Below are 57671 nucleotides of genomic sequence, written 5' to 3'. Positions count from 1 at the left end.
CGGTTGAGCAGGGAGGACTTACCGGCGTTGGTGTAGCCCGCGATGGCGACGGACGGCACCTTGTTGCGCCGGCGCTCCTGGCGCTTGACCTCGCGGCCGGTCTTCATCTCCGCGATCTCCCGGCGCATCTTCGCCATCTTCTCGCGGATCCGGCGCCGGTCCGTCTCGATCTTGGTCTCACCGGGACCGCGCGTGGCGAGGCCGCCGCGACCGCCACCCATCTGCCGGGACAGCGACTGACCCCAGCCTCGCAGCCGCGGCAGCATGTACTGCATCTGCGCGAGCGCGACCTGCGCCTTGCCCTCCCGGGACTTGGCGTGCTGGGCGAAGATGTCCAGGATCAGGGCCGTACGGTCGATGACCTTGACCTTGACGACGTCCTCCAGCTGGATCAGCTGGCCGGGGCTCAGCTCACCGTCGCAGATGACGGTGTCCGCGCCCGTTTCGAGGACGATGTCACGCAGCTCGGCGGCCTTGCCGGAGCCGATGTAGGTGGCCGCGTCGGGCTTGTCCCGGCGCTGGATGACGCCGTCGAGCACGACCGCACCGGCGGTCTCCGCGAGGGCGGCGAGCTCCGCGAGGGAGTTGTCGGCGTCCTGGGCGGTTCCGGTGGTCCACACCCCGACGAGGACGACCCGCTCCAGGCGGAGCTGGCGGTACTCGACCTCGGTGACGTCCTCGAGTTCGGTGGAGAGACCCACGACGCGGCGCAGGGCCGCGCGCTCGGAGCGGTCGAGCTGGTCGCCGTCCCGCTCTCCGTCGATCTCGTGGCTCCAGGCGACGTCCTCTTCCATCAGGGCATCGGCCCGAAGACCTTCGGGATAGGCGTGCGCGAAGCGCTTGGTGTCCTGGGAAGGGGAAGAAGAGGAGGTCATTTGATCCTTACGTCGATGAGGGAATCCGGTGGACGGCGACGGTGCGCTGGCGGCCCCGTCCGTCACTTTCGACAACGCACGAGTACCCCGGGAGATTCCCGTGACCGTGCCGCGCCGACCCGAAGATGGTCGCACGGCACGGCCCGTCTCGTCACCGCCTTATTCCCGGCGGGTGCGGGGGCGCCCCGCTATTTCTTCGCCACCCGCTGCGGCGCCGCCGCCTTCCAGTCCGGGTGACCGGGCATGGGCGGGGTCTTCTCGCCGTACAGCCAGGCCTGGAAGAAGCCGGTCAGGTCACGGCCGGCGAGGTCGGCGGCGAGCCGGGTGAAGTCGGCGGTGGTCGCCGTGCCGTCGCGGTGCTGACTCACCCAGACCCGCTCCAGGCGTTCGAATGCGGGGCGGCCGATCTCCTGGCGGAGGGCATAGAGGACCAGCGCGGCTCCGTCGTACACGTTGGGCCGGAAGATGCCGATCTTCTGGCCGGGCTCGGGCGGCTTGGGCAGCGCCGGCGGGCCACCGGAGGCGCGCCAGCGGTCGGAGGCACCGTAGGCCGCCTTCATGCGGTCGACCATGGGCTTGTGCGCCTTCTCCTCCGCGTAGAGGGCCTCGTACCAGGTGGCGTGTCCCTCGTTGAGCCATACGTCGGACCAGGTTCGAGGGCTCACACTGTCGCCGAACCACTGGTGGGACAGCTCGTGCACCATGATCGACTCGACGTACCACCTGGGGTAGGCGGGATCGGTGAACAGGTCCTTCTCGAAGAGGGAGAGGGTCTGTGTCTCCAGTTCGAAGCCGGTGGCGGCCTTGGCCATGAGCACGCCGTACGTCTCGAAGGGATAGGGACCGATCTTGCTCTCCAGCCAGGCGATCTGATCCGGGGTCTTCGCGAGCCAGGGTTCGAGTGTCTTGCGGTCGGCGGCGGGGACCACGTCGCGCACCGGCAGGGCGTGCGGTCCGGTGCGGTGCAGCACCGCGGAACGGCCGATGGACACCTGTGCGAGTTCGGTGGCCATGGGGTGCTGGGTCCGGTACGTCCAGGTGGTGGAACCGCCGGCCCTGGTCACGCCGGCCGGAATGCCGTTGGCGACGGCCGTGTAGCCGTTGGGCGCGGTGACCCGGATGGTGAACATCGCCTTGTCGGAGGGGTGGTCGCTGCACGGGAACACCAGGTGCGCGGCGTCGGCCTGGTTGGCCATGACCAGCCCGTCGGCGGTCCGCACCCAGCCGCCGTCCCGGTCCTGGACGGCTCTGGGGTCGCTGGTGTGCCGCACGGTGATCCGCGTCCAGCTGCCCCCGGCCAGCGGCGTCCCTGGTGTGACCACCAGGTCGTCGCCGGCGCCGGTGAAGGCCGCGGGCCTGCCGTCGACCTGGACGGACTCGACGGTGCCGTGCGCGAAGTCGAGGTTGAGCCGCTCCAGCGGGGCGGTCGTCCAGGCGTGGATCGTGGTGACGGCCTGGAGGGGCTTGTCGTTGTCGCCGGGATAGGTGAAGGAGAGGTCGTACGACGCCACGTCGTATCCGGGGTTGCCCAGGTACGGGTAGAGCCGGTCGCCGACGCCCAGCGGGACGGCGGGAGCGCTCGCGGCGAGGAGACAGGCGGAGACCGCGGAGGCGAGGAGGACGGCGGCCCTCCTGCGGCGGCGGGGGGCGGGTCGGGCACTGGCGGCGCCGGGTCGCCGGTCCGGCATGCGGGGCGTGAGCAGCATGGACCACGGCTACCAGCACGCGCCCGCCCCGCCGCGACGGCGCGCGACCGGCCCACCCGAACGGGGGCCGCCGGGTTGCCGGGACGCGTGACTCAGGAATCGGGTCCCTGGTGCTGCGCTCGGCCGACGTCGTACACGCCCGGCACGTTCCGCATCGCGCGCATGAGGGCCGGGAGGTGGGCCGCGTCGGGGAGCTGGAGGGTGTACGTGTGGCGGACGCGCTGCTGGCTCGGCGGGGCGACGGTGGCGGAGACGATCTCGGCGCCTTCGAGGGCGATCGCCTCGGTGAGGTCGGCGAGCAGATGGGGGCGGCCGAACGATTCGGCGACCAGCGTGACCCGGCACTCGGTGGTGTCACCCCAGCGCACGCCGACCTCCGCGCGCCCGGCGCTCTTCATGCGCGCCACTCCGGCGCATTCCACGCGGTGCACGGTCACCACGCCGCCGCGTACGACGAACCCGGTGACCTCGTCGGGCGGTACGGGCGTACAGCACCCGGCGAGCCGGACGGTCGCCCCGGGCCGGTCCACGACGACGCTGGCCGCCGCGGGGCGGAGGGCGGAAACGTCGACGGTGGGACCGGTCCCGGGACGGGAATCCCGGTCGGCCGCCGCTTCGGAGTGCTGGCCCGTGGTGCCGTCCGCCCCGCCGGGGGTCTCCACACCGCTCCAGCGGCCCTCGCCGGCCTCCCGCGCCGCCGCGTCGCCGCCCTCCGGGTGGGCGGCCAGCCACCGCTGGATGGCGATGCGGGCGGCCGGGGTGTGGGCGTGGTCCAGCCATTTCCGGGACGGCTCGGAGGCGGGGTCCTGGCCCATGAGGAGCTGAACGGTGTCGCCGTCTCCGAGCACCGTGCTCAGGGTCGCCAGCCGACCGTTGACGCGCGCGCCGATGCAGGCGTGCGCGTCCTCGCCGTACTGCGCGTAGGCGGCGTCCACGCAGGTGGCGCCCTCGGGCAGGCCCAGCGTGCCGCCGTCGGGCCGAAAGACGGTGATCTCGCGGTCCTGGGCGAGGTCCTCGCGCAGGGTGGACCAGAAGGTGTCGGGGTCGGGTGCCGCCTGCTGCCAGTCGAGGAGGCGGGAGAGCCATCCGGGGCGGGTGGGGTCGACGCGCTCGTCGCCCGCGGCCTGCTCCTCCGAAGGAGGCGCGTACGGGTTGCCGAGCGCGATGACCCCGGCCTCGGCGACCTTGTGCATCTGGTGGGTGCGGATGAGGACTTCGACGACCTGCCCGTCCGCGCGTGCGACGGCGGTGTGCAGCGACTGGTACAGGTTGAACTTCGGTACGGCGATGAAGTCCTTGAACTCCGAGACGACAGGGGTCATGCAGGTGTGCAGCTCGCCCAGCACCCCGTAGCAGTCCGCGTCCTCGTTGACCAGCACCAGCAGCCGGCCGAAGTCGGCGCCGCGCAGCTGCCCGCGCTTGCGTGCGACGCGGTGGACGGAGACGAAGTGCCGGGGGCGGATGAGGACTTCCGCCTGGATCCCGGCTTCGCGCAGGACCGCGCGGGCCTCGTCGGCGACCTCCGCGAGGGGGTCGTCGGGACGGCTCGCGTTGTCGGCGATCATCCCGCGCGTGTGTGCGTGCTCCTCGGGGTGGAGGATCGCGAAGACGAGGTCCTCCATCTCGGTCTTGAGGGCCTGGACACCGAGACGCTCGGCGAGCGGGATCAGGACGTCCCTGGTCACCTTGGCGATGCGCGCCTGCTTCTCGGGGCGCATCACGCCCAAGGTGCGCATGTTGTGGAGCCGGTCGGCGAGTTTGATCGACATCACGCGGACGTCGTTGCCGGTCGCGACCAGCATCTTGCGGAAGGTCTCGGATTCGGCGGCGGCCCCGTACTCGACCTTTTCGAGCTTCGTGACCCCGTCGACGAGATAACGAACCTCCTCGCCGAACTGTTCCCGCACCTGATCCAGGGTCACATCGGTGTCCTCGACGGTGTCGTGGAGCAGAGATGCCGTCAGGGTCGTGGTCTCGGCGCCGAGCTCGGCGAGGATCAGGGTCACGGCGAGCGGGTGCGTGATGTACGGCTCGCCGCTCTTGCGCATCTGGCCGCGATGCGAGGACTCGGCCAGGACATAGGCGCGGCGCAGGGGTTCGAGGCCGGCGTCGGGGTAGTGGGCGCGGTGCGCCTCCACCACGTGGCCGATGGCGTCGGGCAGCCTGTCACGGGCGCCGGGGCCGAGCAGCGCGGCCCGGCCGAGTCTGCGCAGGTCGATCCGGGGGCGGGCCTTCCTGCGGGGCACTGTAGGGGCTACAGGGCCAGGGCTCGCAGGGTTCGTGGCCTCCGCACTCATGGGCACCTCCGGCTCGTGGACCGGCGGACGGGCCCCCAGGGCATACACGGCTCAGGGATGGCGACGTTCCCCCGTCCGTGCCGGTGCTTGATGCTACCGAGCCCACCACGCCCGACCGACCGCCTCTCGCCGAGCGTGAAACGGATCACCCATTCGTGCGACGGCTGAGAGGTTTACGGTTTTCCGCCACACGGTCGTCGACCAGCCGTCGTTTCGAATTGAACCGGCCACCGGAAAGCTGGAATCGGATGTCCGGGGCCGGTCGGGACCACGATTCATATGGTCAACGGACCGCGTTTTCCAGCCATTCGGCGTCGATCTCGCCCTCGGCGACGATCACGGCGGGTCCGGTCATCTCGATCTGGCCGTCCGGCCGCTCGGTGATCACCAGTCGCCCGCCGGGTACGTCGACCGTGTAGGTCGCCAGGGTGCCGGTGACGGCCGGGTCGGCGCCGTCCCGGCGCGCGGCCGCCACAGCGACGGCGCACGCGCCGGTGCCGCAGGAGCGGGTCTCGCCGGAACCGCGCTCGTGCACGCGCATCGCGACGTGGCGCGGGCCGCGGTCGACCACGAACTCGACGTTCACCCCGTCCGGGTAGGCGGCGGCCGGGCTGAAGGGCGGCGGTGCGAGCAGGTCACCGGCGTGCGCGAGGTCGTCGACGAAGGCAACCGCGTGCGGGTTGCCCATGTTCACGTTGCGTGCGGGCCAGCTGCGCTCGCCGACGCTCACCGTGACGTCTCCTTCGGGCAGGCGCGCGCTGCCCATGCCGACGGTGACGTCCCCGTCCTTGGCGATGTGGACGGTCTTCACGCCCCCGCGCGTGGCGATCGAGGTGTCCCCTTCGGCCACGTGCCCGGCGTGCTGGAGGTAGCGCGCGAACACCCGCACTCCGTTGCCGCACATCTCCGCGATCGAGCCGTCGCCATTGCGGTAGTCCATGAACCACTCCGCCTCGCCCGCCATGTCCCTGGCCTCCGGGTGGGCGGCGGACCGCACGACGTGCAGCACGCCGTCGGCACCGATGCCGGCGCGGCGGTCGCACAGGGCGGCCACGGCGGCCGGGGTCAGGTCGAGGGCGTTCTCGGGGTCCGGGACGATCACGAAGTCGTTCTCCGTGCCGTGACCCTTGAGGAAGGCGATCCGCGTGCTCATTCCTCGATCGTACGGGAGCGCTCCGCTGGTGGGCCCATGGAGCGGTGCACCGACAGGAACGGTGCGGGCCGTGTGCGGCTGGTCGCGCCCGCGCGGCCGAGCCGCATGTCGACACCGGACCCGCGCCCCTCGTCGGAGCGCCTCAGCGAAGCCTTGCCACGCGCCACACGGCGAGTACCGCCACCACGGCCACCAGCAGCACGTACCCGAGCACGACCCGCCAGTCGGCGCGGCGGCCCGAGCCACGTGCCGGCAGGCCCGGCCAGGTGTAGCCGACGCGGCGCGCGGCCATCATGCCCCAGCCCGCGGCGCAGGAGCAGATCAGCAGCCCCAGCATGGCGATGACGGCGCCGCTGTCGCCGAAGTCGAAGGCCAGTGGGAAGGCGAACATCAGGGAGCCGCCCGCGGCCAGGCCCACGATGGGCGCGAGCTGCCAGATGCGCAGCCGGCGCTGCGGACGCAGCTCGACCTCGACCTCCGGGCCGCCCGCGAACATCTCCTCGGGCTCGGGGCCGTCGGCGGTCACACCGTCCGGCGTCTCGTCCGGTCCGTCGGGGCTGAGTCGGTCCTCGCCCTGTTCCGGTTCGCCGCCGTCGGTGGTGACGTACTCGGTGCTTCGTGCGGTGTCGCGAGGGCCGGCCTCCATCGCCACGCGCCCTCCCAACTAGGACTCCACTTGGTCGATCGAAGCTCGATGATGGCACGGCGTCGGAGGCCGGGATGACCGGCGGCGCATCCCGATGCCATCACGTGATCAGGCTGTGACCGGTCGTTCGACCAACGCCAGGGCGAGCTGGGGAAGTTCCTTGCGGTCCGCGGCGGCCCCACTCAACCACTGCACCCGGGGGTCGCGCCTGAACCATGAATCCTGGCGGCGCGCGAAGCGTTTGGTGGCGCGTACGGTCTCGGCCCGGGCCTCGTCCTCGGTGCACTCCCCGGCGAGCGCCGCGAGGATCTGCTGGTAGCCGAGCGCACGCGACGCCGTACGCCCCTGGCGCAGGCCCCGCGCCTCCAGTGCGCGCACTTCGTCCACGAGCCCCGCCTCCCACATGCGGTCGACCCGGCCCGCGATGCGCTCGTCGAGCTCGGGGCGGGCCACGTCGACACCGATCTGGATGGTGTCGTAGACGGAGTCGTGACCGGGGAGGTTGGCGGTGAAGGGCTGGCCGGTGATCTCGATCACCTCCAGGGCCCGGACGATGCGACGGCCGTTGCCGGGCAGGATCGCGCGTGCGGCCTCGGGATCGGCGGCGGCCAGCCGGGCGTGCAGCGCGCCGGATCCGCGCAGCGCGAGCTCGTCCTCCAGGCGGGCGCGGACCTCGGGGTCGGTGCCCGGGAACTCGAGGTTGTCGACCGCTCCCCGGATGTACAGACCGGAGCCGCCGACCAGGATGGGCCAGCGTCCCTCGGCGAGCAGTGCGTCGATGCGGGCGCGCGCCAGCTTCTGGTACTCGGCGACGGACGCCGCGACGGTGACGTCCCAGATGTCCAGCAGGTGGTGCGGGACGCCGTCGCGCTCCTCGGGCGTCAGCTTGGCGGTGCCGATGTCCATCCCTCGGTAGAGCTGCATGGAGTCGGCGTTGACGACCTCACCGCCGAGCTGCCGGGCCAGGAAGACGCCCAGATCGGACTTTCCGGCCGCGGTGGGTCCGACGACGGCGATGACGCGGGGGGTGGGAGATGCACTGCTCACCGGACCAGTCTCGCAAACCTCCCCGCCGCGCCTCGAACGAGTTACGTGACGACGCGGGTCCGGGGTCGTTGCCCGTTGCGAGATACCTGCCGCCCGCTTACCGGAGGCGGTGAGCCGGGTCGCGCAAACGGGCGCACCGGGCTACGCGGGATTCGCCCGCACGAGTAACGTATGGAGTAGATATGGGTGTTTTTGCGCGACTTTTGCGGAGGTCGAAGGCGACGGAGGAGGCGTCGGCCACCGAGCCGCAGACCGGTGCGGGGTCGGGCGGGTCCGAGGCGGAGCGATCGCCGCAGGAGGCGGCGGCCGAGAGTGGGACGACCGAGAGCGGGGCCACGGCGACGGACGCCGCGTCCTCCGACGGCGGGGAGACCGGCCAGGCGGCTGCCGCCGAGGCCACCGAGATCCCCAAACAGCAGTCCGCCGAGGTGGCCGCCGACAACGAGGCCGGTGACGGCGCCCGTACGTGACCGCCCCGCGAGGGAAGGTGGATCAATGGGTCTCTTGCACAATCTGAAGAGCAGGCTCGCCCCGGCCAAGGACAAGATGTCGCACTTCGCGCACCAGCACGGGGACACGATCGACAAGATCGAGCACGGCATCGACAGGGCCGCGAAGGCCGTGGACGAGCGGACCAAGGGCAAGTACAGCGACAAGATCCACGCCGGCACCGGGAAGGCCAAGGGCGCCATGGACCGGTTCGCGCACAAGGGCGGTACGCAGGCGAGCGACGACGGGCCCGGCACGGGACCGGACGTGCCGCCGCCGGTTTCCTGACCGGCAGCGATCCATCGATCGGCGGACGGCCGCGGAGCGGGACGGCTCCCGGCCGTCCGCCGTTCGCGCCGCCCGGTCCGGGCCCGGCCCTAGGACCAGGCCGCGACCATGTACCCCACGCCGTACGGCGCGTCCTCGTACAACAGCGTTCCCGTCAGGCCCGCGTTCTCGGCCGCGCCCGCCAGGACCTGCCAAGGGGCGCGGCCCGACGCCTTGAGCTCGTACGCCAGGCCGGGATCCAGGGCCTTCAGCGCCGCCACGTCCGCCGACCCCAGTGCCCGCGCGACCTCCGCGTCGAAGGGCGCGGCACGCTCGTCCAGGTAGCCCGGCGCCTTGAGCGTGCGGCAGGCGCTGGCGTCGCCCATCACCAGCAGCCCCACCCGCGTCCGCCGCGCGCCGATCTCCCTGCCCGCCTCGACACACCGCTCGGGGGCCAGGGGCTCCCCCACGCCGAGTCCCTCGATCGGCGCGTCCGCCCAGCCCGTGCGCTCCAGCAGCCAGCCGGCGACGGCGAGCGACGGCGGCAGCGTACGGTCGTACGCCGTCCCCCGGCTGGGGCCGAGCCGTACGTCGAGGTCCACGCCGAAGCCGCGGAAGGAGCCCGGGGCGCCCTGCGGGTGCGGTCCGCGCCCGCTCCGCTCGGCGGGCCCGACCACTACCAGCAGGTCGGTGCGGGCGGCGGCGAGCACACCGAGCGCGTCCGCGCACGCGGCACGCGCCGCGTCCAGCTCGGGTGCGGCTCCCGCGGCGACCTGCGGCACGAGCAGCGGCGGACAGGGGCAGAGTGCGGCGGCGACAAGCATGATCGGCAGGGTAACGCCGCCCCGGGCCTCAGTCGCAGCCCCGACCGCGACGGCTCGTCAGTCGCAGCCGCAACCGCTCGTCGCCACGGGCAGCGGTGCCGGCACGCCGATCTTCGGCAGCCCGAGCATCACACCCGCCGGCTTGGCGGCCTCCGCGGCGTTGCGCTTCTCCCAGGCGTCGCCCGCGCGCGTGGGACGCACGGCGAGGACGGGGCCCTCGGCGAGGAGGTGGTGCGGGGCGGCGTACGTCACCTCGACCGTGACCACGTCGCCGGGGCGCACCTCCTGCTCCGGCTTGGTGAAGTGGACCAGCCGGTTGTCAGGGGCGCGGCCGGAGAGCCGGTGGGTGGCGCCGTCCTTGCGGCCCTCACCCTCGGCGACCATCAGCTCCAGGGTGCGGCCGACCTGCTTCTTGTTCTCCGCCCAGGAGATCTCCTCCTGGAGGGCGACGAGACGCTCGTAGCGCGCCTGGACGACCTCCTTGGGGATCTGGCCGTCCATGGTCGCGGCGGGCGTGCCGGGCCGCTTGGAGTACTGGAAGGTGAACGCCTGCGTGAACCGTGCCTCGCGCACCACGTGCAGCGTCTGCTCGAAGTCCTCCTCGGTCTCGCCGGGGAAGCCCACGATGATGTCGGTGGTGATCGCCGCGTGCGGGATGGCGGCGCGCACCTTCTCGATGATCCCGAGGTAGCGGTCCTGCCGGTACGACCGGCGCATCGCCTTCAGGACGGTGTCCGAACCGGACTGGAGCGGCATGTGCAGCTGTGGCATCACGTTCGGGGTCTCGGCCATGGCGGCGATGACGTCGTCGGTGAAGTCACGCGGGTGCGGGGACGTGAAGCGCACGCGCTCCAGGCCCTCGATCGTGCCGCAGGCCCGCAGCAGCTTGCTGAAGGCCTCGCGGTCGCCGATGTCGGAGCCGTAGGCGTTGACGTTCTGCCCGAGCAGCGTGATCTCGGAGACACCCTCGGCGACCAGTGCCTCGACCTCGGCGAGGATGTCGCCGGGACGGCGGTCCTTCTCCTTGCCGCGCAGCGCGGGGACGATGCAGAAGGTGCAGGTGTTGTTGCAGCCCACGGAGATCGACACCCAGGCCGCGTACGCGCTCTCGCGCCGGGTCGGCAGGGTGGAGGGGAAGGCCTCCAGCGACTCGGCGATCTCGACCTGGGCCTCCTCCTGCACGCGCGCGCGTTCCAGCAGGACCGGCAGCTTGCCGATGTTGTGCGTGCCGAAGACGACGTCCACCCAGGGCGCCTTCTTCACGATGGTGTCCCGGTCCTTCTGCGCCAGACATCCACCGACCGCGATCTGCATCCCGGGGCGCTGCGTCTTCTTCGGCGCGAGCCGGCCCAGGTTGCCGTACAGCCGGTTGTCGGCGTTCTCCCGGACCGCGCACGTGTTGAAGACCACGACGTCCGCGTCCCCGTCGGACCCCTCGGGCGCGCGCACGTACCCGGCCTCTTCGAGCAGCCCGGACAATCGCTCGGAGTCGTGGACGTTCATCTGGCACCCGTAGGTGCGCACTTCGTACGTCTTGGCTGAGGGGACGTCCACCGCGAGGCTCCGGTCGCTGCTGCTGGTCATTCCTCAAGGGTAGGCGGTCCCGGAAGTGCCCCGGGCCCCGCTGCGAGGCGCCGGCCGGCCGGCGGGATCGGCCGGCTCACGGCACGGCAACGCCTTCGCGGTCTCCGGCCACTCCGGCCATTTGCCCGGGAGACGCGTGATGCAATGGGGCCACTGAGCGGTTCTCGGGCTGGAGTGAGGCGTGTTGAGCGAGGGCGGGGCCGGTGCGGGGAGTTTCGAGCCGCTGGAGGACGGTGATCCGCGGGTCGTCGGCGGGTACCGGCTGGTGGCGCGGCTCGGGTCGGGCGGGATGGGGCGGGTGTACCTCTCGCACACGCCGGGCGGGCGAGCGGTCGCGGTCAAGGTGATCCGGCCGGAGCTGGCGGAGAACGCCGAGTTCCGCAAGCGGTTCCGGGCCGAGGTGGCGGCGGCCGGCCGCGTGCACGGGCTCTATACGGCTCCAGTCGTGGACAGCGACACGGAGGGAGCCGTGCCGTGGTGCGCGACCGCCTATGTGCCGGGTCCGTCCCTCGCCGACGCGGTCCGCGACCACGGGCCGCTGCCCGTGGGCACGGTGCTGCGGCTGCTCGCCGGTGTCGCGGAGGCGTTGCAGGCGGTGCACCGCGAGGGCATCGTGCACCGTGACCTCAAGCCCTCCAACGTGCTGCTCGCCGCCGACGGCCCGCGTGTCATCGACTTCGGTGTCGCCCGGGCCGCGGACGCGACGTCGGTGACGCAGAGCGGCACCGCCTTCGGCACAGTCGCCTACATGGCGCCTGAGCAGGTGCTCGGCGGGGTGGCCGCCGCCTCCGCCGACGTGTTCGCCCTGGGGCAGACGGCCGTGTTCGCGGCGACGGGCGCCGGCGCCTTCGGGGGCGGGGACCCGCACGCGGTGCTCTACCGGGTGGTGCACGAGGAGCCCGACCTCAGCCGTGTGCCGGAGGAGATACGGGAGCTGGTGGCGCGGTGTCTGCGCAAGCCCGCCGCCGAGCGGCCTTCCGTGGAGGACGTCATCCGCGCCGTTCAGACGATCCAGGCCGATCGCGGTGACGATGCGCGGCTCACGTCCGGGGCGTGGCTGCCGGGCGACCTGGCGGCGGGGATCGCGGCCCGGGTGGAAGGCGCCGGTCAGGGCCGGGCGGACGCGGGGCCGGGAGGGGCCGGGGGCGCGCAGGCCCCCGCCGGTGCCGGGCCCGCGGGTTCGGGGGGATTCGGGCCCGCGGGTTCCGGCGGTTTCGGGCCCGCGAGCGGTTCCGGCGGCTACGGCGCCGGGAGCGGCCCGGGCGGTTACGGTCCCGTCGGCGGCCCGGGCGGTTACGGTCCCGTCGGCGATCCGGGCGGTTACGGTCCCGCAGCGGCCTACTCCCCCACCCCGCCGTCCCCCACCGTGCTGCCCGGGCCCTTCGTGACGCAGCCGGGAGCCGCACCGAATCCGTACGCTTCGGCTCCCTGGGCGCAGTCGCAGGAGGCGGCCTCCGCGCAGACCGCCCCGCAGACCGCCTCCGGGCCCACGGGCGGAAAGGGCCGCCGGGCCCGGGTCTGGATGCTGTCGGCAGCCGCCGTCGCGCTCGTCGCCGGTGGTGCGGCCGCCGCACTGCTGTTCGTCCCCCGGGAGGACGACAAGGGCGCCGACCGGGTGCAGGAGGCGGCCGCGTCGCGGTCGGCCACGGCCACCGAGGCGTCGCCGTCGGCGTCCGGCTCCCCCTCCACCCGAGCCTCGAAGAAGCCCGAGCCCAGCAAGTCCGCTCTGCCACCCAGCCCTTCGGGACCCGCGACGCCCACGCGGACCGCGGCCTCGGCTCCCCCGACCGCCGCGACCGGCAGGCCCGCGGCCTCGAAGGCCCCTGTCGCGACCGCCTACTCCGGGATAAGGATGACCGCGAGCCACGACCTGTACCTGGCGGACACCCCGGTGCGGGCCAAGGCCGACACCGGGACCTCCGACGAGGATCTGACGTACGCCGTCTACTCCTCGGGCGCGGTCCTCGCTCCCGGCACCGACTCCGGCAGCTCCCTCGCGCTGCTGCCCGCGGGCCGGCAGGGCGGCCTCGACGCGTGCAAGGCCGCGACCGGCTACAAGAGCTACATCTGGGTCAAGGACCTGGCCGTCGGCCAGCAGATGTGCGTCATCAGCGGGACGGGGCACGTGGGGTTGGTGACGTACCGGGGCTCGTCCGGGACGACGTACGCGACCTTGGACGTGAAGGTGTGGCGCGACGCGGCCTGAGGCCGCGGGCCGCGCGGGGCCCCGTAGCCGGTCAGGCGCCGCCGGGGACCCATCCCTGGCGGCGCAGGACGGCCGACACGTCCGGCGCCCGGTAGTGCTCGCCCTTGAGGACCTTGCCGTCGGCGCGGCGGGCTATCTGCCCGTCGGGGCCCAGTTTGCTCATGTTGGCGCGGTGGATCTCGGCGATCACCTGGTCGAGGTCGACCCCGTGCACCAGGGCCGTGCCGTAGGCCACGTAGACCACGTCGGCCAGTTCGTGCGCGAGCCGGTCGAGCGGGCCGGTGACCGACACCTCGGCGACCTCCGCGGCCTCCTCGGCGAGCAGTTCCCCTCGGTGCGCGGCCAGTTCGGGGGCCACCTCCGCCGGCACGGTGCGGGCGTCGAGGCCGAAGGCACGGTGGAATTCGCGGACGAGGTCGGCGGGCGAAGAGCTCATACGGCGACTCTAACGGCCGCCACTGACAGTCCCCGTCGCTCGCCCCGCGCTGGTCAGGACCGCGGGCGGCTGGCAGGATCGCGCGCATGTCCAAGCTCCTCCCCCGTATCGGCAGGCGCCGGGCCCTCCAGGGCGCGGCCGCCGGCTTCGTGGTCCTCGGGCTGCTGCTGTGGTGGCTGCTGCCCCTGGGCGAGGCCCCGCCGAGCGGGACGATCACCTTCAGCACCGGGGGGTCCCGGGGCGTCTACCAGGAGTACGGGGACCGGCTGCGCAAGGAGTTCGGCAAGGACATGCCGGGTCTGAAGGTGAAGCTGCTGGAGAGCGACGGCTCGCAGCAGAACGTGCGGCGCGTGGCCACGGGGAAGGCCGACTTCACCATCGCGGCGGCCGACGCGGTGGAGACGTACGAGCTGGAGCACCGCAGTGGCGCCCGGCAACTGCGCGGTGTGGCGCGGCTCTACGACGACTACGTGCAGCTGATCGTGCCCCGCGGCTCGGACATCACGACCGTGGCGGACCTGCGGCACAAGCGGGTGGCGATCGGGCTGCCCAACTCGGGTGTCCGGCTGATCGCCGACCGGGTCCTCAAGGCCGCGGGCATCGACCCCGCCAAGGACATAACCCCGGAGTCCGACGGCATCGACACCGGACCCGACCGGCTGCGGCACGACAAGATCGACGCGTTCTTCTGGTCGGGCGGGCTGCCCACCAACGGCCTGGTCGAGCTCGCCAAGAAGTTCCCCTTCCGGTTCATCCCGATCGACGGCGCGGTGGTCGGCAGGCTGCACGCCCAGGGGGACGTCGCCCGCTACTACCGGACGACCAACATGCCCCAGTCCGCCTATCCGTCCCTGCGGCAGAGCTCCACCGTGGCGACCATCGCGGTGTCCAACCTGCTGATGACCCGCAAGGACATGGATCCCCGGCTCACCGAATGGATCACCCGCATCGTGATCAAGAGCCGTGACGGCATAGGCGCCCACGTCCACTCCGCCCAACTCGTCGACCTGCGGACGGCGATCTACACCGACCCCCTGGCCCTGCACGAGGGCGCGCGCCGCTATTACCGGTCGGTGAAGCCCTAGCGTTGCCGGTCGGTGAAGCTTTGGCGGTACCGGTCGGCGAAGCCCTGGTGGTACCGCTCGGCGAGGCCCCGGCGGTTTCGGATCAGCCCCGGTGCGCGGGTCCGTTCCTCGGCACAGTGACCGTCACCCGCAGGCCCTGGGACTCGTGGTGGGCGTACGCGATCGAGCCGCCGGACGCCGTGAGCAGGGCCCGGGTGATCGACAGGCCCAGGCCGGAGCCCTTGATGTTCTGATGGCGGCCGCTGCGCCAGAAGCGGTCGCCGACGCGGGCGAGTTCCTCGTCGGTGAGGCCGGGGCCGGTGTCCGTGACGACGACCGTCGAGGTCTCGCCGTTGGAGGAGACGGTCACCTCGACCGTGCCCCCCTCGGGGCTGAACTTCACCGCGTTGTCGATCACCGCGTCCAGCGCGCTGGACAGCGTGATCGGATCGGCCCAGCCGGTGGCGGGCGGGCAGTCGCCGACCAGCCGGACGTCCTTCACCTCGGCGGCCGGTGCCCAGGCGGCCACTCGCTCGGCGGCCAGCTGACCGATGTCCGTGAGCCGGATGTCCGCCTCGGCGTGCTCGGCCAGCGCCAGGTCGAGCAGGTCGTCGAGGACCTGCGCGAGACGCTTGCCCTCAGTCCGGACCGAGGCGATCTCCTCGTTGTCCTCGGGCAGTTCGAGCGCGAGCAGTTCGATGCGCAGCAGCAGCGCCGCGAGCGGGTTGCGCAGCTGGTGCGAGGCGTCGGCGACGAAGGCGCGCTGCTGCTCCAGCACGTCCTCGACGTTGTCCGCCATCTCGTTGAACGACCGGGCCAGCCGTCTGAGTTCCGGCGGCCCGCCGGCCACCGCGACCCGGGACTTCAGGCGTCCGGTGGCGATGTCATGGGTGGTGGCGTCGAGGACCCGTACGGGCAGGAGCACCCAGCCGGTCAGCCGCAGTGCGGCGCCGACGGCCAGCAGCATCGCGGCGATCTCGCCCGCGCCGATGACCAGCCAGCCGTGCAGGATCCGCGAGCGCATCGCTCCGGTGGGCGAGTCGGTGACCACCACCGCCACGACGTCGCCGTCCCGGATCACCGGCGAGGCGACGACGAGACGCGTGCGCTGCCAGGGCCACACCTGCTTCGGGTCGTGGCTGCGCCGGCTGAGCAGGGCCTCCTGGAACGCGTCCCGCATCACGCCCTGGTCGGGCAGGATCCAGTCGTCGGGCGCGTTGGCCATCGCCGAGCCGTTGCGGTAGAAGACGCCCGCGCGGATGCCGTAGACACCGTAGTAGCTGGCGAGTTCGCGGCGCAGGGTCTCGGTGCGCTCGTCGACGCCCGTACGGCTGGAGCCGCTGGGCCCGTCGGTGACGAACTGGGCGAGCGCCGCGAACCGGGCCGTGTCGTCGATCCGGTCGACGACCACGCGCTGCTGCTCGGCCGCCGCCACACTGAGGGCGAGCGGGAAGCCGAGGGCGAGCAGTACGGCCGCCATCAGGACGATGAGCAGCGGGAGGAGCCTGGTGCGCACCCGTCCCCGCTAGGCGGCCGGGGCGACGAGGCGGTAGCCGACGCCGCGTACGGTCTCGATCAGCGCGGGCATGCGCAACTTGGCGCGCAGGGAGGCGACGTGCACTTCCAGGGTGCGCCCCGTGCCCTCCCAACTCGTCTGCCACACCTCGCTGATGATCTGTTCCCGGCGGAAGACCACTCCGGGGCGCTGGGCGAGCAGGGCGAGGAGGTCGAACTCCTTGCGGGTCAGTTGGACGACCGAACCGTCCACGCTGACCTGGCGGGTGGGCAGCTCGATGTGCACGGGACCGAGTCTCAGCGCGCTCTCGCCGCCCGGGCCGGCGTCCTCGTGGACGGTGCGCCGGCTGACGGCGTGGATCCGGGCGAGCAGTTCCCCGGTGTCGTACGGCTTCACCACGTAGTCGTCGGCGCCGAGGTTGAGGCCGTGGATGCGGGAGCGGACGTCGGAGCGTGCGGTGACCATGATCACCGGGATGCTGGTGCGCTTGCGGATCTTGCCGCAGACCTCGTAACCGTCCTGGTCCGGCAGGCCCAGGTCGAGCAGGACGACGCCGAAGCCGGCGCCTTCCGGGACGAGGGCCTGGAGGGCCTCCTCGCCGCTGCGCGCGTGGGTGACGTCGAACCCGTGCCGCTTGAGGACCGCGGACAGAGCGGCGGCGACGTGGTTGTCGTCCTCGACGAGCAGCAGTCTCATCCCGGCCCCCTCCGGTTCGAACGGTCGTAGTCTCTGTGTGTAGTAATCCGTGGAAAAGCGCGTGCACGCGCGCGTGCACCAAGGCAGTCACGCTGATGGACGACGACGGCGTCAAGAGGGTTCCGGTTGCCCGCGACTTCCGTTACCCGGCCGATACGCACACCCGTCACAACTGCTACGACACGTGTCCGATTGCTATCGGATCGTGATGCTCAGATTCCCCTCAGATGTAATGACGCAGGTCATTCGGCCTCACTACTGTCCTCCGAAACCGAGGAGGACGGAGCCTGAAAGCGATGACCGAAGTATCGGTGGCCAAGGAAGACGTGGCCGCGACCGGCGAACTGGTCGTCCTGAAGAGCGTCAACAAGCACTTCGGCGCGTTGCACGTGCTCCAGGACATCGATCTGACGATCACCCGCGGCGAGGTCGTCGTGGTCATCGGGCCCTCCGGGTCCGGCAAGTCCACCCTGTGCCGCACCATCAACCGGCTGGAGACCATCGACTCGGGCACCATCGCGATCGACGGCAAGCCCCTTCCCCAGGAGGGCAAGGAACTGGCTCGGTTGCGGGCGGACGTCGGGATGGTCTTCCAGTCCTTCAACCTCTTCGCGCACAAGACCGTGCTCGAGAACGTGATGCTGGGCCAGATCAAGGTCCGCAAGACCGACAAGAAGCAGGCCGAGGACAAGGCCCGCGCCCTGCTCGACCGGGTCGGTGTGGGCACCCAGGCCGACAAGTACCCCGCGCAGCTCTCCGGCGGCCAGCAGCAGCGCGTGGCGATCGCCCGGGCGCTGGCGATGGGCCCGAAGGTCATGCTCTTCGACGAGCCGACCTCGGCCCTCGACCCCGAGATGATCAACGAGGTCCTCGAGGTCATGCAGCAGCTCGCCCGGGAGGGCATGACGATGGTCGTCGTCACCCATGAGATGGGTTTCGCACGATCGGCTGCAAACCGAGTGGTCTTCATGGCGGACGGCCGCATCGTCGAACAGGCTGCGCCCGACCAGTTCTTCAGCAATCCACGCAGTGACCGTGCCAAGGACTTCCTGTCGAAGATCCTGCACCACTGACGACGCCCGTCGCGCCCCACGTTCCGTGTTCACCCGGGCCGAGGGCCCGTATCTCCTCACCACACGAAGGATGTTCACCATGAAGCTCCGCAAGGTCACCGCCGCCTCGGCCGTCGTGCTCGCCCTCGCCGTGGCCGCCACGGCGTGCGGCGAGAACAAGAAGGACAAGGAGAGCGGCTCCTCCGGCAGCGGTGGCGGCAGCAAGATCACCATCGGCATCAAGTACGACCAGCCCGGCATCGGCCAGAAGACCCCGCAGGGCTACTCGGGCTTCGACGTCGACGTGGCGACGTACGTGGCCAAGAAGCTGGGCTACAGCGCGGACCAGATCGAGTGGAAGGAGTCGAAGAGCGCCGACCGCGAGACCATGCTGAAGCGCGGTGACGTCGACTTCATCGCCGCCTCCTACTCGATCACCCCGGAGCGCCAGAAGCTGGTCGACTTCGCCGGCCCGTACCTGCTCGCCCACCAGGACGTGCTGGTCCGCGCGGACGACAACAGCATCAAGGCGCCTTCGGACCTCAACAAGAAGAAGCTCTGTTCGGTGACCGGCTCCACGTCGGCGCAGAACGTCCACGACAAGCTGGCCCGCAAGGCGCAGCTCCAGGAGTACCCCACCTACTCCGCGTGCCTCACCGGTCTGCAGAACAAGGCCATCGACGCCCTGACCACCGACGACTCGATCCTCGCCGGTTACGCCTCCCAGGCGCAGTTCAAGGGCAAGTTCAAGCTCGGCGGCCTCAAGATGACGAACGAGAACTACGGCATCGGCGTCAAGAAGGGCAGCGACCTCAAGGCCAAGATCAACAAGGCGCTGGAGTCGATGGTCTCCGACGGTTCCTGGCAGAAGGCCGTGGACAAGAACTTCGGTCCGGCCGGCTACAAGAACGAGCCTGCCCCGAAGATCGGCGACGTCAAGAGCTGAGGCAGTGCCCGCCGGTGCGCCGTCCGACGGCGGCGCACCGGGGGCATCCCTACACGCGGAAGCGCGGGAGATCGTGTTCGACTTCGTTGACAATTACGACGTGCTGGGAGCGTTCTGGACGACGGTGCAGCTGGCCTTGCTGTCCGCCGTGGGCTCCCTGATCTGGGGCACCCTGCTGGCCGCCATGCGGGTCAGCCCGGTGCCGCTGATGCGCGGTTTCGGGACCGCCTACGTGAACATCGTGCGGAACATCCCGCTCACGGTGATCATTCTGTTCACCTCGCTCGGCCTCTTCCAGACGCTGAACGTCACCCTCGGCGGCGGAGACGACTTCAAGACGGTCAACTTCCGGCTGGCCGTGCTCGGCCTGATCGTCTACACCTCGGCCTTCGTGTGCGAGGCGCTGCGCTCCGGCATCAACACCGTCCCGGTCGGGCAGGCGGAGGCGGCCCGGGCCATCGGTCTGAGCTTTACTCAGGTGCTGGGACTGGTCGTCCTGCCGCAGGCCTTCCGGGCAGCGGTCGGCCCGCTGGCCAACGTCCTGATCGCGCTGACGAAGAACACGACCGTGGCTGCCGCGATCGGCGTGGCGGAAGCGGCATACGTGATGAAGGAAATGCTCGACAAGGAAGCCCAGCTGATGGCGATCTCCGCGGTCATCGCCCTCGGTTTCTGCTGCCTGACACTGCCGACCGGTCTGATCCTCGGCTGGGTGGGCAAGAAGGTGGCGGTGAAGCGATGACCTCGGTCCTGTACGACGCCCAGGGCCCCGGCGCCAAGCGGCGCAACGTCCTGTACACGGTGGGCTTCCTGGCCGTGTTCGCGGCCGTCCTCTGGTGGGTCTTCAGCTCCCTCTCCGACAAGGGCCAGCTGGAGTGGGTGCTGTGGAAGCCGTATCTCGGCGGCAGCACCGAGGCCTACTCCACGTACATCTGGCCCGGGCTTCAGAACACGCTGAAGGCCGCGGCGCTGGCCATGGTCATCGCGCTGCCGCTGGGTGCCGTCTTCGGCATAGCCCGGCTCTCGGACCACGTCTGGATCCGCGTACCGGCCGGGGTCGTGGTCGAGTTCTTCCGGGCCATTCCCGTGCTGATCCTGATGATCTTCGGGAACGCCCTGTACGCCGACTACACCGACATCAGTTCGGACGACCGTCCGCTGTACGCGGTCGTCACGGGCCTCGTGCTGTACAACGCGTCGGTGCTCGCGGAGGTCGTCCGGGCCGGCATCCTCTCGCTGCCCAAGGGCCAGTCCGAGGCCGCCATGGCGATCGGACTGCGCAAGAACCAGGTGATGCGACTCGTCCTGCTGCCGCAGGCGGTCACCGCCATGCTCCCGGCGATCGTCAGCCAGCTCGTGGTGATCGTGAAGGACACTGCCCTGGGCGGCGCGGTCCTCACCTTCCCCGAACTGCTCTCCGCGGCCAACACGATGAGCGGCTACTACGGTGCCAACACCATCGCCTCCTTCACCATCGTGGCCTTGATCTTCCTGGCGCTCAACTTCTCGCTCACGAGCTTCGCGACCTGGCTGGAGGGCCGCCTTCGGCGCGCCAAGAAGACGAGTGGCGCGGTGCTGGCGCCGGACGACGCGTCGATTTCGGGAACCATGGGAACGGGCGCCGGCGGTGCGGGGGCATCGACATGACCGCACCCCGACGTCCTCGACCAGGCCCTTGGGCCTAGTCCGGTCTTCCACGGGGTGGCACGCGTGCGTGCCACCCCTTTTCCGCGCGACACCCGGCGCGCGACCACGGGTCGCACGCGGTGAGACCATCCGCCGGCCTGCCTGATCTTCCCGGCCGCCACCACACTCCGTCGCTTGACGCAATCACCGCGAATAGGTTGCATACGTTCTGTGATCGTGCACCCTGCTCCACTCTTTTGCTCACACTCATCCGTCAGGGCACCGCTGCGGGCAGGGGGCGACGCGCCGTGGACCCGGTGATCATCGTCGGAGCGGGGCCCGTCGGGCTCACGCTCGCGCTGGCGCTGGCCCGCCAGGAGGTGCCCTGCGTCGTCCTCGACGAGGGACCGGGCAAGGACGAACCACGGCTCGCGCGCACGGTCGTCCTGCGCGAGGACACCGCCGCGCTGATGGAACGGCTGACCGGCGTCCCGCTCGGCGAGCAGGGTGTCCACTGGGCCGGATGGCGGTCATTGCGGCGCAAGCAGGTGATGCGTGAGATCACCTTCGGCACCCTGGGCGAGGAGGCCGTGGCCACCGAGGACGCCGTCGTGTCCGAGGAGGGGGCCGACGACGGCACCGCCCCCGCCCCGCTGCACCTCGCCCAGCACGTGCTGGCCGACGCGCTGCGCGCCGCCGCTGCCCGCGAGCCGCTGGTGAAGGTCGCCGTGGACAGCCGCGTGGACGCGATCGAGCAGGAGCGTTCCGGCGTCTCCGCGCACACCCGGGGGCCCAGCGGAACCTGGTGGCGCGGCAGTTACCTGGTCGGCTGCGACGGCCCGCGCTCGACCGTGCGCAAACTGACGGACATCCGCTTCCCGGGCCGCACGGCGGTGGAGCGACACGCCGTAGCCGCCCTGCGCGTGGAACTTCCGTGGCCGGGCCGTGCGTTGCTCCATCGGATGCCGCCGTGGCGGACGTCCGGCCCCTCGGCCGCGGAGGTGACCGCCCGCCCCCTCCCGGACGGGGTGTGGCGCCTGGACTGGCTGCTGCCACCGGGCAAGGACCTGGTCACGCCCGAGCTGCTGGTGGCCCGCGTCCGCGAGACCCTCGCGGGCTGGACGGACGGCACCACACCGCCGTACGAACTCCTCGACACCGGGGTCCACACGGTGCACCACCGCCTGGCCCGACGGTGGCGCGTCGGCCGGGTCCTCCTCGCCGGGGACGCGGCCCATCTGCTCGGTGCGCTGGGCACCCAGGGGCTGGACGAGGGGCTCCGGGACGCCGACAACCTCGCCTGGAAGCTGGCGCGCGTCTGGCACCACGGCCCGCACGAGCCACTGCTCGACAGCTACCAGGCCGAGCGGCGCGCCGTGATCGCCGCCAGGCTGCGCGCCGCCGACCAGGCGCTGCCGGTGCTGCGCGGCGGCGGTGGCCTGCGCGCGTACGTCCCCGGCACTGCCCGGGGGCACGACGTGCTGTTCACGGACGGTCATCTGGGGCGTGGGCCGCTCGGCGCGCCGGGGACGTACGCCGACTCGCCGCTCGCGCCTCCGCGCGTCGACGGTGAGATCACCGTCGGCACTCCGCCCGGCGCGCAGGTGAGCGACGTACGGGTCACGGCGGAGGACGGCACCTTCGTACGGCTGCGGGACCGGCTTGGCCGCGGCGCGCTGCTGGTCGTCCTGATCGCGCCGGGCACGGGCGTGTGGGACCGCAAGCACTGGGTGACCGCCGGAGTCATGCCCCGTCTCGCGGGCGCGGTGACCGCGCTGCCGCACCCCGCCGAGCTGCTGGTCGCCGAGAGCTATCCGGGTGCGCCCGCGCACAGCGTGCTGCTCGTGCGCCCCGACGGCCACCTGGTGACCGCGCTGAGCGGGGTCCGCCCGGCCGATCTGTACACGGCGGCGGAGGCGGCGGTGGGCGGCCCGGCTGTGGCGGAGGGTGAAGCAGAGGCGGAAGCCGGCGCGGAAGCGCAGGCAGGGGCGAGCTCCGGCGCGCGTTGAGCGCACATACAGTCACACTGTGGTCCACATAGTGACTGTGAGTTGACCGGTGGGCGCCGCCAATGGTGTACTCCCGACCATGACCGACACCGATGTGCGCCTGTGGCGGAGGGTCCATATGGACCTCGTCCGCTATGCGGGCTGCGTGTGTCGCCCGTCCTGCTGAATTCGCATCCCTTTCTCTTCGGGCGCCCCGCTGGGCGCCCCTTCGGCGAACGCTCTTCAGGACGGTGCACGTGTCTGTCTCTCCCCCCGTGTCCGCGGCCGTTTCAGCACCCACGCAGGCGGACCTCTTCGACTTCGTACGGCGTACGGCCGCCGACGCCGAGCTCATCGCCTCGCTCCCGCTCGACCCGGAGGGCCGCACCTGGGTGCGGCTCGAGGGTCCCGGCGGCAGCGAGGCCTGGCTGATCGGCTGGCCGCCGGGCACCGGCACCGGCTGGCACGACCACGCCGACTCGGTCGGCGCGTTCCTCATCGCGGCCGGCGAGCTCAAGGAGAACTCGCTCGCCGCCCGGCTGCCCACCGACGGCTGGAAGACCCTGGAACTCAGCGACGACGTGGACCGCGAGCGGCGGCTGCCGGCCGGCAAGGGCCGCTCCTTCGGCCGCCACCACGTCCACGAGGTGCTCAACGAGTCCACCGAGCGGCACGCGATCTCCGTGCACGCCTACTACCCGCCGCTGCCCCAGATCCGCCGTTACAGTCGCACCGGACAGGTGCTCCGGCTGGAGCAGGTCGAACGTCCGGAGGACTGGCAGTGAGCAGCACGACAGGACAGCCGCCCGGCATCGATGAACTGCTGGAGCGCGTACGCGCGGGCTACCGGCGCATAGAGGCGCGGGAGGCGTACGAGGCGGCGCGGGCGGGTGACGCGCTGCTGGTCGACATCCGGTACGCCGCCCTGCGCGACCGGGACGGCCTGATTCCCGGCGCCCTGGTCATCGAGCGCAACGAACTCGAGTGGCGCCTCGACCCCCGGGGCAGCCACCGGGTTCCCGAAGCGACCGGTCACGACCTGCCCGTCGTGGTGATCTGCAACGAGGGCTACGCGTCGAGTCTGGCCGCCGCCTCCCTGCACCAGCTGGGGCTGCACCGGGCGACCGACCTGGTCGGCGGGTTCCAGGCGTGGAAGGCGGCGGAGCTGCCGGTGGTGTCGGACAACCCGTGACGATCCGGCGGGCTAGTCCCTCGCCGTCGCCACCGTCACCGCCGGCACCCTGAGGGCCACACGTCCCGGCAGGGCGGTGGCCACGAGGGCGAGGAGGGCGGCGGTCGCGACGACCGTGACGTACAGCAGGGGTGTGACCGCGGGCACGGCCCGGCCCGTCATGCCGACGCTGAACGCGGTCAGGACGGCGAGGGCGATGCCACTGCCGAGGGACGTGGCGAGGAGCAGCACCGACAACGCCTCGGTCCGCAGCATGCACAGGACCTGCCGGCGGGTCGCCCCGGCGAGACGGAGCAGGGCGAACTCCCGGACCCGCTCGGACACCGACATGGCGAGCGTGTTGACCACGGCGATGGCGGTGAAGGCGAGGACCAGCCCCATGGCCAGGAAGTTGACCTCGGCGTTGGCCTGCTGCCGTTCCGCCTGGAGGGAGTCCGCGGCCGCCGGGGAGAGAATGCGGATTCCCGGGAACTCACGGAGTGTAGTCGCGAGTTGTGTCTGTGTACGGGTCGTGGCGACGAGGACCGAGGAGGCGAGCGGATTGTCGACGTGCTGGGCGACCAGGTCGTGCGCGAAGGTCAGGTCGCCGAAGCCGAGACCCCGGCGGTAGACGGCGGCGACGGTGAGCGTGGCGGGCGTGCCGTCGCCGAGCGTGAGTTTCAGGGTGCTGCCGGGCTTCAGATGCTGCTGGTCCGCGGCCAGTTGGCTGACGGCGACGGTGCGCGCGGTGAGCCGGCTGAGGGAACCGGCGGTGACGTCCGGGTCCCAGGTGCGGGTGAGGCCCGCCGGGGTGACGCCCTGGGCGGGGTATTTGTCCAGGCCGACGCGGACGGTCGTCCGGACGACTTCGGTGACGGCGTCCCGGCCGGGGCCGTCCGTTCGCAGCAGACGGGCGGCCTCGGCCGGGACGCCCGGTCCCTGAGCCGCCACCACCCAGTCGGCGCGGACGCCTTCGCGTGCCTGGGCGCGGGCGGCGTCGCCGAGGGTCGACTGGACGAACAGGACGGTGCAGGTCATGCCGATGAGCAGAGTGAGAGGGGTGACGACCGAGGCCATCCGGGCGGCGTTGCCACGCAGGTTGGCGGTGGCGAGCCGGCCGCCGGGGCCGCTGAGCCGCAGCGGTCCGGACAGCAGCAGCGTGGCCGCGCGCACCAGCAGCGGGCCGAGCAGGGCGACGGAGGTGGACAGCACGATGACGGTCAGGAAGGTCACCGGCGTCGAGGCGGGCTCGGTGCGCAGACCGGTGAGCACGACGACGAGAACCACGCCTCCGGAGAGGAGCAGCAGGCCCGCGACGATCCTTCCCCACGCGGGGCGGGTGCGCTCGGTCCTTGCCTCGGCCAGCGCCTCGGCCGGTCGGATACGGGTGATCCGGCGGGAGGCGACCCGGGCGGCGGCCCATGCGCCGAACAGGGTCGCGGCGAGGGCGGCGAGCGGGGGAAAGACGCCGGTGGTGTGCTGGAGCGTGGCGGGGACGGCGCCCTTGGCGACGAACCTGGCGTGCAGCCAGCCCCCGAGCGGCAGTCCGAGCAGCGCGCCCACCGTGCCGGCGGCGGCGCCGACGATCAGGGCCTCCCGGCCGAGCAGCTTGCGGATCTGACCGGGCGTGGCGGCGATGGCGCGGAGCAGGGCGAGTTCCCGGTGGCGCTGTTGTACGCCGAGCGCGAAGGTCCCGACGACCACGAGGATCGCCACCAGCAGTGAGGTGCCGCCCATCGCGCCGCCCATGCTGACCAGCCGGACGCGGGCCGAGGCGGCGTCCAGGAACTCGACGGGGCCGCGGGCGTCACCGGCGCTGACCTGAGCGGTGGTGCCGTGCAGCGCGTCGGCCACGGCCTGCTTGAGCCGGCCGGCGTCGGTGCCCTGAGCCGGGATCACGCCGAACGCGGTGACCTGCCCCGGGTGTGCGGCCAGGCGACGGGCCTCGCCGGTGGAGAAGAACAGGGACGTCTGGTGGCTCACGTCCGCGGCCGGGGTGGCGATGCCGGTGATCCGGTAGCCGCGCGGGGTCCGGGTCGACTGGACGGTGAGGTGGTCGCCGGGTTCGAGTCGGGCGCGTGCGGCGAGGTAGCGGTCGATGACGAGGTCGGTGGCGGCCTTGGGCGCGGTGCCCGCGGTCAGCTGGTACGGCGTCAGCGCGGCGGAGTCCCAGGCGTGCCCGTAGGCGGTACGGCCGCCCGTGCCGGCCGGGGTCAACGGCTGGGCGACGAAGGTGAGTTCGGGGACGACGCGGGCCACTCCGGGAGTGCGGGCGAGGGTGTGCTCGAGGCTCGCCGGCAACCAGGCGCGCTCGGCGATGGGTTTCGCCTTGTGCTTGACCTTCGTCTTGCCCTTCTTGTGCTTGACGATGGTCCGGTGCACGTTCTGGTCGGCGGAGACCACGACGGGGGCCGCCGCGTACCGCTCGGTGCGGATCGTGCCACGCAGGCCGGTCTCGAGCAGAGTGCCGCAGGCGCTGATGAGAGCGGCCGCGCACATGAGGGCGAGGAAGGCCCCGAGGAAGCCCGCCTTGCGGGCACGGACGGTCTGTAGGGCGTAGCGCAGCATCATGCGTACACGGTCGTCGACGCACCGGTGTCCGCACACTGCGGTGCCCAGGCGTCTTCACAGGGGGTTAACCCCACCCCGTCGTCGGGAAACCGTGGTTGTCGTCGACGGGGTCAGAGACGCTCCGCTCCGCGCCGCGCGAGAGCCTGCCGGGCGGGCGTCCGGCACCCGCCCACCGAAAACCGGTCAGTAGCCCTCGTCCTCGAGGAACTCCGCGTCCTCGCCCTCCTCCTCCAGCGCCTGCCGGACGACCCGGAGGGCCATGCCCTCGGGGTAGCCCTTGCGGGCGAGCATGCCGGCGAGGCGTCGGATGCGCTTGTCGCGGTCGAGGCCGCGGGTGGCCCGCAGCTTGCGGGCGACGAGCTCGCGGGCCGTCGCCTCCTCCTGGTCGGAGTCGAGCTGAGCGACCGCGTCGTCGATCAGCGCCGAGTCGACGCCCTTGGTCCTCAGCTCCCGGGCGAGCGCACGCCGGGCCAGCCCCCGGCCGTGGTGCCGGGACTCCACCCAGGCGTCCGCGAACGCCCCGTCGTCGATCAGCCCGACCTCCTCGAACCGCGACAGCACCTCCTCCGCCACGTCCTCGGGGATCTCCCGCTTGCGCAGGGCGTCCGCGAGCTGCTTGCGCGTACGCGGGGTCCCGGTGAGCAGGCGCAGGCAGATCGCCCGTGCCCGCTCAGCCGGGTCCCCTGAAGACTCCCCCCGCTCGGCCCTCGACGAGGAAGGGGCGCCTTCGTCTTCCCGGGACGCGGACGGCTCCCCGAAGCCGCGCCGGCGACGCCCGCGCCCGCGCCCGCCACGGGACCCGGCACCACGTGAGCCGTCGTGGGGCCGGTCGCCCGCGTACCCGTCGTCCCCGTACCCGCCGTCACCGGCCGGGGCGGAGCCCGTGTCGCCCCCGGTGCCCCTCCCCCGTGGGGCACCGGGGGAGGCGTACTCGTACTCGGCCCAGTCGGTTCGTCGTGTCACGGGTCAGCTCTTGGCAGCGGCGGCCTTGGGCTTGGTGGCCTTGGCGGCCGCCGGGGCGGGCACCGCCTTGGCGGCGTCCTCCGTGGCGGCACCGGCGGCCGCGTCCGCGCCCGGCTCGGCGGCGGGCTCCTCCGGCCGCACGCCCACGCCCAGCTTCTCCTTGATCTTCTTCTCGATCTCGTTGGCCAGGTCGGGGTTGTCCTTCAGGAAGTTGCGCGCGTTCTCCTTGCCCTGGCCGAGCTGGTCGCCCTCGTAGGTGTACCAGGCACCGGCCTTGCGGACGAAGCCGTGCTCGACACCCATGTCGATCAGGCCGCCCTCGCGGCTGATGCCCTGGCCGTAGAGGATGTCGAACTCGGCCTGCTTGAAGGGCGGCGCGACCTTGTTCTTGACGACCTTGCAGCGGGTGCGGTTGCCGACCGCCTCCGTGCCGTCCTTCAGGGTCTCGATGCGTCGGATGTCGATGCGCACCGAGGCGTAGAACTTCAGCGCCCGGCCACCGGTCGTGGTCTCCGGGGAGCCGAACATCACGCCGATCTTCTCGCGGAGCTGGTTGATGAAGATCGCCGTGGTCTTGGACTGGTTGAGCGCGCTGGTGATCTTCCGCAGGGCCTGGCTCATCAGACGGGCCTGAAGACCGACGTGGCTGTCGCCCATCTCGCCCTCGATCTCCGCGCGCGGGACGAGCGCGGCGACGGAGTCGATGACGATGAGGTCGAGGGCACCGGAGCGGACCAGCATGTCCACGATCTCCAGGGCCTGCTCGCCGTTGTCCGGCTGGGAGAGGATCAGGTTGTCGATGTCCACGCCGAGCTTGCGCGCGTACTCGGGGTCGAGGGCGTGCTCCGCGTCCACGAAGGCGACCTGGCCGCCGGCCTTCTGCGCGTTCGCCACCGCGTGCAGGGTCAGGGTGGTCTTACCGGAGGACTCCGGCCCGTAGATCTCCACCACACGGCCGCGCGGCAGGCCGCCGACACCGAGGGCGACATCGAGTGCGGTCGACCCGGTCGGGATGACCTCGATGGGCTCCTTCGACCGCTCGCCCATGCGCATGACCGCGCCCTTGCCGAATTGCCGTTCAATCTGTGCGAGCGCGGCGTCGAGCGCCTTCTCGCGGTCGGTTCCTGCCATGGGTTCCACCCGGTTTGCTTGAGTCGATCGCTTCACGTCAAAGACGCTAACGCCTGCCACTGACAATGCGCCCCGACGCCGGCCCGGCCTGTGGATAACTTGGGTCCTTCTCCACTCAAACCGTGTCGAAACACCCACCCGGAGCCTCGCCTGAGCCTCCATAAGAATAGATGTTCGATTTTCGTGTCAAGCGCACCGCGGCGGGGTGCTCCGCTACTCCCCGGGGCGTACGGAGGGTGCCTCCGGCCGCACGACGACCACGCGGGGGTGTTCCCAGGAGCCTTGGCCCATGAAGAATCCGCGCCCCGCCGAACGCCTCTGCCACGCGACCGGTGTACTGCTCGTCCTCTCCGGCCTCGCGCATCTGCTGGTGTTCGCGGTGGACGGTGGCCCTTGGGAGGGGCCTGTCTCCTGGCGCAAGCCCGTCACCTTCGGGCTCTCCTTCGGTGTGACGCTGATCGCGGTCACCTGGGTCACGTCGTACCTGCGCGTCGGCCCGCGGCTGCGCACCGGCCTGCTCGTCGTGTTCGCCGCCGACTGCGTGGTGGAGGTCGGCGGCATCACCCTCCAGGCCTGGCGCCGGGTGCCCTCGCACCTCAACATGCAGACCCCCTTCGACACGGCGGTGTCCATGACCCTTGCGGCCGGCGGCGGTGTCCTGGTGGCGCTGCTCACCGTCTTCGCCGTGGTGTCCTTCCGGCACCGGCCGTCGGGCCCCGCCGGTATGCCGCTCGCGGTGCGGTCGGGGTTCGCGATCCTGCTCGTGGCGCTGGCGTCGGGCACCGCCATGATCGCGCGCGGTGTGGTGCTCACCCGGACCGGCCATCAGGAGGCGGCCTACCACTCGACGGCCCCGCTCAAGCCGCTGCACGGGGTGAGCCTGCACGCCGTCCTGGTGCTGCCGGCGCTGGCCTGGCTGCTGTCCCGGACCTCGTGGAGTGAGCGGGACCGGCAGCGGGCCGTGAGTGCGGCCGTCGGCTGCTACGCGGTCGCCGTGGCCGGGGCCGGGGTGTGGGCGGTCCTCACCTACTGAGAGACGCGCTCAGGAGCCGCCGCCCTCCTCGGAGGCGCGCGTCTCCGGCGGCCGCGCCCACAGCCGCCGGGCGCGCGTGAGCAGGCCCGGCCCGCCCGGACCCCGTCCGCGGTGCCCGTGGACCCGGGGATCGTCCGTGACGGCGTACCGCTTGACGTACGCGCCCAGGAACGCCTGGAGCGTGGCGACCGCGGGGATGGCGATCAGCGCGCCGACGGCGCCGAGGAGGGCCGTGCCCGCGATGACCGAACCGAAGGCGACCGCCGGGTGGATGTCGACGGTCTTGGAGGTCAGCTTGGGCTGAAGCATGTAGTTCTCGAACTGCTGGTAGATCACGACGAACACCAGCACCCACACCGCGTACCAGGGGTTGACGGTGAACGCGATCAGCATGGGCAGCGCGCCCGCGAGATAGGTGCCGATGGTGGGGATGAACTGGGAGACCAGCCCCACCCAGACACCCAGCACGGGCGCGTACGGCACGCCCAGGGCCTGGAGCAGGACGTAGTGCGCGATCCCCGAAATGAGCGCCATCAGGCCGCGCGAGTACAGGTAGCCGCCGGTCTTGTCGACGGCGATCTCCCACGCGCGCAGCACCTCGGCCTGGCGGGCGGGCGGCAGGACGGAACAGATGGCCCGGCGCAGTCGCGGCCCGTCGGCGGCGAAGTAGAACGAGAACAACGTGACCGTCAGCAGCTGGAACAGGCCGCCGAGCACCTGGGCGGACACGTCCAGCACACCGGCGGCGCTGTTCTGCGCGTACTTGCGCAGCCAGTCGGAGTGGAGCAGACCCTCCTGGACGTCGACCCGTCTGAGCTCGGTGTGGAAGGTCTGGTTGACCCAGTGGATGAGCGAGTCGAGGTACTGCGGGAATCCCTCGACCATCTTGATGATCTGACCCGCGAGCATCGACCCGAGCAGCGTGACGAACCCCGCGGTCGCGATCATCAGGCCGAGGAAGACCAGGAAGGTGGCGAACCCGCGGCGCATGCCGCGGGCGGCCATCCGGCTCACCGCGGGTTCTATGGCCAGGGCCAGGAAGAACGCGATGAGGATGTTGATCAGCAGGCCGGTCAGCTGGTGGAAGGCCCAGCTGCCCAGCTGGAAGGCGGCGATGAGGGCGAGCGCGAGCACCATGGCGCGCGGCAGCCAGCGCGGCATGCGGACGACCGGCGCGGCGGCGGCGTCGGCCGGGGGCCGGGGGGACGGCGTCGTACCGGAAGGGGATGCCTGCTGGGCGGTCTGCCCTGTGTCGTCAGTGGGTGCCACGGTGCAAGTCTCGCCCACGCCACCGACAACCCGGCACACCCCTGCGGTCTCCGTGACGGATCAGCGCTTCTCCCCCGGAACGTTCATGACGGCGCAGACCACGCGCCACACTTCCTTGGCCTCCCAGCCCTCCGCGAGCGCCTGGTGCACCGTCCGTCCGCCGAGCTCCGACATCACGTGGTCGCGCGCGAAGGTGTCGGCGTACCCCGCACCGAAGTGATCCGCCATCCGCTGCCAGAAGACCGTCAACCGCATGACTTCAGTATCCCGCCCCTGAGGGTGGGCCACGTCCAGGACCGCATGCCGAGACCGCTTTCCGTCCTACGGTCTGACGCATGCCCGAAACAGGAGCTTCCCCACTCCCCCCACTCCCCGCCGCCCCCTCGGCACGCTCCCCGCTCTTCCGTGCCGAGCATTTCGTCTGGCTCACCGCGCGCGTACTGGAGCAGCGCCTCTTCGCGTACCACTTCCTGAACGGCGCCGCCGATCCGGTGGAGACGGCGCTGGACGCCTACCGCAACGACGACGGCGGGTACGGCCACGCGCTGGAACCCGATCTGCGCGGCCCCGTCAGCCAGCCGCTGCACACCGGGCACGCGCTGCACGTGCTGGACGCCGTCGGGCGGTGCGGCGGGCAGCGGGTGGAGCGCGTGTGCCGCTATCTGACCTCCGTCTCCACCGCGGACGGCGCGCTGCCCGCCGTCCATCCCGGCCAGCGTGGCTATCCGGTGGCGCCCTTCATCCCGATCGTCGACGACCCTCCCAGCGACCTCCTCGCCACCGGTCCGGTGGTGGGTCTGCTGCACCGCAATGGTGTGTGGCACGCCTGGCTGTTCCGGGCCACCGACTTCTGCTGGCGGGTCGTGGAGTCCCTGGAGAAGTCCCACCCCTACGAGATCGAGGCCGCCGTGGCCTTCCTCGACTCGGCGCCCGACCGCCCGCGCGCGGAGGCGGCCGCCGACCGCCTCGGCCGTCTGGTGCGCGAGCACCGGCTCGCCGTGCTCGACTCGGACCACCTCGGTGAGTACCCGGTCGCTCCCGGCTACGCCCCGGGCGAGCACCACTTCCCGCACGACTTCGCCAGGACCCCGCAGTCCCTCGCGCGTCTTTGGTTCACCGACGACGAGATGGCCCGCTCCCTGGACTTCCTCGCCGCCGACCAGCAGGAGGACGGCGGCTGGCCCGTCCGGTGGCGCCAGTGGGCGCCCGGCACCGCCCTGGAGGCCCGTCCCATGGTGACGATCGGTGCCCTGCGCACGCTCAGGGCGTACGGGCGATTCGTCGGCTGATCGGTATCACCCTCACTCGCCACGGCCACCCGACGGGGCGCGATTTCCCAGGTCAGGGCGATTGTCAGAGCCGGGGTGCAGGATGGACGCATGGTCAGCTCCGCACACCGGGCCCTCGACGGCTTCTCCCCCGCGACCCGCGGCTGGTTCACGGGGGCCTTCTCCGCGCCCACCGCGGCCCAGGCGGGGGCGTGGCAGGCCATCGGGGAGGGCTCGGACGTGCTGGTGGTCGCGCCGACCGGTTCGGGCAAGACGCTGGCCGCGTTCCTCGCCGCACTGGACCAGCTCGCCTCGACGCATCCGCCCGCCGACCCGAGGAAGCGCTGCCGCGTGCTGTACGTGTCTCCGCTGAAGGCCCTCGCGGTGGACGTGGAGCGCAACCTGCGCAGCCCCCTGACCGGCATCCGCCAGGAATCCGTGCGGCTCGGCCTGCCCGAGCCGGAGGTCAAGGTCGGCATCCGCTCCGGCGACACCCCTGCCGCCGAACGCCGCGCCCTGTCCACACGGCCGCCGGACATCCTGATCACCACCCCGGAGTCCCTGTTCCTGATGCTCACGTCGGCCACGCGCGACGCGCTGACCGGTGTGGAGACGGTGATCCTGGACGAGGTGCACGCGGTCGCGGGCACCAAGCGCGGCGCGCATCTCGCACTGTCCCTGGAGCGCCTCGACGAGCTGCTGCCGAGGCCGGCCCGCCGCATCGGCCTGTCCGCGACGGTCCGCCCGGTGGACGAGGTGGCCCGCTATCTCTCGCCGCGCCGCAAGGTGGAGATCGTCCAGCCGGAGTCCGGCAAGGAGTTCGACCTCTCCGTCGTCGTCCCGGTCGAGGACCTGGGCGAGCTCGGCGGCTCGCCGGTCGCCGAGGGGAACGAGGGCGCGGAGCGGCCGTCGATCTGGCCGCATGTCGAGGAGCGGATCACCGACCTGGTCCAGGCCCACCGCTCCACGATCGTCTTCGCCAACTCCCGGCGGCTCGCGGAGCGCCTGTGCAACCGGCTCAACGAGATCGCGTACGAGCGGGCGACCGGCGAACCCCTGGAGGAACACCACTCGCCGGCCGAGCTCATGGGCGGCTCCGGCGCGGCCCACGGCGCGCCCCCGGTCATCGCGCGCGCCCACCACGGCTCGGTCTCCAAGGAGCAGCGCGCCCTGGTCGAGGAGGACCTCAAGGCCGGCCGTCTCCCGGCCGTGGTCGCCACATCCAGCCTCGAACTGGGCATCGACATGGGTGCCGTCGATCTCGTCGTCCAGGTCGAGTCCCCGCCCTCCGTGGCCTCCGGCCTCCAGCGTGTCGGCCGTGCGGGGCACCAGGTGGGCGCGGTCTCCACCGGCGTGGTCTTCCCCAAGTACCGAGGGGACCTGGTCCAGGCCGCGGTGGTCACCGAGCGGATGCGCTCCGGCGCCATCGAGTCCCTGAAGGTGCCCGCCAACCCCCTGGACGTCCTCGCCCAGCAAGTGGTCGCGATGACGGCGCTGGACAGCTGGCAGTTCGACGACCTGCTCGCCACGGTCCGCCGCGCCGCCCCCTTCGCGTCGCTCCCGGAATCGGCGTTCACGGCCGTCCTGGACATGCTCGCGGGCCGCTACCCCTCCGACGCCTTCGCCGAGCTGCGCCCACGCGTGGTGTGGGACCGCGTGACCGGCACCGTCACCGGCCGCCCGGGCGCCCAGCGCCTCGCGGTCACCTCCGGGGGCACCATCCCCGACCGCGGACTCTTCGGTGTCTTCCTCGCCGGTGCCGACCCCAAGAAGGGCGGCGGCCGGGTCGGCGAACTCGACGAGGAGATGGTCTACGAGTCCCGGGTCGGCGACGTCTTCACGCTCGGCACGAGCTCCTGGCGCATCGAGGACATCACGCGCGACCGCGTCCTGGTCTCCCCCGCGCCGGGCGTGCCGGGCAGGCTGCCCTTCTGGAAGGGCGACCAGCTGGGCCGCCCGCTGGAACTGGGCCGCGCGGTGGGCGCGTTCCTGCGCGAGGTCGGCTCGCTGCCCGAGGACGACGCCCGGCTGCGGCTCCTCGCGGCCGGCCTCGACGCGTGGGCGGCGGACAACGTGCTGTCGTACCTGAACGAGCAGCGTGAGGCCTGCGGTCACGTCCCGGACGACCGCACGATCGTCGTGGAGCGCTTCCGCGACGAGCTCGGCGACTGGCGCGTGGTCGTGCACTCCCCCTTCGGTGCCCAGGTGCACGCCCCCTGGGCGCTGGCGCTCGGCGCCCGCCTGTCCGAGCGGTACGGCATGGACGCCCAGGTCATGCACGCCGACGACGGCATCGTGCTGCGGCTGCCGGACGCCGACCTCATGGGCCTGGACCTGCTCGACCAGGAACCGCTGAAGGCCGGCGCGTCCCCGGGTACGGAGTACGACGCCGACCAGGCCCCCGTGGGCGCGGCGGACGTCGCCTTCGACAAGGGCGAGGTCGACCAGATCGTCACCGACCAGGTCGGCGGCTCGGCGCTGTTCGCGTCCCGCTTCCGCGAGTGCGCCGCCCGCGCCCTGCTGCTGCCGCGCCGCAACCCCGGCAAGCGCACACCGCTGTGGCAGCAGCGCCAGCGCGCCGCCCAGCTGCTGCAAGTGGCCAGCGAGTTCGGCTCGTTCCCGATCGTCCTGGAGGCGGTCCGCGAATGCCTCCAGGACGTCTTCGACGTCCCCGGGCTCGTCGAGTTGATGGGCGACCTGGAGTCCCGCAAGGTCCGCCTGGTCGAGGTCACCACACCCGAGCCCTCGCCCTTCGCCCGCTCCCTGCTCTTCGGGTACGTCGCCCAGTTCCTGTACGAGGGCGACTCCCCCCTCGCCGAGCGCCGCGCGGCCGCTCTGTCGCTGGACTCCCGGCTGCTGGCCGAGCTGCTGGGCCAGGCGGAGCTGCGCGAGCTGCTGGACGCGGAGGTGCTGACCGAGCTGGAGCGGGAGCTTCAGTGGCTCACCGAGGACCGCCGCGTCAAGGACGTCGAAGGCGTCGCGGACGTACTGCGGGTGCTCGGGCCGCTCACGGAGGCCGAGCTCGCCGAGCGGGGCGCCGAGCCGCCCTGGGCGCGGGAGCTCGCCGGTGCCCGCCGGGCCATCCGGGTCCGCATCGCGGGCGCCGAGCACTGGGCGGCGGTCGAGGACGCGGGCCGCCTGCGCGACGCCCTCGGCACGGCGCTGCCGGTCGGTGTCCCCGAGGCCTTCACCGAACCGGTCAAGGACCCGCTGGGCGACCTGCTCGCCCGCTACGCCCGCACCCACGGCCCCTTCACATCGGCCACCGCGGCGGACCGCTTCGGCCTGGGCGTGGCGGTCACGGAGGGCGCGTTGCAGCGGCTGGCCGCGGGCGGACGTGTGGTCCAGGGTGAGTTCCATCCCGCGGGCATCGGCCAGGAGTGGTGCGACGCGGCCGTGCTGCGCCGGCTGCGCCGTCGGTCGCTGGCCGCCCTGCGGCACGAGCTGGAGCCGGTGCCGCCGGCCGCGCTGGCGCAGTTCCTGCCGCAGTGGCAGCACATCGGCAAGGGCCACGGCCTGCGCGGCGTGGACGGACTGGTGCGCGCCGTGGAGCAGTTGCAAGGCGCGTCCGTGCCCGCGTCCGCCCTGGAGAAGCTGGTTCTGCCGTCCCGCGTGGCGAACTACACCCCGTCGATGCTCGACGAGCTGACCGCCGCCGGGGAGGTGGTGTGGGCGGGCGCCGGCGCGCTGCCCGGCAAGGACGGCTGGGTCTCCCTGTACCTGGCCGACGCGGCCCCGCTGTTGCTGCCACCGCCTCACCCTCTGGAGCTGACCGCCCTTCACCAGTCCGTCCTGGACGCCCTCTTGGGGGGTTACGGCCTGTTCTTCCGTCAGATAGCCGACCAGGTCCGTGCCACCACCCACCCCGACGTCACCGATCCGCAGCTCGCCGACGCCGTCTGGGACCTGGCCTGGTCGGGGCGGCTCACCAACGACACGCTGGCGCCGATGCGCTCCCTGCTGGGTTCCGGCCGCACCGCCGGCTCCACCGCCCACCGCGCCAAACGCGCGGCTCCGCGCGGGCGTTACGGTTCGCTGACGGCAGCCGCCCGGCCCGTCTCCCGCAGCGGGCCGCCGACCGTCGCGGGCCGCTGGTCCCTGCTCCCCCCACGCGAGCCGGAGCAGACCGTGCGCGCCCACGCCCTGGCCCGCGCCCTCCTCGACCGGCACGGCGTGGTCACCCGGGGCGCGGTCGCCGCGGAGGGCGTCGAGGGCGGTTTCTCGGCCGTGTACCGCGTCCTGTCCGCCTTCGAGGAGACCGGACAGGCCCGCCGCGGCTACGTGGTGGAGGGCCTCGGCGCCGCGCAGTTCGCGATGGACGGAGCCGTGGACCGTCTGCGCGCGGTGTCCAACGCGCGCGAGCGGGGCGAGGGGCTGCCCCCCGGCCCGGGTTCCGGCGGCGCCGGTCCCCAGCCCTTCGGCACGCCCGACAGCCACCTGGACGCGGACCCCTTCGGCCGGGACGACGGAGAACACGGCATCGCGGACTTCGCCGATTTCGACTGGCCGGCCGACCACCGCGCCGGACCGGGCGACTACGTCTCCCCGCGCGACGCCGCCTCCGGCCTCTCCTCGCCCGGCTACGGCGGCCCCCGGGGCGGTCCCGTCTCCCCGTACGGCTCCGGGTACGGCGCCCCGCGTACCCGTACACCTTCGGCCCCCGACTCCCGGGCGGTCGTCCTGGCCGCCGCCGATCCCGCGAACGCCTACGGTGCGGCCCTGCCCTGGCCCGAGCCGCCGGACGGGGCGGGGCACAAGCCGGGCCGCAAGGCGGGCTCACTGGTGGTGCTGGTCGACGGCGAGCTGACGCTGTACATGGAGCGCGGCGGCAAGACGCTGCTGGCCTGGCCCGGTGCGTCGGACAGGGAGGCGGCCGAGGACCCCCGCCTGCGCTCGGCCGCGGACGCCCTGGCGGCGGCCGCCCGCGCCGGCACCCTCGGCACGGTCACGGTGGAGCGCGTCAACGGCGCCTCGGCCCTCACCTCCCCCGTCGGCGCCCTGCTGGAAGGAGCGGGGTTCGTCGCCAACCCGCGCGGCCTGCGGCTCAGGGCCTGATCCACGGGACAGCCGCGCGGTCCGCCGCGGGTCACCCCGCCGTGTCACCCCGTCGTGTCACCCTTGACGCATGCCCGAAGGTGACACGGTCTGGCAGACCGCGAAGCGGCTGCACGGCGCGCTCGCGGGCAAGGTGCTGACCCGCAGCGACTTCCGGGTGCCGAAGTACGCCACGGTCGACCTCACCGGCCGGACCGTCCTGAGTACCGTCCCGCGCGGCAAACACCTGTTCACCCGGATCGAGGGCGGCCTGACGCTGCACACCCACCTGCGCATGGAGGGTGCCTGGAAGGTCTACGGCCCGGACGAGCGCTGGCGGGGCGGCCCCGCCCACCAGATCAGGGCCGTACTCGGCACCACCGACCACGCGGCCGTCGGCTACCGCCTTCAGGTCCTGGAGCTCCTGCGCACCGGGGAGGAGGAGCGCGTCGTAGGACACCTCGGCCCCGATCTGCTCGGCCCGGACTGGGACCCCGAACGCGCCCTGGCCAACCTGCTGACCGACCCCGCCCGCCCGATCGGTGAGGCCCTGCTCGACCAGCGCAATCTCGCCGGCATCGGAAACGTCTACAAGAGCGAGCTCTGCTTTCTGCTCGGCGTGACCCCGTGGCTGCCCGTCGGCGCGCTCCCGGCGGACCGCGCCGGCCGGCTGCCCGCGCTCGCCAAGAAGCTCCTCGAGACGAACCGTGACCGCCCGGTCCGGCAGACCACGGGCGTCCGCCACCACGACCTGTTCGTGTACGGCCGCGCACCCCGCCCCTGTCTGCGCTGCCACACATCGGTCCGCGTGGCGGACCAGGGCGACGGCACCCAGGAACGCCCCACCTACTGGTGCCCCACCTGCCAGCGGGGCCCGGCCCCCGTGCCGGGAGCGCCGCAGAAATGGCGGGACCGTTATCGGCGCACGACTAATTGACGGTCCGTCAGAAACGCTCGTACCGTCGCTGCATGCCCGTCAAGGCGTACGACCTCACCGGACGCACCGCATTCGTCACCGGCGCCGCCAGCGGCATCGGCCGGGCCTCGGCCGTCCTGCTCGCCGAGGCGGGCGCGACGGTGCACTGTGCCGACCGGGACGCGAAGGGCCTGCACGAGACGGCGGCCCTCATCGAGGAGCGTGGCGGCACCGCCCGCACCCACCCCCTCGACGTCACCGACCGCGCCCGGCTCGGCGAGGCGGTCCGCTCCTGCGAGCGGCTGGACGTGATGGCGGCGATCGCCGGCGTCATGCACAGCAGCCCGGTTCTCCAGACCCGGGACGAGGACCTCGACCGGGTGCTGAACGTCAACTTCAAGGGCGTGCTGTACGCCTGCCAGGAGGCGGCCCGGCTGATGCTCGCCCGGCGCACCCGGGGCAGCATCATCACCATGGCCTCGGGCGCGATCGACACCGGCGGACCGGGGCTGCTCTGCTACGGCGCGGCGAAGGCGGCCGTGGTCCAGCTGACCAAAACGCTGGCGACCGAGGTCGGCCGGCACGGCATCCGCGTCAACGCGGTCGCTCCCGGCTGGATCCGCACACCGATGACCGACCGCCACGACCATGAGGCCCGGGAACACACCGAGGGCCTGATGGCCCGCATGTCCCCGCTCGGCCGGGTCGGCGAGGCCGACGACATCGCGCACGCCGTGCTGCACCTGGCGTCCGACGCGTCGTCCTTCACGACGGGCCAGATCCTGCGTCCGAACGGTGGCGTGGCGATGCCCTGGTGAGGCCCCCCGCCGCCCGCCGCTTCGGCACGCAGTGCACCGGCAGCAGACTGAGCCCCCAGCCCCCGGTGACGACCGCTCCCTCGACCACACCGCCGTCGCCCACGGCGACCCGTACCACGGCCCACCACCACACCGTCCCGAGTCCCAGGACGACTCCCCAGCGCACTGTCCGCCCCACCATGGCCGCCTCCTCCAGCCGGACGCTAGAACGCCACCGATCCCGCCGGGGAGGCGCACCAACGGCTCACTGATGCAAGGCCGGGGAAGTCGTCGACCTGGGCGTCAACCCGAGGCGTCAACGCCGGGCGACGACATCCCCCGGCCGGCTCACCCGTTCTCGGCCTGGAACATCCAGTGGTGCTTCTCGAGATCCGCGGTGATGGTGATGAAGATGTCCTGGGACACCGGATCCGGTTCCCCGGTCGCCGCCACCCGGTCCCGCATCCGTGTGATCACCGCGCCCAGCGCGTCCACGAGCGCCCGCACCGCGTCGGTGTCCTTGATCCAGCCCGAGGGCGCCGTCGCGATGCCGCTGCCGGCCGCCACGGTGGCCGCGCGTCCGTCGGGCGGGACGCCCAGTGTCGACGCCCGTTCCGCCACGGTGTCGGAGTGGGTCCGCGCGGAGGCGACGACCTCGTCGAGCTGGAGATGAATGGAGCGGAACCTGGGGCCGACGATGTTCCAGTGGACCTGCTTGGCGACCAGCGACAGGTCCACCAGGTCCACGAGGGCGCCCTGCAACGCCTCCGAGACGGTCTTCAGGTCCGCGTCGGGCAGTGGGCTCTTCACGACAGACATGCGCACCCTCCGATGCCTCGGCCCCGTCACGTCCCTCCACCATGACCGCGCCACCGGACACCGGCAAACGGAGGCAGCAGCACGAAGGCCCCGGCCGGGGCCCTTCCGGGTCTCCCCGGAGACGGCCCCGGCCGGGGCCTCGGACGTGTCGCGTCAGGCGGCGACGACATCCACCGCCTCGGCGGGCGCCTTGATGGTCACCCGTTCCGGTGGCACACCGGTCACCGACACGGAACCCAGCATCGGGCGAACCGGCGTGGGTACGGGCTCGGTGGCCGCGGCAGACCGGGCCAGCTCGGCGAGGGCGAGCTCGTCGCTCACTTCCCGCATGAGCTCGGACATCCGTACGTCCAGCGCGTCGCAGATGGCGGAGAGCAGTTCGGAGGAAGCCTCCTTCTGCCCCCGCTCCACCTCGGAGAGATAGCCGAGCGAAACTCGGGCGGACGAGGAGACTTCGCGCAGAGTACGGCCCTGGCGCTGGCGCTGCCGACGCAGCACGTCACCCAGCAGGCGACGGAGCAGAATCATCGGTGGCTCCCTCCTCGGACCGCGTAGCCGCATCCTTCTCGCCCCACCGTACCGCCTCGCGCTGCGGCCGTGCGGGGAGCGATGTCGTGTTCACTCAGGGCTGCAAACATCAAAACCCCCCGTTCCGTTCCGTATCCTGTGCCCGCTCATTCCCGCTGTGTTCGCTCGCAAGCTGCTCGAGAAGCAGTGCGAGCACGCTCCGTACACTCTCCATACGAATTTCCGCACGGTTGCCGTTCAACCGCAGAGCCGCGACTTTTCCGCCACCGGCAGAACCCGAACCGGTCCCGAACGGCCCCTCCACGGCCACGAAGACCGTCCCGACGGGCTGCCCGTCCTGCGGGTCCGGGCCGGCGACTCCCGTCGTCGCGAGCCCCCAGTCGGCGCCCAGCGCCTTGCGCACCCCGGCCGCCATCTGGGCCGCGACCTGCGCGTCCACCGCCCCGCGCTGGGCCAGCAGGGTGGCGTCGACACCCAGCAGCGCCTGCTTCAGGTCAGTGGCGTAGGCGGTGACCGAGCCCCGGAACACCTTGGACGCCCCAGGGACAGCTGTGATCTCCGCCGCTACCAGACCACCGGTGAGCGACTCGGCGACGGCGACCGTCTCGCCCTTCACCGTCAGTAGTCGCACCACTTCAGTGGCCGGGGAACTCACGCTTCCGACTCCTCCAACGCCGCCCGGCGCTCGGCGATTCCCCGCCGGCGCAGCACAATGGCCTGTCTCACATAGTCGAGGCCGGTCACAACGGTCAGGACGACCGCCACCGCCATCACCCAGAACCTCAGGGTTGCCAGCCATCCCGTCAGTGCCAGCACGTACATCCCCACGGCCACGCCCTGGGTGAGCGTCTTCAGCTTGCCGCCGCGGCTCGCCGGGATGACGCCGTAACGGATGACCAGAAAACGCAGCAGCGTGATCCCGAGTTCCCGGCCGAGGATGACGATCGTGACCCACCACGGCAGATCGCCCAGCCCGGACAGGCAGATGAGCGCCGCCCCCATGATGGCCTTGTCGGCGATCGGGTCGGCGATCTTCCCGAAGTCGGTGACGAGGTTGTACGTACGCGCGAGGTGACCGTCGAACAGGTCGGTGATCATGGCGACGGCGAAGGCCGCCCAGGCGAGCGAGCGCCACGCCGGGTCGTACCCGCCGTCCGCCAGCATCAGGGCCACGAAGCCGGGCACCAGGAGCAGCCGGAGCATGGTCAGCAGATTGGCGACGTTCCAGACGCTGGCCTGGTTGACGGCCGCCGCCGCCAGCTTGGCGCCCCGGGGCGATTTCGCCCCGCCCTGCGCACCACCGTCGGCGGAGCCACCGGAAGCGGTGGCGCCGGAGCCCGAGCCGGCCGCCGCGCCGGAGGCACCGGCGGAGCTCGCGGCGCCCTGCGCGCCGGAGGAGCCGCCCGCGGCGGACGCCGGGACTCCGGTCATCTGTCCGCCTCCTCACTACACGCGAGCGAGCCGTCGAGCGGCTCGGCCACCAGGTCGACACCTTCCGTACCGACCACCTTCGCCTCGACCATACGGCCGACACCCAGGCCGGCGCCGCTGGTGAGCAGCACCTGGCCGTCCGTCTCCGGGGCCTGGTGTGCCGCGCGGCCGTACACACCCTCCTCGTCGTCCACGGACTCCACGAGGACGTGCACGGTCTCACCGACGCGCTCCTCGGCCCGCTGCGAGACGAGTTCCTCGGCCAGCCGGGAGATGTGCGCGAGCCGCTCGGCGACGACGTCCTCGTCGAGCTTGCCGTCGTAGGTCGCCGCCTCCGTGCCCTCCTCGTCGGAGTAGCCGAAGACGCCGATGGCGTCCAGTCGCGCACCGTTCAGGAAGCGCTCCAGCTCGGCCAGGTCCGCCTCGGACTCGCCGGGGAAGCCCACGATGAAGTTCGAGCGCACGCCGGCCTGCGGGGCCTTGCTCCGGATGGTGTCGAGCAGCTCCAGGAAGCGGTCGGTGTCACCGAAGCGCCGCATCGCGCGCAGCACGCCGGGCGCGGAGTGCTGGAAGGACAGGTCGAAGTAGGGGGCGACCTTCGGGGTGGAGGTCAGCACGTCGATCAGACCCGGGCGCATCTCGGCCGGCTGGAGGTAGCTGACGCGTACACGTTCGATCCCGTCGACCTCCGCCAGCTCGGGCAGCAGGGACTCCAGCAGGCGGATGTCGCCCAGGTCCTTGCCGTAGGAGGTGTTGTTCTCGGAGACCAGCATGATCTCCTTGACGCCCTGCTCGGCCAGCCAGCGCGTCTCGTTCAGCACGTCGCTCGGGCGGCGGGAGATGAAGGAGCCGCGGAAGGACGGGATGGCGCAGAAGGAGCAGCGCCGGTCACAGCCGGAGGCGAGCTTCACCGAGGCGACCGGGGTGCCGTCCAGCCGGCGGCGCAGGGGCGCGCGGGGACCGGACTGCGGGGCCAGGCCCTCCGGCAGGTCGGCCGGGGCGCCGTGCCCGGGCAGGGCCACATCGGTCGCCGTCTGCCGCTCGGCCGGGCTGATCGGCAGCAGCTTGCGGCGGTCGCGCGGGGTGTGGGAGGCGTGGATGCCGCCGGAGAGGATGGTCTGGAGGCGGTCGGAGATGTCCGTGTAGTCGTCGAAGCCGAGCACGCCGTCGGCCTCGGGGAGGGCCTCGGCGAGCTCCTTGCCGTACCGCTCGGCCATGCAGCCCACCGCCACGACGGCCTGGGTTCTGCCATGGCCCTTGAGATCGTTGGCCTCCAGAAGGGCGTCCACGGAGTCCTTCTTGGCGGCCTCCACGAAGCCACAGGTGTTGACCACGGCGACATCGGCGTCCCCGGCGTCCTCGACGAGCTGCCAGCCGTCCGCCTCCAAACGGCCTGCGAGCTCCTCCGAGTCCACCTCGTTACGGGCGCAGCCGAGAGTGACTAGTGCGACGGTACGGCGTTCAGGCATGGGCTCAAGACTACTTCGTCCCGCTGACACCCCACGTCGACGGGGTTGGCCGATCTTGGCCAACCCCGTGTGAGGACACTCTCTCCGGACCGCTCGGTCCCGGCGGTCGCTAGCCGACCTCGGGGTCGCCCTTGGTGTACGTCAGCCGTTCCACGGCCCCCGGCTGGAAGTCGTCCTCGATCTTCTTGCCGTTGACGTAGAGCTGTATGGCGCCGGCGTCACCCAGGATGAGGTTGATCTTCGTGTTGTCCTGGAAGGTCTTGGACTCGCCCTTGTCCAGGAGCCCGTCGAACAGCATGCGGCCGTTGTGGTCCTTGGCCGAGATCCAGCTGCGCCCGTCCGCGGCGCTGACCCGGACGGTCACCTTGTCCTGGGGCGCGGCCGCGATGGCGCTGTCGGACGGGTCGACCTTCTGACCGGCCGACTTGTCCTTCTTGGGCGTGGGCGAGGCGGCCTTGCTGGTCGTGGGCGTGGCCCCCTCGGCGACCTGAGCCTTCGCGTCGTTGCCGGAGTCGCCGCCCTTGACGAGCGTGAACCCGACGAAGCCGATCACCGCGACGATCGCGGCGACCATGGCGGCGGTCCAGTTCGGCCCGCGCCGCTCGGGGCGGATACGTTCCGCCTCGAACAGCGGGGCGGCCGGCGTCGGGGCGGGGCGCCCACCGTGCTCGGCGTCGAACTGGGCCAGCAACGGGGCGGGGTCGAGGCGCACGGCCCTGGCCAGGGTCCGGATGTGCCCGCGGGCGTACACGTCACCGCCGCAGGGTGCGAAGTTGTCCGCCTCGATGGCGTGCACGATGGCGATACGGACTCGGGTGGCGCTGCTGACGTTCTCGACGGTGAGCCCGGCGGCGATGCGCGCCTGCCGCAGCGTACGGCCGATGGAGGTACGGGCTTCCTCGGAGACGTCGGGGAACGGACGCTCGTCTTCAGGAGAGTTGCCGATGGACACGGGGGCGCCTTTCGAGCGTGTAGCCACCTGTGCTGGAGGTTCAGTCTAGGGGGGGTGCAAAAGGGTGGGGCAACCGGGCGGTTGGGCTTTGTACGCCATCGGTATGGCCCGACATACCGACAACGGGCCAGGCATGAACCCCGGAATCGGGCCCGCACCTGTCCTCTCGCTCAACTTGACGTGCGACAAGGGGAAACGGTTGCCCGCCGCTCTCTAACGGGTGGATCACGACGGAGCCACCGTCCGGATCCATCCCGGCCGCCGGACGGCCCGTGTCCCTCTGGGAGCAATCCCTACCCCTCAGACTCCCCGCGTATCACCGCGAGCACGCCGTCCAGGTCATCGGGTTTCACAAGAACGTCACGAGCTTTGGACCCCTCGCTCGGTCCCACGATGCTGCGCGACTCCATGAGGTCCATGAGCCGGCCGGCCTTGGCGAAGCCGACGCGCAGCTTGCGCTGGAGCATGGACGTGGACCCGAACTGCGTGGAGACCACCAGTTCGGCGGCCTGGCACAGCAGGTCGAGGTCGTCGCCGATGTCCTCGTCGATCTCCTTCTTCTGTTTGGTGCCGACGGTGACGTCGTCCCGGAAGACGGGCGCCATCTGGTCCTTGCAGTGCTGGACGACGGCGGCGACCTCGTCCTCGGTCACGAACGCGCCCTGCATACGGGTCGGCTTGTTCGCTCCCATCGGCAGGAACAGCCCGTCGCCCTTGCCGATCAGTTTCTCGGCACCCGGCTGGTCGAGGATGACCCGGGAGTCGGCGAGCGAGGAGGTGGCGAAGGCGAGCCGGGAGGGCACGTTCGCCTTGATCAGGCCGGTGACGACGTCGACCGACGGGCGCTGCGTGGCGAGCACCAGATGGATACCGGCCGCGCGCGCGAGCTGCGTGATGCGCACGATCGCGTCCTCGACGTCGCGCGGCGCGACCATCATCAGGTCGGCCAGCTCGTCGACGATCACCAGCAGGTACGGGTACGGCTGGAGCTCCCGCTCGCTGCCCTCCGGCGGCTTGGCCTTCCCCTCGCGCACGGCGCGGTTGAAGTCGTCGATGTGCCGGTAGCCGTAGGCCGCCAGGTCGTCGTAGCGCAGGTCCATCTCGCGCACGACCCACTGGAGCGCCTCGGCGGCCCGCTTGGGGTTGGTGATGATCGGCGTGATCAGGTGCGGGATGCCCTCGTAGGCGGTCAGCTCCACCCGCTTGGGGTCGACCAGGATCATCCGGACGTCCTCGGGGGTCGCCCGCATCATGACCGAGGTGATCAGGCAGTTGATGCAGGACGACTTGCCGGAGCCGGTGGCGCCGGCGACCAGCATGTGCGGCATCTTCGCCAGCGAGTGCATGACGTAGCCGCCCTCGACGTCCTTGCCGAAGGCGACCAGCATCGGGTCGTCGTCCTCCGCGGACTCCGCGAGGCGCAGTACGTCGCCGAGGTTGACCATCTCCCGGTCGGTGTTGGGGATCTCGATGCCGACCGCGGACTTGCCGGGGATCGGGCTGATGATCCGTACGTCGGGGCTGGCCACGGCGTACGCGATGTTCTTGGTCAGTGCGGTGATCCGCTCGACCTTCACGGCGGGGCCGAGCTCGACCTCGTAGCGGGTGACCGTCGGGCCGCGGGTGAAGCCGGTGACGGCCGCGTCGACCTTGAACTCGGTGAAGACGGTGGTGAGCGAGGCGACGATCGCGTCGTTGGCGGCGCTGCGCGCCTTGCCTGGGCCGCCGCGGGTGAGCAGGTCGAGGGAGGGCAGCGCGTAGGTGATGTCGCCGGAGAGCTGGAGCTGCTCGGCGCGCGACGGCAGGTCCCTGGGCTGCTCGGGTGCCGCCTTGGTGAGGTCGGGGACCGGGCCGGACCTGAGCTTCTCCTGCTTGGGCCGCCCGGCCGGGGCCGGGACGGGCGGCGCGGCCTGCTCCGGAGCCGGCGCGGGGGACGGAACGGGCGTCGGCGTCGTGTCCTCGCGGTCGCCCACGCTGACGCCCTGGGTGAGGTCGGCGACGATCCGCGAGGGCGGCATACCGTGCAGGACCGCGCCGTCGAGGTCGGCCGCGGCCGCCGCGGCGATGTCCACGGCGTCCATGTGCCGGTCCATGGCGGGCTGCGGCACCGCCGAGCGCCTGGGGCGGCTCCGGCGCTTGGCGAGCGCCTCCTGCTCGGCGCCGTCGGGGTCGTAGGCCTCGGGGGCGCTCCGGCGCCTTCGGGGGCGCGCGGGCAGCGACTCGCGCCACTGGTCCTCGTACCGATGGTCGTCGTCGGTGAACTCGTCGAACCCGTCGTCGACGGGGCCGGGCAGGAGCCCCAGGCGTACGCCGAGCGCGCGCAGCCGCTGCGGGATGGCGTTGACCGGGGTGGCGGTGACCACGAGCAGCCCGAAGATCGTCAGCAGCACGAGCAGCGGTACGGCCAGGACGTCGGTCATGGCGTAGGTCAGCGGCGTCGCCGCGCCCCAGCCGATGAGGCCGCCGGCGTCCCTTATCGCCTGCATGCCGTCGCTGCGGGCGGGCGAGCCGCAGGCGATGTGGACTTGGCCGAGCACGCCGATGACGAGCGCGGACAGACCGATGACGATCCGGCCGTTGGCCTCCGGCTTCTCGGGGTGCCGGATGAACCGCACGGCGATGACCGCGAGCAGTATCGGCACCAGCAGGTCGAGGCGGCCGAAGGCGCCGGTCACCAGGATCTCCACGAGGTCCCCGACGGGGCCACGCAGGTCCGCCCAGGTGCCGGCGGCGACGATCAGCGCGATTCCGAGCAGCAGCAGGGCGACGCCGTCCTTGCGGTGGGCCGGGTCGAGGTTCCTCGCGCCCTGTCCTATGCCGCGGAAGACGGCACCGACGGCGTGCGCCAGGCCCAGCCAGAGGGCGCGCACCAGCCGGTAGACGCCCCCGGTGGGGCTGGGGGCGGGTTTGGGCGCGGGCGCGGCCTTCCTCGCCGCGGCCTTCTTGGCGGGCGCCTTCTTCGCCGGGGCCTTCTTCGCGGCGGCCTTCTTCGCCGGAGCCTTCGCCGCAGCGGCCGCCTTCTTGGCGGGCTGCTTCTTGGCTGCGGAGGGACGTGAGGCCATGGAGGTGAGATTACCGGTGCAGAGGACGGCGGACACGCGTGCCCGGCGCTTCACCCGTTCGTGTCGTCCTTGGGAGTGCGCGGAGCTGACGCCCGCTCATACACAAGTACGGCCGCCGCGGGCGTCAGTTCTGCGACGGCATCGACGCGCCGCCGCCCGTGCCCGGCTCCAGGGCGTCCAGTGCGCGGCGCAACCCCGTGAGTTTGCGTTCGAGATGGGCCGCGGTGGCCACCGCGGCCGCGTCCGCCGACTCGTCGTCAAGCTGCTTGGACAGGGCCTCGGCCTGCTCCTCGACCGCCGCGAGCCGGGCGGACAGCTCGGCGAGGAGTCCCGCCGACTCCTTGCCACCGCCGACCGCGCCCTTGCCGTTGCCGCCCTCCAACTGGAGCCGCAGCAGCGCCGCCTGCTCCCGCAGCTGGCAGTTCTTCATGTACAGCTCGACGAAGACGGAGACCTTCGCACGCAGCACCCAGGGGTCGAACGGTTTGGAGATGTAGTCCACCGCGCCCGCCGCGTAGCCCCGGAAGGTGTGGTGCGGGCCGTGGTTGATGGCGGTGAGGAAGATGATCGGGATGTCCCGGGTCCGTTCCCGCCGCTTGATGTGCGCCGCGGTTTCGAAACCGTCCATTCCCGGCATCTGGACGTCCAGCAGAATGACCGCGAAATCGTCCGTGAGTAGTGCTTTGAGCGCTTCCTCCCCGGAGGATGCCCGCACCAGTGTCTGATCGAGCGCAGAGAGGATGGCCTCCAGCGCCAGCAGATTCTCCGGCCGGTCATCGACCAGGAGGATCTTGGCCTTCTGCACCATGGCCCGCCCTCCTCGCCCCGGCGGTACACCGGGCGCCGCCCCAGGGGACGACTCCCTTTCGCCGCCCGTCCTTGTGCCGGTCATGGTAGCCGCACCCCGCCTGTCGCCACACCCTGTCACCGCGATGTCACTGTGCACATAGCAGAAACGCGGCGAGAGACCAGAAGGTTCCCCGATTCCCGCACTTCCACACCTCCGCGGCCACCCTGCGTCAACAACTTCGCACACGCATCGCTGCTTCCCGGCACCTTCACCCGACTTTCACCCGGGCCCGCCGACACGGTCACTCAGCGCTCATGCGTCGCTCATGCGTCGCTCATGCGAGGCTCACCCGGCGCTCACACCGCGCGCATCCACTGCTTCATCACCGCCAGCAGGTGATCGGGGTCGACCGGCTTCGTCACATAGTCGGAAGCGCCCGACTCGATCGCCTTCTCCCGGTCGCCCTTCATCGCCTTGGCGGTCAGCGCCACGATCGGCAGCCCGGCGAACTGAGGCATCCGGCGGATCGCCGTGGTGGTCGCGTACCCGTCCATCTCGGGCATCATGATGTCCATCAGCACGACCGCCACGTCGTCGTGCTGCTCCAGGACCTCGATGCCCTCGCGGCCGTTCTCCGCGTACAGCACGGACAGGCCGTGCTGCTCCAGGACGCTGGTGAGCGCGAAGACGTTGCGGATGTCGTCGTCGACGATCAGCACCTTCTCCCCGCCGAACCGCACCGGCTGGTGCGACGGGTGCGCCGGCTCCTGCTGCTCGGCGGCCGGCCAGTGTTCGGCGCGCTGCTCGTTCGGCGGAGCTCCCCGGCGACGGCGCCGGAAGAGCGCGGCGGCGCCGTTCTGGGTCTCCTGGTACGACTTCACCTCGGCGGGCGTCTCGATCTCCACGGGGGACAGCTCGGTGGAGTGGGCCTCCGAGGCGGCGACCAGGTCACCCGCCTCCAGCGCGGGCAGGGACTGCTGGTAGCCCTGCGGCGGCAGTTCACTGGGGTGCAGCGGCAAATACAGCGTGAACGTCGAGCCGCGCCCCGGCTCGCTCTGCGCGTGGATCTCACCGCCGAGCAGCTGGGCGATCTCCCTCGAGATCGACAGCCCGAGGCCCGTACCGCCGTACTTGCGGCTGGTGGTGCCGTCCGCCTGCTTGAACGCCTCGAAGATCACCCGCATCTTGCTGGCGGCGATGCCGATGCCGGTGTCGGTCACGGAGAACGCGATCAGCGGCGCGCCCGCGTCGGTCAGCGACCCGGCCTCCAGCAGCTGCTCCCGGATGCGCACCGGCACGTCCGATCCGGCCGGCCGGATCACCAGCTCGACCGAGCCGGAGTCGGTGAACTTCACCGCGTTGGACAGCAGGTTCCGCAGCACCTGGAGCAGCCGCTGCTCGTCCGTGTGCAGCGTGGCGGGCAGCTCCGGCGAGACCCGCACGGACAGGTCGAGGCCCTTCTCGGCGGTCAGCGGCCGGAAGGTGGCCTCCACGTAGTCCACGAGCTGGACCAGCGCGATACGCGTCGGGGAGACGTCCATCTTGCCCGCCTCGACCTTCGACAGGTCGAGGATGTCGTTGATCAGCTGGAGCAGGTCGGAACCCGCCCCGTGGATCGTCTCGGCGAACTCGACCTGCTTCGGGGAGAGGTTGCCCTCGGCGTTGTCGGCGAGCAGCTTCGCCAGGATCAGCAACGAGTTCAGCGGCGTGCGCAGCTCGTGCGACATGTTGGCCAGGAACTCGCTCTTGTAGCGCATGGAGACCGCGAGCTGCTCGGCACGCTCCTCCAGGACCTGCCGCGCCTCCTCGATCTCGGTGTTCTTCACCTCGATGTCGCGGTTCTGCTGGGCCAGCAGCTCGGCCTTCTCCTCCAGTTCGGCGTTGGAGGCCTGGAGCGCCTTCTGCCGCTGTTCCAATTCCTCCGACCGCAGCCTGAGTTGCTCGGTCAGCTCCTGCGACTGCCGCAGCAGCACCTCCGTCTTGGTGTTGACGGAGATGGTGTTGACGCTGGTCGCGATCATTTCGGCGATCTGGTTGAGGAAGTCCTTCTGGATCTGCGTGAACGGCGTGAAGGACGCCAGCTCGATGACGCCGAGGACCGTGTTCTCGAACAGCACCGGGAGCACGACCACCTGTGCGGGCGGGGCCTCACCGAGCCCCGAGGAGATCTTCAGGTAGCCGCTGGGGGCGTTCTCCACGATGATCGTGCGCCGCTCCTGGGCGGCCGTTCCGATCAGCGCCTCACCCGGCCGGAACGACGTCGGCATGGAGCCCATCGAGTAACCGTACGAACCGAGCATCCGCAGCTCGTACGCGTCCTCGCTCTCGGCGCTCATGTCCTTGCCGTCGACGAGCGGCATCGCCAGGAAGAACGCGCCGTGTTGCGCGGAGACCACCGGTGTCAGCTCGCTCATGATCAGCGAGGCCACGTCCTCCAGGTCGCGGCGGCCCTGCATCAGCGCGGAGATACGGGCCAGGTTGCCCTTGAGCCAGTCCTGCTCCTTGTTGGCGATCGTGGTGTCGCGCAGGTTGGCGATCATCTTGTTGATGTAGTCCTGAAGCTCCTGGATCTCGCCGGAGGCGTCGACGTCGATCTTCAGGTTCAGGTCACCGCGGGTCACCGCGGTCGCCACGCGCGCGATGGCACGCACCTGCCGGGTCAGGTTCCCGGCCATCTCGTTCACGGACTCCGTCAGGTCCCGCCAGGTGCCGTCGACGTCACGCACACGCGCCTGACCGCCGAGCTGGCCCTCGGTGCCCACCTCGCGGGCCACCCGGGTGACCTCCTCGGCGAAGCTGGACAGCTGGTCAACCATGGTGTTGATCGTCGTCTTGAGCTCAAGGATCTCACCGCGGGCGTCAATGTCGATCTTCTTCGTCAAGTCACCCTTGGCGATGGCCGTGGTGACCATGGCGATGTTGCGCACCTGACCGGTCAGGTTGGACGCCATCCCGTTCACCGACTCGGTCAGGTCCTTCCACGTACCGGCCACACCCGGCACGCGCGCCTGGCCGCCGAGGATGCCGTCCGTGCCCACCTCGCGGGCCACCTTGGTGACCTGGTCGGCGAACGAGCTCAGCGTCTTGACCATCGTGTTGATCGTGTCGGCGAGCTGCGCCACCTCGCCGCTCGCCTCGATCGTGACCTGCCGGGTCAGGTCGCCGTTGGCGACCGCGGCCGACACCTGGGAGATGTTCCGCACCTGCATGGTCAGGTTGTTGGCCATCAGGTTGACGTTGTCGCTGAGGTCCTTCCAGATGCCCGTGACCCCCGGCACCCGCGCCTGCCCGCCCAGAATGCCCTCCGTACCCACTTCGCGGGCCACCCGGGTCACCTGCTCGGCGAAGCTGGACAGCTGGTCGACCATCGTGTTGACCGTCGTGACGAGCTCGAGGATCTCGCCCTTGGCGTCAACAGTGATCTTCTTCGACAGGTCGCCCTTGGCGACCGCCGTGGTGACCTCGGCGATGTTGCGGACCTGGATGGTCAGGTTGTTCGCCATGAAGTTCACGGACTGCGTGAGGTCCTTCCAGGTTCCCGCGACCCCCTGGACCTCCGCCTGACCACCGAGCATGCCCTCGGTGCCCACCTCGCGCGCGACGCGCGTGACCTCCTGGGCGAACGACGACAGCTGGTCGACCATCGTGTTCAGGGTGTTCTTCAGCTCGAGGATCTCCCCGCGCGCGTCCACGGTGATCTTCTGCGACAGGTCACCCCGGGCCACCGCGGTCGCGACCTGCGCGATGTTGCGCACCTGGGCGGTGAGGTTGCCGGCCATGCCGTTCACCGAGTCGGTCAGATCACGCCACACACCGGCCACGCCGGGCACCTGTGCCTGACCGCCGAGGCGGCCGTCCGTACCGACCTCGCGGGCCACCTTCGTGACCTGGTCGGCGAAGGCGGAGAGCTGGTCGACCATCGTGTTGATGGTGTTCTTCAGCTCGAGGATCTCCCCGCGCGCGTCGACGTCGATCTTCTGCGACAGGTCACCCCGGGCCACCGCCGTCGTCACCTGGGCGATCTGCCGCACCTGCGAGGTGAGGTTGCCGGCCATGAAGTTGACGGAGTCCGTCAACTCCTTCCACGTACCGGAGACGCCGTCCACACGCGCCTGACCGCCCAGGCGGCCCTCCGTGCCCACGTCCCGCGCCATCCGCGTCACCTGGTCGGCGAAGCTCGACAGCTGGTCCACCATCGTGTTGACGGTGTTCTTCAGCTGGAGCATCTCACCGGAGACGTCCACCGTGACCTTCTGGGACAGGTCACCGTTGGCCACCGCCGTCGTCACCTGGGCGATGTTGCGCACCTGACCGGTGAGGTTGCGGAACGCCGTGTTGACGGAGTCCGTCAGGTCCTTCCACGTACCGGCCGCCCCCGGCACCTGCGCCTGACCGCCCAGCTCACCCTCGACACCCACCTCCCGCGCCACGCGGGTGACCTCGGCACCGAACGCCGACAGCTGGTCGACCATCCCGTTGACGGTGTTCTTCAGCTCCAGCATCTCGCCGGCCACGTCCACGGTGACCTTCTGCGAGAGGTCACCGCTGGCCACCGCCGTCGTCACCGCGGCGATGTCCCTCACCTGTGTGGTCAGATTCCGGAACACGGTGTTGACGGAGTCAGTCAGGTCCTTCCAGGTGCCCGCCGCGCCCGGCACGTTCGCCTGCCCGCCGAGCTGCCCCTCGGCGCCGACCTCGTTGGCCACCCGGGTGACCTCGTCGGCGAAGATCCGCAGCGTCTCGGTCATCTGGTTGATGGTCTCGGCGAGCTGCGCGACCTCGCCACGCGCCGGAACGGTCACCTTCTGCGACAGGTCACCGTTGGCCACGGCCGTGGTGACCTGGGAGATCCCGCGCACCTGGGCGGTGAGGTTGCCCGCCATGGTGTTGACGGAGTCGGTGAGCTCCTTCCACACCCCGGCGACCCCGGGCACCTGCGCCTGCCCGCCCAGGATGCCCTCCGTGCCGACCTCGCGGGCGACACGGGTCACCTCGGAGGAGAACGAGGACAGCTGTTCCACCATCGTGTTGACGGTGTTCTTCAGCTCCAGCATCTCACCGGCCACATGCACGGTGACCTTGCGTGACAGGTCACCCCGCGCGACCGCCGTGGTCACCAGCGCGATGTCACGCACCTGGGCGGTGAGCCGGTTCGCCATGGTGTTGACGGACTCCGTCAGGTCCTTCCACGAACCCGACATGCCGCGCACCCGGGCCTGACCGCCCAGCTTGCCCTCGGTGCCCACCTCGCTGGCCACGCGCGTGACCTCGTCGGTGAACGTCGACAGCTGGTCGACCAGGTTGTTGACGGTCCGCCCGACCTTCAGGAACTCGCCCCGCAGCGGATGCCCGGTCCCGTCCTGCGCCTGCGTCCTGAGCTCCATGCGCGGCGACAGATCGCCCTCCGCCACCGCGGACAGCACCCGGCCGACCTCGGAGACCGGCCGCACGAGATCGTCGACGAGCGCGTTCGAGGCGTCGATGGCCGACGCCCAGGACCCCTCGCAGGCGCCGGTCTCCAGCCGTTCCGTGAGTTTTCCCTCACGTCCGACCACACGCCGCACTCGCGACAGTTCACCCGTGAGGTGCAGATTCCGGTCGGCCACCTCGTTGAACACGGCCGCGATCTCCGACATCACGCCGTCCCCGGACACCGTGAGCCGCTTGCGGAAATTACCGTCCCGCATGGCCACCAGAGCCACCAGCAGCCGGTCCAGGGCGGCGGTGTCCACCTGGGTGGTCCCGCCCCGCCGCCTGCTCTGGGACGGTCCGCCCTTCGCGCGCGTGTTCGTGCTCCGCGTCGCTGCGCCAGACTCCACTGTGTCCCTCCCGCAGGGATCGACCGTTACTGCTGTGCTCGGGTACTTCTGTTCGGCTACCGGTTACTCGTGCGTATTTCTGCCAGAAGAGATCCGCTCGCACCAGGGGCTGCTGCCCTCCGTACACGGAACGCACTCAGCCTGACCGGACCTTCACCAGAAGCTTGCCCAGTGTTTCACCCCTGCCGAACCAGGCCATAACAGTTCGGCAGCTTCGCACATCGTCCGCACACTCTGGGGGCGTAATCACCGCCGACCGGCATCCTCACGGACCGCGAAGGTAAGTAACCTTGCATGCGGCTGTCCAGCCGCACCGGTCCGTCCGGCCTGGGCGGTGGCACGAGAACGAGCGGGCATCGGAGGGGCGGCCGCAGACCATGACCACCGGACTGATCCCGGGGGGACAGCCCCCGGACCCCCGGGCGACGGGCACGCGGATGCCGCATCAGCGCCGCGAGCCGGACGGCACCGGATCCCTGCACGTCGACAACCGGTCGAGGAGTTCTGTGATCACCGCGCGCGCGGCCGCCAGCTTCGAGCCCGTCGGACGATCGGTCGCGACCGCCCGATCGTTCGTCCGTGACAGCCTCCAGGGCTGGGGTTTCGCCGACATCGTGGACGACGCGGTGGTCCTCACCAGCGAACTGGTCACCAACGCGGTCGTCCACGCGGGTACCGCCGCCGACGTCCTGTGCCTGCGCACCGAGGACGGCGTGCGCATCGAGGTCGCCGACCGGTATCCCGAGCGCGAGGTGCCCCTCCAGGGCTCGGCCGCCACCATGGGCAGCCCCGACCGCGAGGGCGGCCGCGGACTCCAGCTGTGCGCGGCCCTGGCCGCCCGCTGGGGCGTGGACTACACGCCCACCCACAAGAACGTCTGGTTCCAACTCGACCTGCCCGAACGCCCGGTCGGCACCCGCGCCGCCGGACCGCCCCTGCCCGCCGACCTCCTCCCGCTGGCCGACGGCCGGGTCCGCGTCGCGGTCGTCCAGATCGACCGCAAGGGCTCCATCTCGGCCTGGAACGAGGACGCCGAGGAACTCTTCGGCCACACCGCCGGCCAGGTCACCGGCAGGCCCCTGACCGACTTCGCGGCCTGGCCGCACACCCCGGGCACCGGCACCGGAATCGCCGAGGCACTCCAGCTCTCCCGCTGGGAGGGCAGCTACGGCATCCGCGGCGCCGACGGCCGGGTGACCCCGGTGTACGCCTCCCACCTCCGGGTCCGCGACACCGCCGGGGAGCCCTCCACGGTCTGCCTCCTGGTACGGGACCATGAACGCGCCGTCCTCCAGACACCGATGCGCCTGACGTCCTCCGACCCGGCCCCGGCCGCCGACGGCCAGAACACCGACCCCTTCGAGGTGTTCATCGGCTCCCCGGCGCCGGACGACCTCGACGGCCTCCTCCAGCGCACCGTCGAACGCGCCCGCGACATGCTCGACGGAGACGCGGCCTTCCTGCTGCTCGCGACCGACGACGAGACGGAGCTGGAGGTCCGCGCCTCCACCGGCCTGCCCTCCGCCCGCCAGCGCTTCGCCCGCGTACCCGTCGAGGCGGGCCCCGGCCGCTACGGCTCGGCCCGCATGCCCGCCGTCCACGACGACCTCACCGCGGTCCCCGGCGCCGTACCCCTCCTCAACGACACGGGCATGCGCTCGGTCGTCACCGTGCCGCTGAAGGTCGAGGGCCGCCTCACCGGGTCCCTCGGCGTCGCGGCGGAGGCCCCGGGCAGATACTCCAACGAGGAGGCGCTGCGCCTCCAGTTCGCCGCCGACCGGATCGCCCTGGCCGTAGAGTCGGCCCGCCTGGGCGAGCTCGAACGCCTGCGCCGCGGTTCGCTCAGCTTCCTCGTCGAGGCCTCCGACCTGCTCGCCGGCACCCTCGACCGCGACCAGACCCTCGCCCTGATGGCGCAGATGACGGTGCCGACCCTCGCCACCTGGTGCGCCGTCTACACCATCGCCGACCAGGCCTCCGAGCCGTACCTGTCGTACGTGCTGCACGAGGACGAGGAGCTCATCGACGGCATCAAGTCCCTGCTGTCGAAGGTCCCCCCGCCCGACCCGGTACCGACGCCGGGCGCCCGCGTCTGGTCGGCCCCCGGCGAGGTGGCCCACCAGGCGGCGCTGCGCTCCTCGATGCGCAGCCTCGGCCTGACCGGCGGGCCCACCTATCCGGTGTCCTCGGGCATCGGACCCACGCTCGCCACGGCCTACGCCGTCGGCGGCGAGACGGTCGTCCTGCCTCTCGTCGCCCGCAACCGTGTGATCGGCATGCTGACGCTGGGCAAACCCACCGACGAGCACTTCCGCCAGGAGATCCTGGAACTGGCCGAGGACCTGTCCCGCAGGGCCGCCCTGGCCCTGGACAACGCCCGCCTGTACTCGGAGCGCACGGCCATCAGCCAGGCCCTCCAGCGCAGCCTCCTGCCCCCCGGACAGCCACAGATCAACGGCGTCGAGGTCGAGGTCATCTACCGCGCGGCCGGCGAGGGCAACGAGGTCGGCGGCGACTTCTACGACGTCTTCCCGATCAGCGACGGCGCGTACGGCTTCGCCATCGGGGACGTCTGCGGTACGGGCCCGAACGCCGCCGCGGTCACCGGCCTGGCCCGGCACGCGCTGCGCCTGCTGGCACGCGAGGGGCTGAGTGGCCCCGCGGTCCTCGAACGCCTGAACTCCGCCATCCTCGACGAGGGCGCCCGCAGCCGCTTCCTGACGCTGCTGTACGGCGAGTTGCGGCCGCGGGAGGACGGCAGCGCCGAGCTCAAGGTGGTGTGCGCCGGCCACCCGCTCCCCCTGCGCCTGCGCCAGGACGGCACTGTGGAGGCGGCGGCCGAGCCCCAGCCGCTCCTCGGCGTCATCGAGGAGCTGGAGCTGTACGAGGAGACGGTCGTCCTGGACCCGGGGGACGTCCTGCTGTGTGTCACGGACGGCGTCACGGAGCGCCGTGAGGGCACCCGCATGCTGGGCGACGACGGCCTCGCGGAGGTCCTCACGACCTGCACGGGCCTCACGGCGGGCGCGGTGGCCGCCAGGATCATGCGCGCGGTGGAGCGCTTCGCGTCCGACGCCCCGTCCGACGACATGGCCATCCTGGCGATGCGCGTACCGGGTATCCAGCCGGAGTAGGAAACGAAAAAGACCCCGCCCGAATGGGCGGGGTCTTTCTCAGATCCTTCTGCTGGAGCCCCCAAACGGAATCGAACCGTTGACCTTCTCCTTACCATGGAGACGCTCTGCCGACTGAGCTATAGGGGCCTGTCGCCTTTGAGGTTTCCCTCGCGGCAACGGAATAGATCATACCCCGAACAGACCCGGGTTCCCAAACTCGTTCAGCGCACGCTCACCACCCACTCAGAAAGCTGGCTGGAGCAGCCCTCCGAGGGCATTGCACGCGGACACGATCCGCTGCATCTCCCGCCTCGTCAGCGACGCGTCCACGGGCAGCGCGAGCGTCTCGTCCGCCGCCCGCTCGGTCTCCGGCAGGGCCACGCAGCGCCGGAACTCCGGCAGCCGGTGCACCGGCGTCTTGACGGGCACCCGGCACTCGATCCCCTTGGCCCGTATCGCCCTGGCGAAGGCATCCCGGTCCGGCCGCCCGTTGCCCGGCACCCGCACCACGTACTGCTGGTAGGTGTGTCCGTCACCGCCGTCGGGCGTACGCACGCCCCTGAGCTTGGCGTCGAGATAGGCCGCCCGCTCCCTGCGCTGGGCGACCTCGTCGTACGGCGCCTCGGACTCACCCTGCTCCAGCACCAGCAGTCCGTTCCGCTGACCGACCGCGTGCAACCGGGCGATGTCCGCCCGGCGTCCGAAGCGGTGCACGGCAACGACCGCCGCGGTACGAGGAGTTACGGCGGCCTCGACGGCCTCGGCGTCGAGGCAGTACGTCGCCGGATCTATGTCGGCGAACACCGGAAGCGCACCGGCCAGGGTCACGGCCTCGGCGACCTCCACGTTCCCGAAGGCCGGCACGACGACCTCGTCACCGACTCCGACGCCGGCGGCCCTGAGCATTGCAGCAGTACCCATGACATGGATGCTGGTTGCGGAACGTGAACTTCAAGTAACGCATAACAAAAAAGGGTTGGTCCCCGAACCGAAGTTCGGGGACCAACCCATCAATATTTGTTCGGCGGTGTCCTACTCTCCCACAGGGTCCCCCCTGCAGTACCATCGGCGCTGTGAGGCTTAGCTTCCGGGTTCGGAATGTAACCGGGCGTTT

The 57671-nt window shown here is 71.4% G+C and carries 44 protein-coding genes, 1 tRNA gene and 1 rRNA gene (1 of these 46 running past the window's edge); 18 read left to right on the top strand and 28 right to left on the bottom strand.

The window, feature by feature from the left end:
* The 6 genes from hflX to miaA form a co-directional block, all read right to left on the bottom strand.
* On the bottom strand, positions 1 to 875 hold the 5' portion of the coding sequence (gene hflX, locus ACFY01_RS10645) for a GTPase HflX (protein WP_390735323.1). 616 nt of this gene lie to the left of the window's left edge; 875 of the gene's 1491 nt are visible here — the first part of the coding sequence; the start codon lies at positions 873 to 875; its stop codon lies beyond the left edge, outside the window.
* A 188-nt stretch (positions 876 to 1063) separates the two neighbouring features.
* Complete coding sequence (locus tag ACFY01_RS10640; RefSeq protein ID WP_390735322.1) at positions 1064 to 2581, bottom strand: M1 family metallopeptidase; 1518 nt, start codon at positions 2579 to 2581, stop codon at positions 1064 to 1066.
* 92 nt (positions 2582 to 2673) lie between these two features.
* The gene (locus ACFY01_RS10635; RefSeq protein WP_390735321.1) at positions 2674 to 4878 is read right to left on the bottom strand and encodes a RelA/SpoT family protein; all 2205 of its coding nucleotides are present in this window, start codon (positions 4876 to 4878) and stop codon (positions 2674 to 2676) included.
* 283 nt (positions 4879 to 5161) lie between these two features.
* Positions 5162 to 6031: a diaminopimelate epimerase gene (gene dapF / locus ACFY01_RS10630; RefSeq protein WP_390735320.1), complete on the bottom strand. Its 870-nt coding sequence runs from the start codon at positions 6029 to 6031 to the stop codon at positions 5162 to 5164.
* Between the two features lie 142 nt (positions 6032 to 6173).
* Positions 6174 to 6677: a hypothetical protein gene (locus ACFY01_RS10625; RefSeq protein ID WP_390735745.1), complete on the bottom strand. Its 504-nt coding sequence runs from the start codon at positions 6675 to 6677 to the stop codon at positions 6174 to 6176.
* A gap of 108 nt (positions 6678 to 6785) precedes the next feature.
* Positions 6786 to 7724, bottom strand: coding sequence for a tRNA (adenosine(37)-N6)-dimethylallyltransferase MiaA (gene miaA, locus ACFY01_RS10620; protein ID WP_390735319.1), 939 nt, complete (start codon positions 7722 to 7724; stop codon positions 6786 to 6788).
* A 182-nt stretch (positions 7725 to 7906) separates the two neighbouring features.
* On the opposite strand from miaA, the gene ACFY01_RS10615 reads away from it, so the two are divergent.
* A complete protein-coding gene (locus ACFY01_RS10615; protein ID WP_390735318.1) occupies positions 7907 to 8194 on the top strand; it encodes a hypothetical protein in 288 nt (95 codons plus the stop codon).
* A 25-nt stretch (positions 8195 to 8219) separates the two neighbouring features.
* A complete protein-coding gene (locus ACFY01_RS10610) occupies positions 8220 to 8501 on the top strand; it encodes an antitoxin (RefSeq protein ID WP_390735317.1) in 282 nt (93 codons plus the stop codon).
* Between the two features lie 89 nt (positions 8502 to 8590).
* Here the strand turns inward: ACFY01_RS10610 and ACFY01_RS10605 are convergent, their stop codons facing one another.
* Together ACFY01_RS10605 and miaB are read right to left on the bottom strand one after the other, a co-directional pair.
* Positions 8591 to 9304 carry a class III extradiol dioxygenase subunit B-like domain-containing protein gene (locus ACFY01_RS10605; RefSeq protein ID WP_390735316.1) on the bottom strand — a complete coding sequence of 238 codons (714 nt, stop codon included), beginning with the start codon at positions 9302 to 9304 and terminating at the stop codon, positions 8591 to 8593.
* A gap of 57 nt (positions 9305 to 9361) precedes the next feature.
* Positions 9362 to 10888: a tRNA (N6-isopentenyl adenosine(37)-C2)-methylthiotransferase MiaB gene (miaB, locus tag ACFY01_RS10600; RefSeq protein ID WP_390735315.1), complete on the bottom strand. Its 1527-nt coding sequence runs from the start codon at positions 10886 to 10888 to the stop codon at positions 9362 to 9364.
* 181 nt (positions 10889 to 11069) lie between these two features.
* On the opposite strand from miaB, the gene ACFY01_RS10595 reads away from it, so the two are divergent.
* Positions 11070 to 13094 carry a serine/threonine-protein kinase gene (locus tag ACFY01_RS10595; RefSeq protein WP_390735314.1) on the top strand — a complete coding sequence of 675 codons (2025 nt, stop codon included), beginning with the start codon at positions 11070 to 11072 and terminating at the stop codon, positions 13092 to 13094.
* A 31-nt stretch (positions 13095 to 13125) separates the two neighbouring features.
* Here ACFY01_RS10595 and ACFY01_RS10590 read toward each other — a convergent pair whose 3' ends face one another.
* Positions 13126 to 13530: a MazG nucleotide pyrophosphohydrolase domain-containing protein gene (locus ACFY01_RS10590; RefSeq protein ID WP_390735313.1), complete on the bottom strand. Its 405-nt coding sequence runs from the start codon at positions 13528 to 13530 to the stop codon at positions 13126 to 13128.
* 86 nt (positions 13531 to 13616) lie between these two features.
* Here ACFY01_RS10590 and ACFY01_RS10585 point away from each other — a divergent pair, with 86 nt between their 5' ends.
* Positions 13617 to 14615, top strand: coding sequence for a TAXI family TRAP transporter solute-binding subunit (locus tag ACFY01_RS10585; protein ID WP_390735312.1), 999 nt, complete (start codon positions 13617 to 13619; stop codon positions 14613 to 14615).
* Between the two features lie 82 nt (positions 14616 to 14697).
* Here ACFY01_RS10585 and ACFY01_RS10580 read toward each other — a convergent pair whose 3' ends face one another.
* Positions 14698 to 16110, bottom strand: coding sequence for an ATP-binding protein (locus ACFY01_RS10580; protein ID WP_390735311.1), 1413 nt, complete (start codon positions 16108 to 16110; stop codon positions 14698 to 14700).
* A gap of 9 nt (positions 16111 to 16119) precedes the next feature.
* Entirely contained in the window at positions 16120 to 16806 is a 687-nt protein-coding gene (locus ACFY01_RS10575) for a response regulator transcription factor (protein ID WP_132850751.1), read from the bottom strand.
* Between the two features lie 296 nt (positions 16807 to 17102).
* Here ACFY01_RS10575 and ACFY01_RS10570 point away from each other — a divergent pair, with 296 nt between their 5' ends.
* From ACFY01_RS10570 to ACFY01_RS10535, 8 genes are all read left to right on the top strand, one after another.
* Complete coding sequence (locus tag ACFY01_RS10570; protein ID WP_390735310.1) at positions 17103 to 17879, top strand: amino acid ABC transporter ATP-binding protein; 777 nt, start codon at positions 17103 to 17105, stop codon at positions 17877 to 17879.
* 79 nt (positions 17880 to 17958) lie between these two features.
* Positions 17959 to 18804: a glutamate ABC transporter substrate-binding protein gene (locus ACFY01_RS10565; protein WP_390735309.1), complete on the top strand. Its 846-nt coding sequence runs from the start codon at positions 17959 to 17961 to the stop codon at positions 18802 to 18804.
* 73 nt (positions 18805 to 18877) lie between these two features.
* The gene (locus tag ACFY01_RS10560) at positions 18878 to 19546 is read left to right on the top strand and encodes an amino acid ABC transporter permease (RefSeq protein WP_390735308.1); all 669 of its coding nucleotides are present in this window, start codon (positions 18878 to 18880) and stop codon (positions 19544 to 19546) included.
* Positions 19543 to 20451, top strand: coding sequence for an amino acid ABC transporter permease (locus tag ACFY01_RS10555; protein ID WP_390735307.1), 909 nt, complete (start codon positions 19543 to 19545; stop codon positions 20449 to 20451). The genes ACFY01_RS10560 and ACFY01_RS10555 overlap by 4 nt, the downstream gene beginning before the upstream one ends.
* 287 nt (positions 20452 to 20738) lie before the next feature.
* Complete coding sequence (locus ACFY01_RS10550) at positions 20739 to 22439, top strand: FAD-dependent monooxygenase (RefSeq protein ID WP_390735306.1); 1701 nt, start codon at positions 20739 to 20741, stop codon at positions 22437 to 22439.
* A 79-nt stretch (positions 22440 to 22518) separates the two neighbouring features.
* Positions 22519 to 22605, top strand: a complete 87-nt coding sequence (locus ACFY01_RS10545) for a putative leader peptide (protein ID WP_311605579.1) — start codon at positions 22519 to 22521, stop codon at positions 22603 to 22605.
* A 70-nt stretch (positions 22606 to 22675) separates the two neighbouring features.
* On the top strand, positions 22676 to 23203 hold the full coding sequence (locus ACFY01_RS10540) for a cysteine dioxygenase (RefSeq protein WP_390735305.1): 528 nt from the start codon (positions 22676 to 22678) through the stop codon (positions 23201 to 23203).
* Positions 23200 to 23610, top strand: coding sequence for a rhodanese-like domain-containing protein (locus ACFY01_RS10535; RefSeq protein WP_390735304.1), 411 nt, complete (start codon positions 23200 to 23202; stop codon positions 23608 to 23610). The genes ACFY01_RS10540 and ACFY01_RS10535 overlap by 4 nt, the downstream gene beginning before the upstream one ends.
* Positions 23611 to 23622: 12 nt before the next feature.
* Here the strand turns inward: ACFY01_RS10535 and ACFY01_RS10530 are convergent, their stop codons facing one another.
* From ACFY01_RS10530 to recA, 3 genes are all read right to left on the bottom strand, one after another.
* Entirely contained in the window at positions 23623 to 26160 is a 2538-nt protein-coding gene (locus tag ACFY01_RS10530) for an FtsX-like permease family protein (RefSeq protein WP_390735303.1), read from the bottom strand.
* Between the two features lie 183 nt (positions 26161 to 26343).
* Complete coding sequence (gene recX, locus ACFY01_RS10525) at positions 26344 to 27123, bottom strand: recombination regulator RecX (protein WP_390735302.1); 780 nt, start codon at positions 27121 to 27123, stop codon at positions 26344 to 26346.
* A 3-nt stretch (positions 27124 to 27126) separates the two neighbouring features.
* Positions 27127 to 28254, bottom strand: coding sequence for a recombinase RecA (recA, locus tag ACFY01_RS10520; protein WP_390735301.1), 1128 nt, complete (start codon positions 28252 to 28254; stop codon positions 27127 to 27129).
* 289 nt (positions 28255 to 28543) lie between these two features.
* Between recA and ACFY01_RS10515 the strand changes: the two genes are divergently transcribed.
* Positions 28544 to 29287, top strand: coding sequence for a hypothetical protein (locus ACFY01_RS10515; protein ID WP_390735300.1), 744 nt, complete (start codon positions 28544 to 28546; stop codon positions 29285 to 29287).
* Positions 29288 to 29296: 9 nt separating this feature from the next.
* Here the strand turns inward: ACFY01_RS10515 and ACFY01_RS10510 are convergent, their stop codons facing one another.
* Entirely contained in the window at positions 29297 to 30556 is a 1260-nt protein-coding gene (locus ACFY01_RS10510; RefSeq protein ID WP_390735299.1) for an AI-2E family transporter, read from the bottom strand.
* 60 nt (positions 30557 to 30616) lie between these two features.
* A complete protein-coding gene (locus tag ACFY01_RS10505; protein WP_390735298.1) occupies positions 30617 to 30811 on the bottom strand; it encodes a DUF3046 domain-containing protein in 195 nt (64 codons plus the stop codon).
* A gap of 80 nt (positions 30812 to 30891) precedes the next feature.
* On the opposite strand from ACFY01_RS10505, the gene ACFY01_RS10500 reads away from it, so the two are divergent.
* From ACFY01_RS10500 to ACFY01_RS10485, 4 genes are all read left to right on the top strand, one after another.
* Complete coding sequence (locus tag ACFY01_RS10500) at positions 30892 to 31845, top strand: hypothetical protein (RefSeq protein WP_390735297.1); 954 nt, start codon at positions 30892 to 30894, stop codon at positions 31843 to 31845.
* Positions 31846 to 31935: 90 nt separating this feature from the next.
* The gene (locus ACFY01_RS10495; protein WP_390735296.1) at positions 31936 to 36879 is read left to right on the top strand and encodes a DEAD/DEAH box helicase; all 4944 of its coding nucleotides are present in this window, start codon (positions 31936 to 31938) and stop codon (positions 36877 to 36879) included.
* Positions 36880 to 36949: 70 nt separating this feature from the next.
* Positions 36950 to 37795: a DNA-formamidopyrimidine glycosylase family protein gene (locus tag ACFY01_RS10490; RefSeq protein WP_390735295.1), complete on the top strand. Its 846-nt coding sequence runs from the start codon at positions 36950 to 36952 to the stop codon at positions 37793 to 37795.
* Positions 37796 to 37827: 32 nt separating this feature from the next.
* Positions 37828 to 38592: an SDR family NAD(P)-dependent oxidoreductase gene (locus ACFY01_RS10485; RefSeq protein WP_390735294.1), complete on the top strand. Its 765-nt coding sequence runs from the start codon at positions 37828 to 37830 to the stop codon at positions 38590 to 38592.
* Positions 38593 to 38919: 327 nt separating this feature from the next.
* Here the strand turns inward: ACFY01_RS10485 and ACFY01_RS10480 are convergent, their stop codons facing one another.
* From ACFY01_RS10480 to ACFY01_RS10440, 9 genes are all read right to left on the bottom strand, one after another.
* Positions 38920 to 39390, bottom strand: a complete 471-nt coding sequence (locus ACFY01_RS10480; protein WP_390735293.1) for a Dps family protein — start codon at positions 39388 to 39390, stop codon at positions 38920 to 38922.
* A 153-nt stretch (positions 39391 to 39543) separates the two neighbouring features.
* Positions 39544 to 39918 (bottom strand): helix-turn-helix transcriptional regulator, encoded by a 375-nt coding sequence (locus ACFY01_RS10475; RefSeq protein WP_361454779.1) that lies wholly within the window; start codon positions 39916 to 39918, stop codon positions 39544 to 39546.
* Positions 39919 to 40027: 109 nt separating this feature from the next.
* Entirely contained in the window at positions 40028 to 40573 is a 546-nt protein-coding gene (locus ACFY01_RS10470; RefSeq protein WP_390735292.1) for a CinA family protein, read from the bottom strand.
* Positions 40570 to 41349, bottom strand: a complete 780-nt coding sequence (gene pgsA, locus ACFY01_RS10465; RefSeq protein WP_390735291.1) for a CDP-diacylglycerol--glycerol-3-phosphate 3-phosphatidyltransferase — start codon at positions 41347 to 41349, stop codon at positions 40570 to 40572. The genes ACFY01_RS10470 and pgsA overlap by 4 nt, the downstream gene beginning before the upstream one ends.
* Positions 41346 to 42818 carry a 30S ribosomal protein S12 methylthiotransferase RimO gene (rimO, locus tag ACFY01_RS10460; protein WP_390735290.1) on the bottom strand — a complete coding sequence of 491 codons (1473 nt, stop codon included), beginning with the start codon at positions 42816 to 42818 and terminating at the stop codon, positions 41346 to 41348. Before rimO ends, pgsA begins: the two co-directional genes overlap by 4 nt.
* A gap of 109 nt (positions 42819 to 42927) precedes the next feature.
* On the bottom strand, positions 42928 to 43770 hold the full coding sequence (locus ACFY01_RS10455; RefSeq protein ID WP_390735289.1) for a helix-turn-helix domain-containing protein: 843 nt from the start codon (positions 43768 to 43770) through the stop codon (positions 42928 to 42930).
* A gap of 293 nt (positions 43771 to 44063) precedes the next feature.
* Positions 44064 to 46832, bottom strand: coding sequence for a DNA translocase FtsK (locus ACFY01_RS10450; protein ID WP_390735288.1), 2769 nt, complete (start codon positions 46830 to 46832; stop codon positions 44064 to 44066).
* A gap of 124 nt (positions 46833 to 46956) precedes the next feature.
* Positions 46957 to 47640: a response regulator gene (locus ACFY01_RS10445; protein WP_132850775.1), complete on the bottom strand. Its 684-nt coding sequence runs from the start codon at positions 47638 to 47640 to the stop codon at positions 46957 to 46959.
* A gap of 338 nt (positions 47641 to 47978) precedes the next feature.
* Complete coding sequence (locus ACFY01_RS10440) at positions 47979 to 53441, bottom strand: HAMP domain-containing protein (protein ID WP_390735287.1); 5463 nt, start codon at positions 53439 to 53441, stop codon at positions 47979 to 47981.
* Between the two features lie 377 nt (positions 53442 to 53818).
* Here ACFY01_RS10440 and ACFY01_RS10435 point away from each other — a divergent pair, with 377 nt between their 5' ends.
* On the top strand, positions 53819 to 56575 hold the full coding sequence (locus ACFY01_RS10435) for a SpoIIE family protein phosphatase (protein ID WP_390735286.1): 2757 nt from the start codon (positions 53819 to 53821) through the stop codon (positions 56573 to 56575).
* A gap of 53 nt (positions 56576 to 56628) precedes the next feature.
* Here the strand turns inward: ACFY01_RS10435 and ACFY01_RS10430 are convergent.
* From ACFY01_RS10430 to rrf, 3 genes are all read right to left on the bottom strand, one after another.
* A tRNA-Thr gene (locus ACFY01_RS10430) sits at positions 56629 to 56704 on the bottom strand.
* A gap of 96 nt (positions 56705 to 56800) precedes the next feature.
* Positions 56801 to 57463 (bottom strand): DegT/DnrJ/EryC1/StrS family aminotransferase, encoded by a 663-nt coding sequence (locus tag ACFY01_RS10425; RefSeq protein WP_390735744.1) that lies wholly within the window; start codon positions 57461 to 57463, stop codon positions 56801 to 56803.
* A gap of 113 nt (positions 57464 to 57576) precedes the next feature.
* Positions 57577 to 57671: ribosomal RNA gene (gene rrf / locus ACFY01_RS10420) — 5S ribosomal RNA — on the bottom strand; the annotation flags it as partial.

It is taken from the genome of Streptomyces sp. NPDC001480, from assembly GCF_042894725.1.
Taxonomy (GTDB): Bacteria; Actinomycetota; Actinomycetes; order Streptomycetales; family Streptomycetaceae; genus Streptomyces.
The sequence above is the reverse complement of the archived record's forward strand: the minus strand, read 5'-3'. Positions and strand labels throughout refer to the sequence as shown.

Coding starts and splice junctions, on each gene's coding strand:
- ACFY01_RS10585 (WP_390735312.1), top strand. CDS start 13,617: ATGTCCAAGCTCCTCCCCCGTATCGGCAGGCGCCGGGCCCTCCAGGGC.
- ACFY01_RS10490 (WP_390735295.1), top strand. CDS start 36,950: ATGCCCGAAGGTGACACGGTCTGGCAGACCGCGAAGCGGCTGCACGGC.
- ACFY01_RS10610 (WP_390735317.1), top strand. CDS start 8,220: ATGGGTCTCTTGCACAATCTGAAGAGCAGGCTCGCCCCGGCCAAGGAC.
- ACFY01_RS10640 (WP_390735322.1), bottom strand. CDS start 2,581: ATGCTGCTCACGCCCCGCATGCCGGACCGGCGACCCGGCGCCGCCAGT.
- ACFY01_RS10425 (WP_390735744.1), bottom strand. CDS start 57,463: ATGCTCAGGGCCGCCGGCGTCGGAGTCGGTGACGAGGTCGTCGTGCCG.
- ACFY01_RS10555 (WP_390735307.1), top strand. CDS start 19,543: ATGACCTCGGTCCTGTACGACGCCCAGGGCCCCGGCGCCAAGCGGCGC.
- dapF (WP_390735320.1), bottom strand. CDS start 6,031: ATGAGCACGCGGATCGCCTTCCTCAAGGGTCACGGCACGGAGAACGAC.
- ACFY01_RS10480 (WP_390735293.1), bottom strand. CDS start 39,390: ATGTCTGTCGTGAAGAGCCCACTGCCCGACGCGGACCTGAAGACCGTC.
- ACFY01_RS10590 (WP_390735313.1), bottom strand. CDS start 13,530: ATGAGCTCTTCGCCCGCCGACCTCGTCCGCGAATTCCACCGTGCCTTC.
- pgsA (WP_390735291.1), bottom strand. CDS start 41,349: ATGACCGGAGTCCCGGCGTCCGCCGCGGGCGGCTCCTCCGGCGCGCAG.
- rimO (WP_390735290.1), bottom strand. CDS start 42,818: ATGCCTGAACGCCGTACCGTCGCACTAGTCACTCTCGGCTGCGCCCGT.
- ACFY01_RS10545 (WP_311605579.1), top strand. CDS start 22,519: ATGACCGACACCGATGTGCGCCTGTGGCGGAGGGTCCATATGGACCTC.
- ACFY01_RS10565 (WP_390735309.1), top strand. CDS start 17,959: ATGAAGCTCCGCAAGGTCACCGCCGCCTCGGCCGTCGTGCTCGCCCTC.
- ACFY01_RS10485 (WP_390735294.1), top strand. CDS start 37,828: ATGCCCGTCAAGGCGTACGACCTCACCGGACGCACCGCATTCGTCACC.
- ACFY01_RS10515 (WP_390735300.1), top strand. CDS start 28,544: ATGAAGAATCCGCGCCCCGCCGAACGCCTCTGCCACGCGACCGGTGTA.
- ACFY01_RS10570 (WP_390735310.1), top strand. CDS start 17,103: ATGACCGAAGTATCGGTGGCCAAGGAAGACGTGGCCGCGACCGGCGAA.
- ACFY01_RS10500 (WP_390735297.1), top strand. CDS start 30,892: ATGCCCGAAACAGGAGCTTCCCCACTCCCCCCACTCCCCGCCGCCCCC.
- ACFY01_RS10530 (WP_390735303.1), bottom strand. CDS start 26,160: ATGATGCTGCGCTACGCCCTACAGACCGTCCGTGCCCGCAAGGCGGGC.
- ACFY01_RS10445 (WP_132850775.1), bottom strand. CDS start 47,640: ATGGTGCAGAAGGCCAAGATCCTCCTGGTCGATGACCGGCCGGAGAAT.
- ACFY01_RS10435 (WP_390735286.1), top strand. CDS start 53,819: ATGACCACCGGACTGATCCCGGGGGGACAGCCCCCGGACCCCCGGGCG.
- ACFY01_RS10605 (WP_390735316.1), bottom strand. CDS start 9,304: ATGCTTGTCGCCGCCGCACTCTGCCCCTGTCCGCCGCTGCTCGTGCCG.
- ACFY01_RS10495 (WP_390735296.1), top strand. CDS start 31,936: ATGGTCAGCTCCGCACACCGGGCCCTCGACGGCTTCTCCCCCGCGACC.
- ACFY01_RS10625 (WP_390735745.1), bottom strand. CDS start 6,677: ATGGAGGCCGGCCCTCGCGACACCGCACGAAGCACCGAGTACGTCACC.
- recA (WP_390735301.1), bottom strand. CDS start 28,254: ATGGCAGGAACCGACCGCGAGAAGGCGCTCGACGCCGCGCTCGCACAG.
- ACFY01_RS10635 (WP_390735321.1), bottom strand. CDS start 4,878: ATGAGTGCGGAGGCCACGAACCCTGCGAGCCCTGGCCCTGTAGCCCCT.
- miaB (WP_390735315.1), bottom strand. CDS start 10,888: ATGACCAGCAGCAGCGACCGGAGCCTCGCGGTGGACGTCCCCTCAGCC.
- ACFY01_RS10575 (WP_132850751.1), bottom strand. CDS start 16,806: ATGAGACTGCTGCTCGTCGAGGACGACAACCACGTCGCCGCCGCTCTG.
- ACFY01_RS10505 (WP_390735298.1), bottom strand. CDS start 30,811: ATGCGGTTGACGGTCTTCTGGCAGCGGATGGCGGATCACTTCGGTGCG.
- ACFY01_RS10615 (WP_390735318.1), top strand. CDS start 7,907: ATGGGTGTTTTTGCGCGACTTTTGCGGAGGTCGAAGGCGACGGAGGAG.
- ACFY01_RS10475 (WP_361454779.1), bottom strand. CDS start 39,918: ATGATTCTGCTCCGTCGCCTGCTGGGTGACGTGCTGCGTCGGCAGCGC.
- ACFY01_RS10450 (WP_390735288.1), bottom strand. CDS start 46,832: ATGGCCTCACGTCCCTCCGCAGCCAAGAAGCAGCCCGCCAAGAAGGCG.